Origin of the sequence: Microbacterium sp. HMH0099, assembly GCF_049384025.1 — a bacterium.
Lineage (GTDB): Bacteria > Actinomycetota > Actinomycetes > Actinomycetales > Microbacteriaceae > Microbacterium.
In genome coordinates this window covers 1-57,671 of the sequence record NZ_JBMRJR010000007.1, presented here as the reverse complement: position 1 = coordinate 57,671, position 57,671 = coordinate 1, and the positions used below count along the sequence as shown (strand labels likewise).

Annotated in this window: 48 protein-coding genes and 2 pseudogenes (1 of these 50 running past the window's edge); 22 read left to right on the top strand and 28 right to left on the bottom strand. The window is 64.6% G+C overall.

Annotated elements, in window-relative coordinates:
• The 4 genes and pseudogenes from ACO03V_RS15405 to ACO03V_RS15390 form a co-directional block, all read right to left on the bottom strand.
• A pseudogene (locus ACO03V_RS15405) lies at window positions 1–97 on the bottom strand (IS3 family transposase) (its annotated part extends 554 nt beyond the left edge of the window); the annotation flags it as partial.
• Between the two features lie 47 nt (window positions 98–144).
• Window positions 145–429, bottom strand: a complete 285-nt coding sequence (locus ACO03V_RS15400; RefSeq protein ID WP_423138214.1) for a transposase — start codon at window positions 427–429, stop codon at window positions 145–147.
• A gap of 31 nt (window positions 430–460) precedes the next feature.
• Window positions 461–1,648, bottom strand: a complete 1,188-nt coding sequence (locus ACO03V_RS15395; RefSeq protein WP_423138213.1) for an MFS transporter — start codon at window positions 1,646–1,648, stop codon at window positions 461–463.
• A 796-nt stretch (window positions 1,649–2,444) separates the two neighbouring features.
• On the bottom strand, window positions 2,445–3,080 hold the full coding sequence (locus ACO03V_RS15390; protein WP_423138212.1) for a TetR/AcrR family transcriptional regulator: 636 nt from the start codon (window positions 3,078–3,080) through the stop codon (window positions 2,445–2,447).
• Between the two features lie 100 nt (window positions 3,081–3,180).
• On the opposite strand from ACO03V_RS15390, the gene ACO03V_RS15385 reads away from it, so the two are divergent.
• Genes ACO03V_RS15385 through ACO03V_RS15370 form a run of 4 tightly spaced genes read left to right on the top strand, consistent with a single transcriptional unit; the run spans window position 3,181 to window position 8,884 of the window.
• Window positions 3,181–4,191, top strand: coding sequence for a sugar ABC transporter substrate-binding protein (locus ACO03V_RS15385; RefSeq protein ID WP_423138211.1), 1,011 nt, complete (start codon window positions 3,181–3,183; stop codon window positions 4,189–4,191).
• Window positions 4,188–5,705, top strand: a complete 1,518-nt coding sequence (locus tag ACO03V_RS15380; protein ID WP_423138210.1) for a sugar ABC transporter ATP-binding protein — start codon at window positions 4,188–4,190, stop codon at window positions 5,703–5,705. Before ACO03V_RS15385 ends, ACO03V_RS15380 begins: the two co-directional genes overlap by 4 nt.
• A gap of 2 nt (window positions 5,706–5,707) precedes the next feature.
• Complete coding sequence (locus ACO03V_RS15375; protein ID WP_423138209.1) at window positions 5,708–6,688, top strand: ABC transporter permease; 981 nt, start codon at window positions 5,708–5,710, stop codon at window positions 6,686–6,688.
• Between the two features lie 48 nt (window positions 6,689–6,736).
• The gene (locus ACO03V_RS15370) at window positions 6,737–8,884 is read left to right on the top strand and encodes a glycoside hydrolase family 3 C-terminal domain-containing protein (RefSeq protein ID WP_423138208.1); all 2,148 of its coding nucleotides are present in this window, start codon (window positions 6,737–6,739) and stop codon (window positions 8,882–8,884) included.
• An 860-nt stretch (window positions 8,885–9,744) separates the two neighbouring features.
• Here the strand turns inward: ACO03V_RS15370 and ACO03V_RS15365 are convergent.
• Complete coding sequence (locus ACO03V_RS15365; RefSeq protein WP_423138207.1) at window positions 9,745–9,978, bottom strand: hypothetical protein; 234 nt, start codon at window positions 9,976–9,978, stop codon at window positions 9,745–9,747.
• Between the two features lie 507 nt (window positions 9,979–10,485).
• On the opposite strand from ACO03V_RS15365, the gene ACO03V_RS15360 reads away from it, so the two are divergent.
• The 4 genes from ACO03V_RS15360 to ACO03V_RS15345 all read left to right on the top strand — a co-directional run bounded on the left by ACO03V_RS15360 (window position 10,486) and on the right by ACO03V_RS15345 (window position 13,483).
• Complete coding sequence (locus ACO03V_RS15360) at window positions 10,486–10,890, top strand: LysR substrate-binding domain-containing protein (protein WP_423138206.1); 405 nt, start codon at window positions 10,486–10,488, stop codon at window positions 10,888–10,890.
• 168 nt (window positions 10,891–11,058) lie between these two features.
• Window positions 11,059–11,766, top strand: coding sequence for a DUF3500 domain-containing protein (locus tag ACO03V_RS15355; protein ID WP_423138205.1), 708 nt, complete (start codon window positions 11,059–11,061; stop codon window positions 11,764–11,766).
• 353 nt (window positions 11,767–12,119) lie between these two features.
• Window positions 12,120–12,803 (top strand): ParA family protein, encoded by a 684-nt coding sequence (locus ACO03V_RS15350; protein ID WP_423138204.1) that lies wholly within the window; start codon window positions 12,120–12,122, stop codon window positions 12,801–12,803.
• Window positions 12,803–13,483 carry a hypothetical protein gene (locus ACO03V_RS15345; protein WP_423138203.1) on the top strand — a complete coding sequence of 227 codons (681 nt, stop codon included), beginning with the start codon at window positions 12,803–12,805 and terminating at the stop codon, window positions 13,481–13,483. Before ACO03V_RS15350 ends, ACO03V_RS15345 begins: the two co-directional genes overlap by 1 nt.
• A gap of 231 nt (window positions 13,484–13,714) precedes the next feature.
• On the opposite strand, the gene ACO03V_RS15340 is transcribed toward ACO03V_RS15345, so the two are convergent.
• The 8 genes from ACO03V_RS15340 to ACO03V_RS15305 all read right to left on the bottom strand — a co-directional run bounded on the left by ACO03V_RS15340 (window position 13,715) and on the right by ACO03V_RS15305 (window position 21,167).
• Window positions 13,715–15,670: a hypothetical protein gene (locus ACO03V_RS15340; RefSeq protein WP_423138202.1), complete on the bottom strand. Its 1,956-nt coding sequence runs from the start codon at window positions 15,668–15,670 to the stop codon at window positions 13,715–13,717.
• A 535-nt stretch (window positions 15,671–16,205) separates the two neighbouring features.
• Window positions 16,206–16,439, bottom strand: coding sequence for a hypothetical protein (locus ACO03V_RS15335; protein WP_423138201.1), 234 nt, complete (start codon window positions 16,437–16,439; stop codon window positions 16,206–16,208).
• Between the two features lie 341 nt (window positions 16,440–16,780).
• Window positions 16,781–17,323: a hypothetical protein gene (locus ACO03V_RS15330; protein WP_423138200.1), complete on the bottom strand. Its 543-nt coding sequence runs from the start codon at window positions 17,321–17,323 to the stop codon at window positions 16,781–16,783.
• Window positions 17,324–17,850: 527 nt separating this feature from the next.
• The gene (locus ACO03V_RS15325) at window positions 17,851–18,126 is read right to left on the bottom strand and encodes a kinase/pyrophosphorylase (RefSeq protein ID WP_423138199.1); all 276 of its coding nucleotides are present in this window, start codon (window positions 18,124–18,126) and stop codon (window positions 17,851–17,853) included.
• A gap of 8 nt (window positions 18,127–18,134) precedes the next feature.
• Entirely contained in the window at window positions 18,135–18,497 is a 363-nt protein-coding gene (locus ACO03V_RS15320; protein WP_423138305.1) for an ArsR/SmtB family transcription factor, read from the bottom strand.
• Window positions 18,498–18,519: 22 nt separating this feature from the next.
• Complete coding sequence (locus ACO03V_RS15315; RefSeq protein WP_423138198.1) at window positions 18,520–19,509, bottom strand: transketolase family protein; 990 nt, start codon at window positions 19,507–19,509, stop codon at window positions 18,520–18,522.
• Window positions 19,506–20,381: a transketolase gene (locus tag ACO03V_RS15310; RefSeq protein ID WP_423138197.1), complete on the bottom strand. Its 876-nt coding sequence runs from the start codon at window positions 20,379–20,381 to the stop codon at window positions 19,506–19,508. The genes ACO03V_RS15315 and ACO03V_RS15310 overlap by 4 nt, the downstream gene beginning before the upstream one ends.
• Before the next feature lie 15 nt (window positions 20,382–20,396).
• On the bottom strand, window positions 20,397–21,167 hold the full coding sequence (locus tag ACO03V_RS15305; protein ID WP_423138196.1) for an SDR family NAD(P)-dependent oxidoreductase: 771 nt from the start codon (window positions 21,165–21,167) through the stop codon (window positions 20,397–20,399).
• A 166-nt stretch (window positions 21,168–21,333) separates the two neighbouring features.
• Between ACO03V_RS15305 and ACO03V_RS15300 the strand changes: the two genes are divergently transcribed.
• From ACO03V_RS15300 to ACO03V_RS15285, 4 genes are all read left to right on the top strand, one after another.
• Window positions 21,334–22,659, top strand: a complete 1,326-nt coding sequence (locus tag ACO03V_RS15300) for an MFS transporter (protein ID WP_423138195.1) — start codon at window positions 21,334–21,336, stop codon at window positions 22,657–22,659.
• 76 nt (window positions 22,660–22,735) lie between these two features.
• Window positions 22,736–23,392, top strand: coding sequence for a GntR family transcriptional regulator (locus ACO03V_RS15295; protein WP_423138194.1), 657 nt, complete (start codon window positions 22,736–22,738; stop codon window positions 23,390–23,392).
• A gap of 1,172 nt (window positions 23,393–24,564) precedes the next feature.
• Complete coding sequence (locus ACO03V_RS15290; RefSeq protein WP_423138193.1) at window positions 24,565–25,956, top strand: ATP-binding protein; 1,392 nt, start codon at window positions 24,565–24,567, stop codon at window positions 25,954–25,956.
• Between the two features lie 318 nt (window positions 25,957–26,274).
• Window positions 26,275–30,450: a family 78 glycoside hydrolase catalytic domain gene (locus ACO03V_RS15285; RefSeq protein ID WP_423138192.1), complete on the top strand. Its 4,176-nt coding sequence runs from the start codon at window positions 26,275–26,277 to the stop codon at window positions 30,448–30,450.
• Between the two features lie 2,245 nt (window positions 30,451–32,695).
• Here the strand turns inward: ACO03V_RS15285 and ACO03V_RS15280 are convergent.
• The 4 genes from ACO03V_RS15280 to ACO03V_RS15265 all read right to left on the bottom strand — a co-directional run bounded on the left by ACO03V_RS15280 (window position 32,696) and on the right by ACO03V_RS15265 (window position 36,505).
• Window positions 32,696–33,472, bottom strand: a complete 777-nt coding sequence (locus tag ACO03V_RS15280; RefSeq protein WP_423138191.1) for an ATP-binding cassette domain-containing protein — start codon at window positions 33,470–33,472, stop codon at window positions 32,696–32,698.
• A complete protein-coding gene (locus tag ACO03V_RS15275) occupies window positions 33,469–34,527 on the bottom strand; it encodes an ABC transporter permease (RefSeq protein ID WP_423138190.1) in 1,059 nt (352 codons plus the stop codon). Before ACO03V_RS15275 ends, ACO03V_RS15280 begins: the two co-directional genes overlap by 4 nt.
• 119 nt (window positions 34,528–34,646) lie before the next feature.
• The gene (locus ACO03V_RS15270) at window positions 34,647–35,669 is read right to left on the bottom strand and encodes a substrate-binding domain-containing protein (RefSeq protein WP_423138189.1); all 1,023 of its coding nucleotides are present in this window, start codon (window positions 35,667–35,669) and stop codon (window positions 34,647–34,649) included.
• A gap of 119 nt (window positions 35,670–35,788) precedes the next feature.
• Entirely contained in the window at window positions 35,789–36,505 is a 717-nt protein-coding gene (locus ACO03V_RS15265; protein ID WP_423138304.1) for a GntR family transcriptional regulator, read from the bottom strand.
• A 174-nt stretch (window positions 36,506–36,679) separates the two neighbouring features.
• On the opposite strand from ACO03V_RS15265, the gene iolC reads away from it, so the two are divergent.
• From iolC to ACO03V_RS15225, 8 genes are read left to right on the top strand one after another with little or no spacing between them, the layout of a single operon-like run.
• The gene (iolC, locus tag ACO03V_RS15260) at window positions 36,680–37,633 is read left to right on the top strand and encodes a 5-dehydro-2-deoxygluconokinase (protein WP_423138188.1); all 954 of its coding nucleotides are present in this window, start codon (window positions 36,680–36,682) and stop codon (window positions 37,631–37,633) included.
• Entirely contained in the window at window positions 37,630–38,550 is a 921-nt protein-coding gene (locus ACO03V_RS15255) for a class I fructose-bisphosphate aldolase (protein WP_423138187.1), read from the top strand. The genes iolC and ACO03V_RS15255 overlap by 4 nt, the downstream gene beginning before the upstream one ends.
• A 15-nt stretch (window positions 38,551–38,565) precedes the next feature.
• Window positions 38,566–40,086, top strand: coding sequence for a CoA-acylating methylmalonate-semialdehyde dehydrogenase (locus ACO03V_RS15250; protein ID WP_423138186.1), 1,521 nt, complete (start codon window positions 38,566–38,568; stop codon window positions 40,084–40,086).
• Between the two features lies 1 nt (window position 40,087).
• Complete coding sequence (gene iolB, locus ACO03V_RS15245; protein WP_423138185.1) at window positions 40,088–40,993, top strand: 5-deoxy-glucuronate isomerase; 906 nt, start codon at window positions 40,088–40,090, stop codon at window positions 40,991–40,993.
• Complete coding sequence (gene iolD / locus ACO03V_RS15240) at window positions 40,993–42,906, top strand: 3D-(3,5/4)-trihydroxycyclohexane-1,2-dione acylhydrolase (decyclizing) (RefSeq protein WP_423138184.1); 1,914 nt, start codon at window positions 40,993–40,995, stop codon at window positions 42,904–42,906. The genes iolB and iolD overlap by 1 nt, the downstream gene beginning before the upstream one ends.
• Before the next feature lie 31 nt (window positions 42,907–42,937).
• Window positions 42,938–43,888, top strand: coding sequence for a sugar phosphate isomerase/epimerase family protein (locus ACO03V_RS15235; RefSeq protein ID WP_423138183.1), 951 nt, complete (start codon window positions 42,938–42,940; stop codon window positions 43,886–43,888).
• Window positions 43,889–43,906: 18 nt separating this feature from the next.
• Complete coding sequence (locus ACO03V_RS15230) at window positions 43,907–44,920, top strand: Gfo/Idh/MocA family protein (RefSeq protein WP_423138182.1); 1,014 nt, start codon at window positions 43,907–43,909, stop codon at window positions 44,918–44,920.
• Window positions 44,921–44,931: 11 nt separating this feature from the next.
• Window positions 44,932–45,801 (top strand): sugar phosphate isomerase/epimerase family protein, encoded by an 870-nt coding sequence (locus ACO03V_RS15225; RefSeq protein WP_423138181.1) that lies wholly within the window; start codon window positions 44,932–44,934, stop codon window positions 45,799–45,801.
• An 829-nt stretch (window positions 45,802–46,630) separates the two neighbouring features.
• Here the strand turns inward: ACO03V_RS15225 and ACO03V_RS15220 are convergent.
• Window positions 46,631–48,076, bottom strand: a complete 1,446-nt coding sequence (locus tag ACO03V_RS15220) for a sugar porter family MFS transporter (RefSeq protein ID WP_423138180.1) — start codon at window positions 48,074–48,076, stop codon at window positions 46,631–46,633.
• Between the two features lie 142 nt (window positions 48,077–48,218).
• Here ACO03V_RS15220 and ACO03V_RS15215 point away from each other — a divergent pair.
• Together ACO03V_RS15215 and ACO03V_RS15210 are read left to right on the top strand one after the other, a co-directional pair.
• Window positions 48,219–48,605 (top strand): annotated as a pseudogene (locus ACO03V_RS15215) (tautomerase family protein); the annotation flags it as partial.
• A gap of 122 nt (window positions 48,606–48,727) precedes the next feature.
• A complete protein-coding gene (locus ACO03V_RS15210) occupies window positions 48,728–49,147 on the top strand; it encodes an acyl-CoA thioesterase (protein WP_423138303.1) in 420 nt (139 codons plus the stop codon).
• A 388-nt stretch (window positions 49,148–49,535) separates the two neighbouring features.
• Here the strand turns inward: ACO03V_RS15210 and ACO03V_RS15205 are convergent, their stop codons facing one another.
• From ACO03V_RS15205 to ACO03V_RS15160, 10 genes are all read right to left on the bottom strand, one after another.
• Window positions 49,536–49,874 (bottom strand): DUF3892 domain-containing protein, encoded by a 339-nt coding sequence (locus tag ACO03V_RS15205; protein WP_423138179.1) that lies wholly within the window; start codon window positions 49,872–49,874, stop codon window positions 49,536–49,538.
• 253 nt (window positions 49,875–50,127) lie between these two features.
• Window positions 50,128–50,628: a Na+/H+ antiporter subunit E gene (locus ACO03V_RS15200; protein WP_423138178.1), complete on the bottom strand. Its 501-nt coding sequence runs from the start codon at window positions 50,626–50,628 to the stop codon at window positions 50,128–50,130.
• Window positions 50,625–52,394 (bottom strand): proton-conducting transporter membrane subunit, encoded by a 1,770-nt coding sequence (locus tag ACO03V_RS15195; RefSeq protein ID WP_423138177.1) that lies wholly within the window; start codon window positions 52,392–52,394, stop codon window positions 50,625–50,627. The genes ACO03V_RS15200 and ACO03V_RS15195 overlap by 4 nt, the downstream gene beginning before the upstream one ends.
• A complete protein-coding gene (locus ACO03V_RS15190; RefSeq protein WP_423138176.1) occupies window positions 52,391–53,968 on the bottom strand; it encodes a complex I subunit 5 family protein in 1,578 nt (525 codons plus the stop codon). Before ACO03V_RS15190 ends, ACO03V_RS15195 begins: the two co-directional genes overlap by 4 nt.
• Entirely contained in the window at window positions 53,965–55,416 is a 1,452-nt protein-coding gene (locus tag ACO03V_RS15185) for a proton-conducting transporter membrane subunit (protein ID WP_423138175.1), read from the bottom strand. The genes ACO03V_RS15190 and ACO03V_RS15185 overlap by 4 nt, the downstream gene beginning before the upstream one ends.
• A complete protein-coding gene (locus tag ACO03V_RS15180) occupies window positions 55,413–55,721 on the bottom strand; it encodes an NADH-quinone oxidoreductase subunit K (RefSeq protein ID WP_423138174.1) in 309 nt (102 codons plus the stop codon). The genes ACO03V_RS15185 and ACO03V_RS15180 overlap by 4 nt, the downstream gene beginning before the upstream one ends.
• Entirely contained in the window at window positions 55,718–56,656 is a 939-nt protein-coding gene (locus ACO03V_RS15175; RefSeq protein ID WP_423138173.1) for a hydrogenase subunit MbhD domain-containing protein, read from the bottom strand. Before ACO03V_RS15175 ends, ACO03V_RS15180 begins: the two co-directional genes overlap by 4 nt.
• Window positions 56,653–57,042 (bottom strand): cation:proton antiporter, encoded by a 390-nt coding sequence (locus tag ACO03V_RS15170; protein ID WP_423138172.1) that lies wholly within the window; start codon window positions 57,040–57,042, stop codon window positions 56,653–56,655. Before ACO03V_RS15170 ends, ACO03V_RS15175 begins: the two co-directional genes overlap by 4 nt.
• Complete coding sequence (locus tag ACO03V_RS15165; RefSeq protein WP_423138171.1) at window positions 57,039–57,299, bottom strand: hypothetical protein; 261 nt, start codon at window positions 57,297–57,299, stop codon at window positions 57,039–57,041. Before ACO03V_RS15165 ends, ACO03V_RS15170 begins: the two co-directional genes overlap by 4 nt.
• Window positions 57,300–57,416: 117 nt before the next feature.
• The coding region (locus ACO03V_RS15160) for a cation transporting ATPase C-terminal domain-containing protein (protein ID WP_423138170.1) at window positions 57,417–57,671 on the bottom strand (255 nt) is incomplete at its 5' end.

Sequence of the window (57,671 nt, the reverse complement as noted above, 5' to 3'; positions counted from 1 at the left end):
TCGTGAGCGCTGCATCCGCGACCGCGCGCAGCGACGGCGGGCGGGAAGCCCATTCGTAATAGCCGGACGTTGAGACGCTGAGCAACCGGCAGGCCACCGCGACGGGGATCCCATCCGCGGCGAGCTCCTGGACCAGCCGGAACCCTATTTTGGGAGCATGTTCTCCCTGGCGAAATAGGCCGAAGCGCGCTTGAGGATCTCGATCTCCATCTCCAGCACACGGTTCCGGCGCCTCAGCTCCACGAGCTCCTTGTGCTCGTCGCTCGTGACGCCGGCCTCGCGGCCCGAGTCGATCGCGTCGCGGTTCATCCAGTTCCGCAGGCACGATTCGCTGATCCCGAGATCACGCGCGGTCTGACCGACAGGGTTGCCCTGGGCGACGAGATCGAGGGCTCGACGCCGGAACTCCGGCGGGTGGGCAGCAGGCATCTCACGGACTCCTTCCGAGACGATCATCGCCTCAAAGTTCGTGTCCGGAAAACCGGGTCAGGCTCCTGTTGTTCTGGGTGAGCGTGAGCAGCGCACCGCTCGCGATGATCGTCGTGACGGCTCCCAGCCGGCCGAAGGCCAGCGCGAATCCCATGCCGGTCGATCGGCAGGAGGGATCGAAGGCGTTCGAGGTGACGGTGAAGAAGCTCGTGATAGAGATGCCGGCGGCGAGCCCGGCGAGGGCGATATTCACGATGAGAAGCACTGTCAGATCGGGCAGCGGGACCACGGCCGCGATGGTGACGGGCAGAAGGAGCGCGGTGAGTCCGGTCGTGGTCGCGCAGACGGCGATGCACGCCCGACTGCCCAGAGCGTTGATCACCGAGGATGAGACGAGCGCGCCCAGCATGTTGCTGAAGCTGAAGGTGAGCGTGCCGATCGTCGCCATCTGCAATGTCAGGCCGGCAGTGGTGAGGATCGACGGAAGCCAGCTCGTGATCGCGAAGATCAGGAAGTTGAGAGCGAAGAAGCCCAGTGCCGAACCGACGTTCACTCGCAGGTTGACGCGTCGGAAGGCTTCGCGCGAGGCTCCGGCGCGCGCAGGAGCCTCCGTGCTCTCGAGCTCGTCTGCGGCAAGCCTCTCTCCCGCTCGCACGCGGTTTAGCGATCGTACGGCGCGAGCGGGCTCCCCCCGCGCCAGCAAGAATCCGGGTGATTCCGGCAGCGCCACCCGCGCGACGACGGCGACGAGCCCGGCGAAGGCCGCACAGACGAAGAAGAGCCAAGACCACCCGAGGGCGGGCAGCACGACGAGAGCGAGTCCACCGCCCAGCACGCCGCCGAGCGGGGTGCCGATCGAAAGGATGCCGATGGTGCGGGGGTGTGCGCGGCGCGGAAAAATCTCCGCCACCAGAGCGTAGGCATTCGGAGTCATCGCCCCAAAGCCGATTCCGCCTACGAGTCGCAGCAACGCGAGCGGCCCAACGGCATCGGTGAAACCCATGGCCAGCGTGGCCGCTCCGAATAGCAGTGCGCTGAGGAAGATGATTCTTCGACACCCGAGGCGATCCCCGAGAATGCCGCCCAGAGACGCGCCGATCGCCATACCGGCCAGCGCCGCCGCGATGGCGATCGAGAACTCTGCGCTGGTCACACCCCATTCGCCGAGGATCACCGGGGCGGCGTACGAAATGCTCTGGAGGTCAAGGCCATCGACCATCAGTGATCAAGATGACCGCGACCATTACGATCTGAGATCGCCCGATGGGACGAGAGCTGAGGGTCTCTTTCAGCGTCCGGGCCATGAACTCGCCTTCGAGTCGTGACGGACACCTGTCCGTTTTGCGGCACAAGTGTCGTCGACAAATTCAATGGAGTCAAGATTCTCGGCTGAGAAGTGCTCCTTAACCCCCTGCGCCGCTGCCATATTGCCATAACGGACGCTTATCCACTGAGCGTCAAGAATCCGAAGCTCGTGGATGGTGTGTCTCGCGCGCAGTGGTCGGGGTCTCGGGGATGCTCTGCGGTCGGGCTCCATCACCGACGTGTCAACGGCGCGCAATCATTTGACTACCCAGGGCGGGCGCGTCAGCCGCGCGGCGGACTCTCGACCCGGCTGGACCTAATCACGAATTTATCGGGGGTCCCCGCCGCCCCCACACGGAGGATACTGCGACACCTTTAACGATCTCTACGGCTCCGACACATCCGTCACCATTCGCGCTGTACTCGAGCTCACCAGTGGCTCCGTCACCGCAGTGAACGCGCCGCACGGCAGGCGCGAATGTATTGGTTTCACTACCCCTGAAGCGCCCGTCGTTCTTATGACTCCGGAATGTGCAAAAGTCACTAGCAGGCTGAGCTGGACCGCCCGAGGTCGCGTTTCATCACAACAATCTTTGGTGCGACAGTCGGTGACGAGATTCACTGCTTAAGGTTCACCCGCCGCGCCCGAGCATTCCGCACATGCTCCTGGCGTTGGCTGGCGCGATCCGCGCGGGGGCAGTGGCGATCTGCTACTTACTCACCGCATGAACGTCGGCGCCCGCGAAAAGCGAATCGGCCATTTCTCTCCACAATGTCTCGAGGTCGACGGAGTCGGAGAAGCGCAACCACTGGAGTTGTGCACCGTCCATCGCAGCGATCGAATCGCGCGCAAGTCGCGCGGCGTCCTCGTACTCCTCCGCGAGCAGATCCTCGATGATCTGCAGCGAGAGAACGTAGCGACGTGTGAAGTAGTCGTGCGCCGGGTGATCCGAGTTCAGCGATTCTGCGTTCAGGATGCTGTAGAGACGGACAATCTCCTTCTGCCCGGCGTTGCGGCGAACGAGCCGATCGAGGTACTCCCGAGCCGTGTGGTCGCGCTTGGCGCGCGGCGCAATGCCCGTCTCGCGGAAGTCGATCTCGTCTCGGTGAGCGAGGACGGCAATGAGGAGCCCGTCCTTGCTCTTGACGTAGTGAAGCAGCCCGGGGACGGTCATCCCGCAGGCAACCGCTACCGCTTGTAGCGACACGCCGTTGAAGCCGCGCTCCGCGATGAGGGTCGTCGCCGCGCTGATGATCTGCGCTTCGCGCACCTCCGGCGAGAGGCGGCGGCGTTTGGAAGGAGGCGCGGCGGCAGCGCCGTTGTCGGTCGCGTCAGGGGCAGCCATGAAACTCCTATCTAGCAACCTGTAGATAAGGTGCTACTATCCATCTAGTAAACACTAGATAGCCCCGCAACGACGCGCGGCTACGGACGAAGGAGTCAACATGCGTAGGTTTTTCGCTGTCGAAGCCGTGGCGAGCTTCTCGGTCGCAGCACTTATCCTGACCGGCTGCTCGAGCTCGGCGGGAGGCGGCAACGCGGGTGCAACCGACGACACGATCACCGTCGGATTCGCGATCCCCGCGGCCAACCAGACTTATTGGACCGCCTATCAGAACGGCGTCAAGGACGAGGCGGAGAAGCAGGGCGTGAAGGTCCTGTTTGCCGATGCGAAAGACGACGCGAACGCGCAGGTCGACCAGGTTTCATCGTTCCTCGTCTCCGGCGTCGATGGTGTGGTCATTGCCCCCACCGACACCGTCGGCCCCCTCGCCGCAGTGGCTGCCGTCTCGGATGCCGGTCTCCCTCTCATCACGTCGAACCGGGTGCTCGACACCACCTACGGCGGTGCCGGCGGTGCGCTGCCCGAGGTGCACGTCGGATTCGATGACGTGAAGCTCGGCGAGTTGCAGGGCGAGTTGCTCGTCGACGCATGCGCGGAAATCGACCCGTGCGACGTCGCACTCCTGATGGCCACACTCGGTTCATCCCCTCAGATCCAGCGCACCGAGGGGCTCAAGAACGTCGTTTCGCAACACTCGAACATCACGCTCGTTGACCAGCAACCCGACAATTTCGACTCGCAGCTCGCGCAGAACCTCACTGCCACGTTCCTGCAGCAGTACCCCGATCTTGACTTCGTCCTCTCACAGTACGACGAGAATGCTGTCGCCGCGGCGCAGGTCGTCTCCGAGAACGGCAAGGCCGATCAGGTCAAAGTCATCGGGATTGGCGGCTCGAAAAACGGCGTCAGCGCGATCGAGGACGGCTCGATGCTCGGAACGGTCTGGGTCTCGCCCGTCCGCGACGGTGTCACCGCCCTTCAGACGATCCTCGCGCTAATCAACGACGACGACCTTTCCGACGTGTCCGACACCAATGGTGTCCCCACCATCCCAGTCGGTGCAGAGAAGGTGACGAAGGACAACGCCTCGCAGTTCCCGGGGGAATGGTGACCCAAGCCGCGCTCGAAGTCGAGGGCCTGCGTAAGGTCTTCGGCACTTTCACCGCCCTCGCAGGCGTGGACCTGAGCGTCGCCCGCGGAGAGGTCCTCGGTCTCCTCGGTGAGAACGGGGCCGGAAAATCAACCCTCATCAAGATCCTCGCCGGCGTCTATCAGCGCGACGGAGGCTCCATCCGCGTCGCCGGCGCGGAACAGACGTTCCGCTCCCCCACCGATGCGATCGACGCCGGCATCGTCACCGTCCACCAACACAGCATGCTCGCACCGAACCTCACCGTCGCCGAGAACCTCGTCCTAGGGAAGGAGCCCCGCTCGCGAATTCCCGGCCTCGCGCTCAAGCCCGCCACCCGGGCCAAGGCGACGGAGATGATCCGTGCGCTTGACGTAGACCTACCGCTCAACTCGGTGGTCGGCGATCTCAGCCTCGCCGACCGGCAACGTGTGGAGATCGTCCGGGCGGCGTACAACGCCTCATCCCTGCTGATCCTCGACGAGCCGACCGCGGCGCTCGAACCAGCCGAGGTCGACGAGTTGATGCGCCTCATCCGCAACGTGGTGGCCCAGGGCACCGGCGTCATCTATGTCTCGCACCGCCTCGACGAGATCCCCCGGATCTGCGACCGCGTCCTGGTGCTGCGAGACGGCCGTGCTGTGGGCGAGCTCGACCGTGAGCATGCCATCCCCGACGAGATCATTCCTCTCCTCGCCGGCCGTACCCTCGACGCCCTTTTTTCAAAGCGGGCGCAGTTCTCGGATGCGGTCGTGCTCGCGGTCGAAGGTCTCTGTCCGAAGGGCGGCGCTAGCGTCAGCCTGAGCGTTCGAGCGGGCGAGGTCCTCGGCCTCACCGGCGCCGCGGGCGGTGGCCAGCGCGAAGTGGCTCGGGCAATCTGTGGTGCGATGCCGGCGTCGGGACGACTGACGGTCGACGGAGAACCTGTGGGCCTCAGTCGTCCCGACCGGTCCGTCGCGGCGGGCATCGCCTACGTCTCCGGCGACAGGGCGACGGACGGGCTCTTCCCCGATCAGTCAGTGTGGCGGAACATTGCGGTCGGAAGTCTCACGGCGCTGAGTCGCGTCGGCGGTCTCATGAATCTCCGACGCGAGCGCACGCTCGGTCGGGAAGGATTCCAGCGCTTCGGCGTGCGCTCCTCTTCTGCGAACCAAGAGATCGGCACCCTTTCCGGTGGCAACCAGCAAAAGGCTCTCATCGCCCGGTGGGCCCTGACATCGCCCCGAGTCCTCGTGCTCGACGAACCCACGCTCGGGATTGACGTCGGCTCGCGTCGTGAAATATACGACCACCTCGCCGAGCTGGCCGCAACGGGAATGGCCGTCGTCATCGTCTCGGCCGACAACGCTGAGCTGCGAGGAATGGCCGACAGAGTGCTGGTCTTCGACCGCGGCGAGGTTATCGCCGAGATGCTCGGACCTGACGCAACCGAAGAAGCGGTACTGCGCGCCCGCGCCGCCGCGTTGAACACCCATAGTGAGAAAGCAGAGCAGTAAAGATGACAACCCTAACGACGCCCCCCGTCCTTAGCCCGGCGTCGCGCTTCTCGCGGGCCGCGCTCTTGGGAGTGCTCCGACGCAACGGGCTGCTGATCTTCTTCGCTGTGCTGATCCTCGTGTTCGCGGTGATGCGACCGGAGTTCCTCTCCGAGGCGAACATCCGCAACATCCTCCAGGCGTCCTCTATCATCGGCATCCTCGCCTGTGGCCAGACGATCGTGCTCCTCATGGCCGGATTCGACATCTCGATCGGCCGGACAGCAGTGATCGCGGGCCTGGTTGTCATGGCTACCGCGCCGCTCGGACCGGCTGCAGCAATCCTCATCACCCTCGCAATCACGGCGCTCATCGGCCTTGTCAACGGCTCACTGATTGCGAAAGCCAGCGTGAATCCGTTCGTGGTCACACTCGGAATGTTCACGATCCTCGGTTCGATGGCCTTGCTTATCAACAACGGGGCATCGATCAGTGGCGCACCAACCTGGCTGAGCGGCCTGACCCAGGGTGGCCTTTTCGGAATCTCGTCCTCGTTCTTCTGGTTCGCTGGAATCGCGATCCTGACCCACTGCCTCCTCGCGTATACGCGCTTCGGCCGCCACGTCTACGCCGTCGGCGGAAACAAAGAAGCGGCGAGACTGTCCGGCATCCGGGCCGACCGTGTGATGATCACCGGCTACGTGCTGTGCTCCCTCCTTGCCGCCATCGCGGGGATTCTCCTCACCGCGCGCCTGAATACGGCCTCTCCCGTCGCGCTCCCCGGAGCCGAACTCGACGCCATCGCCGCAGTCATCATCGGCGGCACCCGGATGACGGGCGGATTCGGGTCGATCCCGCGCACGATTGTCGGCGTCCTCGTGCTCTCAAGCCTGTCCTCCGGGCTAGTCATCCTCGGTGTCGAGTCCTACTGGCAGGGCGTAGTGAAGGGCGCGATCATCATCGCCGCCGTCGCCTTCGACGTGCTCTTCCGACCCCGTCGCTGACCAAGCACCCCTGTTTCTTCTTAGTCCTCGCAGAAAGCACCCCTCACCATGCCCGAAAACTCCTCTCACCTGTTCTCCGACGCAGTGGCGCGCATCCGAGCGGGTGCCAAGATTGAACTTGAGTCTGCTCGACTGGTCACCGCACTGTCAGCCGACGAGAGGCTTTGGCTGCTCGACGGCGACACTCCCTTTTGGCTAGGAATGGGAGAAATGCTGCTGACCGGCTACAACATGCGACCCCTCCCAATGGGAAGCGTCGAGCGCGTCGGACTCCCCGGCCTCCGGTTCGCCGACGGGCCCCGAGGCATCGTCGTCGGGCAGGCGACCGCTTTCCCGGTACCAATGGCCCGCGCGGCGACGTTTGACCTCGACCTAGAGGAGTCCATCGGCGCGGTCATCGGGGAGGAGGGACGCGCTCGAGGAGCGAACTACTTCGGTGGTGTTTGCATCAACCTGCCGCGCAACCCCGCCTGGGGCCGCAGCCAGGAGAGCTTTGGCGAGGAGCCTGCGCTGCTCGGCGAGTTCGGCGCCGCTCTGACCCGTGGCACATCGCGGCACCTGATGGTGTGCGTCAAGCACTTTGCGCTGAACAGCATGGAAAACGCTCGCTTCAGTGTCGATGTCCGCATTGCGGAGTCAGACCTGCACGAGTACTTCCTGCCCCACTTTCGCCGGGTAGTAGATGAGGGCGTTGACAGCGTGATGTCGGCGTACAACTCGGTGAACGGCGAATGGGCCGGCCAGAACGAGTACCTCCTGACCACCGTGCTTCGCGACCTATGGGGTTTCGAAGGAATCGTCCTGAGCGACTTCATTTGGGGCCACCGCGACACGGGACTATCGCTGCGCGCAGGCCTAGATGTGGAAGCGCCCTTTCTGCAGCAGCGCGCCCGGGGCCTCTTACAGGCCATTGATGACGGAACTACGGGCTGGGAGGACGTGGACCGCGCGGCACGACGCATCGTCGGTCGCCAGCTTGCACTCTACGCTCGGCGCCCCGAAACGGACCCCGACGTCGCCCCGCCCGCGGCCGACCTCGCCCGGGAGGCTGCAATCCGATCCATGGTGCTGGTGCGTAACGAGAACGTCGGCGGCGCCCCCGCACTCCCGCTCGCCCGGTCGACTCGGCTTGCGATCGTCGGCCGGTTGGCGGGCCTTCCCAATACCGGAGACCATGGCTCCTCGGACGTCCGCGCACCGTATGTCGTTACCGCAATCGAGGGGCTCGGCACCGCTTTCAATGAAGTCCGGGTCGACGACACCGGTGACGCGGCGAGCTCGGCATGCCTAGCGGCGACCACCGACGCAGCGATCGTCGTCGTCGGGTACACAGCCGCCGAAGAAGGCGAGTTCGTCGGCGGGGAGATTTTCTCCCGACCCGAGCTCGATGCGCTTTACCCCGAGGCGGTGACCTCGGACGACAGGGCGATCGAGGACGAGTTGAGAGCCTCCGCTTCATCGGGTCGGAGCGTGGTCGGCGCCGACACGGCCGGTGGTGACCGCGACAGTGTGAGCCTGCCACCCGCCGATATCGAACTGATCCGATCGGTCGCCGCGGTCAACGCCCGGACCATCGTCGTGATCGTGGCGGGGAGCACAGTCGTCGTGGAGGAGTGGATAGACGACGTGCCCGCTGCCCTCTTCGCCTGGTACTCCGGAATGGAAGGCGGAAACGCTCTGGCCGAACTCCTCCTGGGGAGGCGCGACTTCACGGGCCGCCTGCCCTTCGTCGTGCCGTCCGATGCGTCCGACCTCGCCCCGTTCGACAGCGACGCGACCCAGGTCACCTACGACGGGTCGTTCGGTCATCGCCGCCTCGACCGCAACGGCGTCACGCCACGCTTCCCCTTCGGTTTCGGTCTCTCCTACGGACACGTCGATGTCGATGTGCGGGGCGCGGAGCGCATCGGCGACGCGGCCCGAGTCTCGGTCTCGGTGAGGAACACCGGCGCACTCGCGACTCACCACGTCGTTCAGCTGTACGCACGCCGGAGCGACGGGCAGCAGTTCCTCATCGGATTCGACGCAGTGCATGCCCCTGCGGGCGCTGAGGTGGTCGCCGAGATCACCGGCGACCTGCGCTGGATCGCACGCTGGGACAGCGAGTCGCGACAGATGGTAGTGCCGAGTGAGGTAGTCGAGATCCGCGCGGCGCGCGACTGGAGCGACCCCGACGCCATCTCAATCTCGGTCTGACCGGGAGGCGCACGCACCGACAGGCCGCTCAGGGGATGTCGGCCCCGCCCGAACCGTTACATCCGCGGCTCGCACAAACCGCCTGGCAACAGATAGATAACCCGCGCATCGGGGGTTCTGCGCCCCCGGAAGCCATGACTCGGTCTGGCTCGCGTATCCGTAATCCCCCGACAAGTCCTAGTACCAGAATCAGCCACCGGATGCCGCATACGCGTCGGTAGCCGAGCCCAGCGGGAACAACGGCGCCGTACCGGCCGCAGCGATCTTCAACCCGCGTCGGCCACGGGCTGCTGCTGCTGTAGCCATGAGCGATTCTCACGCAGCAATCGGCGCACGCGATCGCTGTCCTCCGTCGCTGGAAAGGAAGCCACGCGCATCGACCAGTGAAGCTGCTGATCTGTCTGGTCACGGGGGCGCTGGTCCGCACATTCGCCTCGATAACGAGGATGGTCGGGTCGATGTGCTCGATGGTCCTGGTTCCGGTGGTGACGCTCACGGTGGTTTCCCCTTGATCGGTGTGCGACCATGAAGGCGACGGGTCCCGTGGTACTTGCTCTACTACGGGGCTTTTGTCGTCTTCCAGATCGTTTTTCTTTGCCTTTCCGGCGAGTGATAACCGACTGAGTGAGTGACGACTTTCTCGGGCGAGATAAGGAAGCTTGCGACCGCGTCCGAGAAAGACGGAGCGTAGCCGTTGGAGCGAAGTAGGTTGAAACCGCGGAGAGGTGAAGAGAACGGGGAAACCGGGCCGTAGCAGCGCTGCGAGGCATCATGAGCGCCCTAGTGGAAGCCATACGCAGCTGACGGCCACCGTGCTTGAGCTGCGCCGCGATGCGCTCGCTCCCGTACAGGCAGCGGCCCTAGATGACGACCGCTGAGAGGCCGAGCAGCAGCAGGATCTCTCTCGCCCGCTGCACGGTCCTCTTGCACATGCCGAGGCGGTCAGCGACGGTCTGATGCGCTGTCGTGACACCGCGCCCGGTGCCGACGTCGGCCGAGCGCATATCCTCCTGTGCAGCGCGCAGCAGCGTGTGAGGTGCGACCTTCACGGCCGCGCGCACGCGCTCCCCCTCGGGCGTTGCCAGGGCATCCATCACCGCGTCAAACCGTGCGCCGGCCGACGACCAACACGGCATCGGCGCGTAGGCGCCTGGTGCCGGTTCCGGGCTCCAAGAACCCGACCGGGATTTGTTCGGCCGCGACGCGGCCACCTGTGGCGTCTCGGGTGCAAGCTCGACAGACTTCTCCCCCGAAAAAAGGGAGCGTCGGGAGTACGCTTTGCCGCACAGGGCATCCGCGTCGTCGCCTTCGACCCGGGCAACGTACGCACCAACTTCGCCGCCGATACAACAAGTCTCATGCGGATCATCTACCAAACCCCGCTCGCCCGACTCATCCTCATCTCCCCCGAAAGAGGCGGAGCGAACTTGGCCTTCTTCGCTAACGGAACCCCTGGTGATACGTGGACCCCCGGCCGGTTCTACACCCAGACGAAGCCAGCCAAAGACCGAAACACCAACCCTCTCGTTCACGACGCCGCCCTTACCGCCACGCTCTGGGATCGAAGCGTCACGCTCACCACCTGAGCGGGCAGCGAGCAGGTGCGTGGAACTGTCCAGCTACGGGATGAGCGAGTTTGTCAACAAGAAGCTCGTGCGCACCTTCCCTGCCGACACCACTTCGTCGCAGGGCTCGAGAACAAGCCATGGGTGTTCGAACACGAAGGCGCCGACGTGCGTCGATGCACCGATGCGCTGTGTCGCGCTGCCGGGTTCGCGCCCAAGGTCACGTTCGAATCGGGCGACGTCTACCTCCACACGAAACTCGTCTCTCAGGGGCTTGCGGCCGCCGTGGTTCCGGGGCTCAGCGTTCGTCCACGCCCAGACGTCGCCTACTCGTCTCTCGGAGTCGTCCGCACGATCGAAGTGTCCACGAGAGCAGGAAGCGAGACGAGCCCTGTCATCCTTGCGGTCACCTCCGCACTGCACGCAGCGAGCCAGCAGTAGAGACCGACCCCGCGCGCACGAAACCGGCCGAATCGCTCGTGGTCGTAGACCGCCAGGCCGCTGTGTCGTAGGCCGGCCCACCAGCACCACGAACCCTCATTCACCCTCATAGGAAGCGCCAAGGTTCTGCGATGGCTGTGTTTGGGCGATGTGGTGACCATGGTTGGCATGCACCTCCTCAACCCTCTCTACCTGTTCCGTCGCAACACCGATTCCGCGGCCGGTCGCAAGCGCGCCAACCCGGTTGTCGCGCTGGGCGCCGGCATCGCCGTGATGTCGATGGCTCTCGCCGGATGTGCGACAACCGTCGACGCCACCAGCACCGCGACCCCGACGACCTCCGTCTCTTCCTCGGCATCCGCCACCTCGACGACGAACACGACCACCGACAGCGATGGTGCGTCGGCCACCACCACGGCGGAGACGATCTCCGACACCGCCGCCGCGGCGGAGGCGTTCCTCGCGACCCTCAGCGCTGAGCAGCGCGACGCCATTCTGTACGCCTACGACGACGAGACGAAGACCACCTCGTGGTCGAACTTCCCCATCACGTTCGTCCAGCGCGCGGGCCTGAACCTCGCCGACCTCACCGACGAGCAGAAGACCGCCGCCCTGAAGGTGCTCGAATCTCTGCTCAGCGACGAGGCATACGAGACCGACAGCAACATCGCCAGCGATGTCGCTAGCGCCGCCTTAGAGCTTCCCCGCGCTGATAGCTTGCTCACCGTCACTCCACCACCGGCGCGGCTACGCGTCCACAGTGGTGTATTAATGTCGCGCAACTGTTGCGTAACATACCGCCCACAGGTGCGTTGGCTTCGAGTTGCACCTACTCCACACATACGCTCATACGCCTGTGCTGCAACGCACACGTGACAAGACAGCCTTGTTTGGGTCGCGCGACAGTAGACTTGCCAAAACGTCGGGTATATTCCACTGTCTAGCTTTATCGATCTGACACACCCCTATCAGTGTCGTAGCCATGCAGTATGCGTTGGCTTACAGTCGGGTAGCCCATGAGTTCACGTTGTGATGGATGAGCTAGTCAGTTGCATCCGGCGAACAACGCTCTAACGGCGTGTCACAAACGCTTCACCCCACATGAACAGCTACGTTCACTTTGGGGTTAGCTGACATAGCCATGACAGGCCGCTACCAGTTCAGCCACCCGAAGTGCGTTGTTGGGCAACAGCCTCGTAACAGTTACTTAACGTCAGGGGAGTGGTTCGGTGAAAGTCATCGCAGTGTGCGGTCAGAAAGGCGGCATCGGCAAGACGTCGGTGTCGATGAATCTCGCCGCGGCTATGGCGAAGCACAGCAAGATCCTCGTCATGGACGTCGACCCGCAGGGCTCGACCATGTTCTGGGCGGAGACGGCGGAGGACGTAGAGAATGAGCTCCCGTTCGACACCTCGCCGTCCACGGACCCGGAGGCTCTGCGACAGCTGAAGAGCTTGAACGAGTACGACGCGATCATCGTCGATACCCCCGGATCGCTTCGAGACGAGGACGTCCTGGGCGCGGTGCTTGACCTGGCGGACTTCGCCATCCTGCCGATCACGACGTCAACGCTGGACTTCCCGGCAATAACCCGGACGTTGAACGAGTTCGTCATCCCGAGGGGAGTGCCGTACAAGCTCCTGCTGAATAAGGTCGATACCCGCCGTGGGCAGAAGCGTCTCGACGGGTGGAAGCAGGCCATCGACGAGGGGGAGTTCGTCGCCGACCGTGTCGGTGTTCCGCGGTTCAACCACCACATCCGCTTGTCGTCGACGGTGGAGGACATGCCGATGGAGGGCAAGGTCGTCACCCAGTACACGGACACCCGCGCAAACCAGAACGCCATCTTCGACTACACGGCGGTCGCGCTCGAGCTCACGGCTCAGTGGTACGAGGAAGCGAAGGCCAACTGATGCCGAAGATGGATCTCACGGCGCGGCTGAAGAACTCCGCGAAGCGTGCGCAAGATGTGACAGCACAGGCCCACCTCGTGCCGGTCGATGACCTGGCAGAACCACCTGCCGTGAACATCGAGGCGGATCGTCCCGCACCCGCTGATGAGCAGGTGCAGCCCGCCGAGGCGCCCGCCGATACGGCGGACGCGCTCGCTAGCGACGACGTGGCTACAACGCCGGCGCCGAAGCAGGAGCCTCGTCGGCGCGCCACATCGGTGGAGCCTCGTAAAGCGCCGACGAAGCCGTCACCGGCTTCGAACAGCGCAGCGGGGGAGTCTGTGAAGGGTCTTGCCCTCGAGCTGCCGAAGTCGCTGAACGACCGCCTCAACGCCCACCACGCGCAGACGAAGATGAGCTTCGTGCTGACCGTGATGACGGCCGTCGAGGTGGCGTACCCGCGGCTGCAAGAGCTGATCGACAACAAGCTCGGCCGTCACGATGAGCCGGCTCGGGTGTCGCTGTTTGCAAAGCCGACCCGGCAGAGGATTTCCCGCGACGAGGAAACCGAGCGCCGCACAATTCGGATGAGCGCCGGAGGCCTCCAGGTACTCGACGGGTTGGTTGAGGAATTCGCAGCGCCGTCGCGCACATTCCTGGTCATCGTCGCGCTCGACAACTACCTGCCCGCCGGGGAGTGACGGCGGCGGCACAAAGCCGGCCCTGCACTGCGCAGCCTCCTCGGCGGCTCGACCGCGTAACCGCGCACCTCACGGCGTCGCCGTGCCCAGCATGTTCGACGGTCCGCTGGCGAGACGTTTGCGGACGTAGGCCAGCAGTCGACCTAACAGCCACGACAACTCCGCGCCGACGAGGACCTCGGCAGCAGGCCAAACCGTCCGCAACGACCACATCCGTTGGCGTCCGTGGCGTCAAGCGGCAAGAGCGAGCCCCTGCTCGAGGTAGCCGGCACGGACGAGCTCGCGCGCCTTCTTGTGGTCTCGCCGTTTGGTGGGCCCTCGTGGGTATGCGGCGTAGTCAGGTCGGTCGGATTCGTTCCAGTAGGACTTCCTCCCTCGCCGGTGTTTCGCTCGTCGCTCCATCCATGTGACCTCAGCAAGCCACCACGCCCACACAAGCCGTTCTTCGTCGTATCGGGCGCGGCGTTGGTCGAGGTAGCCATCCACACCGCGTCCGCGCGCGACGAAGTCTCGGACAGTGGGGGAGAGACGTCGCCATCCGCCGCCAGTGCGCTCAACGAGGCCTGCTGCGGTCAACTCGTCGACCCGACGACGTAGGACGTCTGAGTCCAGCCCCGTTCGGTACGCAAGGTCGACGAGGGTGGCGCTGCCGTCCGCCGGGGTGTGCTTGTAGATCAACCCCGCGTTCCTGCCCATGCTGCGAGGCGCGGTGAAGACATCGTGTGCGAACAGTTCCAGCCGGGTGCTGATGTCTCTGATGAGGGCTTGGGAGAGCGGGAGGGCGTTGGCTAGGGCGCGCGTATGCGCTTGTGTCCGTTCTTGTACCAGTTCCTCTGTGGAGAAGCGTGTAGCCAGCCGGTAACGCTTGGCGTGCACTCCCTCGGCGTCCGAGACGACGTCGAGCCAGCCGCCCGCGCCGTCGTCCCCGGTGAGCGCGCGGAGAGCTCGGGACACCGTTGTGCGCCCGTAGCCGGTGTCGGCGCTGAGGCGGCGGACGTCGGCTTCGACGGTGTGCTGGGAGCTCTGCAGCATGTACAGGCAGATGGCGTCCAGGACAACTCGCTGAGCGTGGGAGCCTTCGACGCGGCTGTTGTGGGTCGCCCAGATGCCGGGGAGGGCGTCAGCGCGGGTGAGAGCGCGCTGGACGGTGGCGGTGACGGTCGCGGTGCGCTGCCGGTAGTCCTCGTCGTCTCCTGAGGCGCTGAGCGGGTGGGAGGCGACGTAGCGGACGGCGTACTCCCATGCGGCGGTCAACACCTTGTCTATCTGGTGTTCGCTGCGCCGCTGGCGTGTGGCCCCGACACGGCGGGTACGGGCGTGTTCGAGACCGAGTGCGCTGTGGACCTGCCCGCGGATGTCCTGGTAGCTCCAGCGGGCGTGGGCGGCGGCCGCGAGGATCCTCACCAGCGTGTGAGACGCGTCTGGGCCGGCGTCACTGTGCAGCACGGAGTCCATGGCCATCGACAGGGGCCGGCGGCGGCCGCGAATCCGGGGCTTGCCGGCGTCGTCACGGACGACGTTGTGCAGGTCCTCGGTCGATGGTGCGGGCAGCTCTGCGCCGAGGTCGACGAGCAGGGCGTGCAGCTGGCCGGGGGCGTCCTCGTCGGCGGCGTGGTCGGTGATCGCGGCCAGGTCGGCGACCGGCGCCGAGTGTCCACCGGCGCGGTGAGGAGCGTAAGGAGGGCGGACGCAGCCAGCTTTGGGGTTGGTCAGCGGGGCCAGGTCCAGGGAAGGGAACAGGCTTCGAGTGAGGTAGGCGATGGCGCGGACGGCGTCGGCGTCGGCGGGTACGTCGAGGTGAACCCAGACGTGGCGTCCGCCGGTGGGGCCAGACAGGCACAGCAGGTGGGGGATGTTGAGCTGCTCGAGCCAGTACGTGAAGCGGTTTGCGTCGCTCGCGGCGTCGCCGGCGGATGCATCGAAGTCGAAGCAGAGGTAGCGGAAGCGGAGGTCGTCGTCGGCCAGGAAGATTGCCCATGTAGTCGACGGAGGGGCCTCGTTCAGGGGCCAGAGCTTGTCGTAGGCGTTGAGCACCTCGCCACTGGCGGCGCGGGCGGCCGCACGAACGTCATCCCGGGGGGAGAGGCGGCGGGTGATTGCCCAGACCTCGTCGAGGGAGTACGGCGACACGCCGGTGGGGTCGGCGAGCGTCAATGCTCGACCGCGCCCCCGGATGGGGGTTACCATGGCGATATCACCTCCTCGGAGGTAAGACAAACGCCCCTTGCCAAGGGGATGAACTGAACACCAGCTCGAACTGACCTTCGGTCGCCAAACTCCCGGTCGGATGAGCGAACAGATTGACCTCAGGGCCCTTGCACTTGCCGGTGCAAAGGGCCCGATGTCGTCTATAGACGCGTCACATGACGAGCTCCCGTCGTTACGGTGAGGGTCGGCAGGCAGCTTGCCTGGCCGAGAACGAAGGTCTCTGCGGTAAGACCGGTCTGGGTGCGCGCCGTGGCGCGACGGGGGAGAGGCGTGTGGCCTCGATCCTCCGGGGTCGACTCGGAGGGGCCGGGAACGACGCTCAACCGGGCCATGCTGAGGGGAACTTCGCGCGACACGCCGACGTGGGCACGCGAATCCGCCCCGCCGTGCGGGGTTTTGGTTAGCATGAGAGCACCTCCTGAGGCTGCTCGGGTGGTATCCAGACTTTGGTTTGGTCGCTACGGTCTGGCGAATTTCATCGAGGGGCCCCGTCTTCGGACGGGGCCCCTTTTCCTTAGCTGGCGATCTGCGTCGGCAGCTCCTTGCTGGTCGGTCGGGGGAGCGCCGTCAGCGGAGCTGCCGGCACAGGCTGTGACAAGTCGGGGAACTCCACGCGCAGCTCTTCGAGCATGTCGCCGGTCACGCCGGGCTGGGGCGCGTGTTCCGGCATGCGAAGCTGCATAGCCGCGAGGTAGACGATGTAGTCCCCGTAGCTCATGTGCAACAGCGTCGCGTTTCGCTGGATCACTTCAGCGAGCGGACGCTCCGGTTTCGCAGCAATCGCGACCCGGTCACCCTTACGTGGTCTTCCCATGACGCTAAGCATGCTGGTCGATCTGTTTTGGAAACGGCAATCACGTCGGCGTGTTGCGATTACGAAAACGGAAAACCGCGGCAGTGGTTGTCAGGTCGTCGAGCGGAACCCGTGCAACACCCCCCCGGGGGGGGAGGGGGGGACAACGGGAAACCTCACCATCCTGGCCCACGCCACTGGCAGTGCGTTAACTCAGCGATGCCGCCAGACCACGAGTCGCGGCCGCAGGCGTTCGCTATCGCCTCGAGTCGCGTACTTGGCGGGGAGGGACGATTTCAACTTGCCCACGCCTCGGCAGCAAAGCGGGCCGCGGCCACTACACCGGCAAGGTCTCCGTCAGCGAGGCGGTCAATGGGGCGCGCCGACATACGCCCTGTCGCCCCGGCCAGGGGAGTGTTGAGCCAGTGCGCCCACGCCCACGGGTCGTCCGTGCCGCTCTCGAGTGTTGTGAGCACCTCAGCGAGCCCGGAAACGAGAGCGCGGCCGCGGACTTGAAATGCGGGGTAGAGCGTTCGTCGGTCGGAGGTGTCGAGGCGGAGAGCTCGACGCTCGCGCACGGCCTTGGAGAGGGCGGCGCGTCCCACCCCGAGCTCCTTCTGCAGTCCACCGCTCGCGTAGCACGGCCCGACGATGTCTGCCCATGGATTCTTGACAAGACCGAGGCGGGCGACGATGTCTGCGGCGACGGCGTCAGCGTGGCCCAGCGCGCTCACCTTCGCCCCGTCGCGGATGAGCGGATCGAGCCGGGCGCGCACGGCGGCGAGAAGCTCGTCAGTGGCCGCGTGCTCTCGCTGACCGTCATCCTGAGCGCCGACCATTCCGACCTTCCGTGTCAACCATGTCAACCCAAAATAAATCGATGCAGATGTCAACCACGTCAACAGGTTAGGCGGCGATGGGGGAGCAGGGACAAACATTCACCTTCGAGTCGAATCTGAAAGGGGGCCCCGCGAGGTCAACATGAGCGGGGGCGTAGCTCAACGCTGGGTGGATGCCGCGTCACTCGCTCCACGCTTTGGTGCTGCGTGCCTCCGCGATGATGCGGGCTACCAGGTCGAAGGAGCGGCTCGACGATCTTGCTAGCGCCGCGCTGGCAGGTGTCGTCCTCGCGTGAGACGTACGACGGCATGGTGCCGTGGAGGGCGGGGCCCGGGCTAATTCGCCACCTCCTCGACCGCTCGCATACGACGGAAGTACTGCTCGAGGTCGCCTAGTCCGTGATATCGATCTGCGCGTGTTTCGGCTGTCGCGCCCCAGCTCAATCTCCAATTGTGTGAGATGCCCAGCGAGGAGGTCGATGACGACCGTGGACGCCTCCGCGAGACGCTACGAATGTCCGGGTCCTTCACCGTGGCAAAACGATTGGGGCGTACCCGGCTGCTGCGGCGCGGCGCAGGCGGGCAACGACCGCGTCGGCGGTGGCATTACTGCTAAAGAAGGGCACCGTATGTCGTTCGAGTCGTGCGCTCGGGAAGTCGGCCAGGAGCGCATTGCCCAGAGTCTCGGCGGTGATCCCGGTGCTATCGGAAACGAAGAACACGGTTCGCGGGACGGAGGGCGCCGCGCCTTGCGAGCCGCGTTCTGCCCACCAGACGACATTGAAGGTGAGACCATGCGACACAAACTCCCTCAGTAGTCAGCGCGCCCCGTCGCAAGTGGATGCAAGACCGCGCCTCGGCTCACGAAGGGAAGCAACCAGTCATCGACTCCGTCGAAGCCGTCGGGCCGAAGGGCGTGCCACGACCGTGTCCCGGCTCGTCGGATGGTGAGAAGCCCGGCATGTCGGAGGACTCGGAGATGGCGCGAGGTGCAGGTCCGGGGGAGCTGGGCTTGCAGGGCGACCTGATTCACCGTCAACTCCTCCGTCTCGGAAATTTCGAGGAAAACGTTCAAGATTGCGCGGCGGTCCGCATCGGCGAGGCAGCGAAAGACCCTGTCCACCAGTTCCCATCCTTCTGTCGGCGCATCGCCTCCCGGGGGGTCTGTGTGCATCGTCATCTGGCGCACTCACACGTCAGAGCAGACCTTGAATGCGGGCGCAGATGGCGTCGGTCGCCAAACCGTACCTCTGGTGAAGGGTGGGCAGCGCGCCGGCGGCGAGGAACTTGTCAGGAAGTGCCACAGCGTGAACCTGTCGCGTGCTGCCATGACGAACGAGCGCGGATGCCACCGTTTCGAAGAGCCCGCCCACCGTGGTGTGGTTTTCCAGGGTGAGAGCGAGGCGGGGCGTGTCCAGTTCGCGGAGTACCGTGTCCTCGTCGAACGGCTTGATGGTCGGCGCGTGCAGAACGGCGACGTCGATGTTGTCTGCGGCCAGGCGCTCGGCTGTCTGGAGTGCCCGCATGGTCATGAGACCACTGGAGATGAGGAGGACGTCGTTCCCGGGGCGGACGACCTTCGCTTTGCCGAGCTCGAAGGTGTAGTCGTACTCGTCCAAGACCGTCGGCACATTCCCTCGAAGGAGCCGGAGGTAGGTGGGTCCGGGGGTGGCGGCCATCTGAGGGACGGCGGCGGCGATATCGACGGAGTCGCAGGGGTCGATGATGGTCAGGTTGGGCGTGCCGCGGAAGATGGCAATGTCCTCTGTCGCCTGGTGGCTGGGTCCGTACCCGGTGGTGAGGCCGGGCAGGCCTCCGATGATGTTCACGTTGAGGTTGGGCTCGGCGATGTCGAGGCAGATGAAGTCATAGGCCCGGCGTGCGGCGAAGACCGAGTAGGTCGACGCGAATGGGACAAGGCCGACCTCAGCCATCCCCGCCGCCGCGCCGAATAGCAGCTGTTCCGCCATCCCCATCTGGAAAAATCGCTCCGGGTGTGCGTTGCGGAAGATGTGCATGTCGGTGTACTTGGCCAGGTCGGCGCTCAACCCGACCACACGCTCGTTGGTGCGGGCGAGGTCCGCCAATGCGTGCCCGAAGGGGGCCGGCGCGGTTCGCTGGCCGGGGTCGGCGAAGGATGCAATCATCGCCGAGGTCTTCAGCTTGGTGGGCGTGGAGGTGGTCATCGCTGCTTCTCCTCGTAGGTGCGGATGAGCTGTTCGCGGCATACTGCCCATTCGTGCTCGTCGATCCGCATGAAGTGGTTTTTTTGTCGCTGCTCCAGCAGCGGCACGCCCTTCCCGACGGTTACGTCGCAAAGGATCACAGAGGGGCGTCCCACAGGCTGGCGATAGGGGAGGGAGTCGAAGGCGCGCAGGATTTCTTCGGGGTCGTTTCCGTTCACCCGCCGCACGTTCCAGCCGAACGCCTCCCACTTCTCGTGTGCGGGTTCGATGGATAGCACCGAGGCGGTCGCCCCGTCAGCCTGCAGGGCGTTCATGTCCACTAGAGCGGTCAGGTTTCCCAGTTGGTGCGAGGCGGCGCCCATCGCTGCTTCCCACGTTGAGCCTTCGTTCAACTCTCCGTCTGAGAGGAAGTTGATTACTCGCGCGTCGTTCTGGGTGTGCCGGAGCCCCAGCGCCATTCCGACGGCGACGGTCAGACCATGGCCGAGCGACCCGCCGGAAATTTCCATTCCCGGGGTGTAACTCGCCATCCCGGACATGGGCAGGCGCGACTCGTCCGAGCCGTAGGTGTCCAGCTCGGCGAGGGGGATGATGCCGGCTTCGGCTAGCGCGGCGTAAAGGGCGATGGCGTAGTGCCCGGTCGAGAGAAGGAACCGGTCGCGGTGCGGCCAGTGCGGGTCATCAGCCTTGTACCGCAGCTGGTCGCCGTAGACGGCCGCGAGCACGTCGGCTGCGCCGAGGGCCTGGCCGATGTAACCCTGCCCCTGGACTTCGCCCATGTGCAGAGCGTTCAAGCGGATGCGTTGTGCGCTCTCGCGCACCTCGCGCACGCGCTCGGTCAGCGACGCTTCGGTGCCCGTGGTGGTTGTCATGGTCTTCTCTCCCCGTCAGTGAAGGTGGCTGCCGCCGTTGATGTCGATGGTTGTGCCCTGGAGATAGGAGGCTGCATCGCTCGAAAGGAAGACGATGACATCGGCAACCTCCTCTGGCGTAGCCGTGCGGCCCAGCGGGATGGCATCGACGATGGCCTGCTCCTGGGCGTCGGTGGAACCGACGCGGATGTTGGTGTCCACTGCTCCGGGCGCGACGGCGTTGACGGTGACGCCGGAGTCCGCGAGTTCGCGGGCCAGAGCCTTCGTGAAGCCGAGCACTGCGGCCTTCGCGGAGGAGTACGGGACCTTTCCGAAGACCCCGCCTCCGCGCTGTGCCGACACCGACGACATGTTCACGATTCGTCCGTAGCCCAGCTCCAGCATCGCGGGAAGGAGGGCGCGCGTCATGAGGTAGGTGCCGGTGGCGTTGACCGCCATGACGCGGTTCCACTGCTCGAGGGTTGTGTCCAGGAAAGGCACCGGCGAGGTGATGCCCGCGATGTTCGCGAGGGCACCAACCGGGGGAATGCGTCCGTCCTCCACCGCCGCCTCGATGACGGCCGACGCCTCGGCCACACTTGCCTCGTCGGAAACATCCACCTGGGCGCCGAGTGCAGAGATGCTGAATTCGCGGCCGAGACCGTCCGCGACGTTTGCCGCTGCGTCGCCATCCAGGTCCAGGATCACTACCGACCAGCCGGCCTTTGCGTAGGCCTGAGCGGTCGCTTGTCCGATACCACGCTCGGCGGCGGCACCGGTGATCACTGCTGTGTGATTGGTCGTCATTACGAACCTTCCTTCGGCCGCGTCATCGCGGCGAGGCGACTGTAACCCACGTCTAGCGGCGGTGGCAACAGTCGAACTGTTTTACTGTTGACAGCCACGTGAGCGGTGGTGATACTTGCCACGTCGCCATCTCGGCGGCGCACAATGATGTGAGAAAGGCGCAAGGATGAGCCAAGACACCGTCGCCATGCGCGGCCCGGTTCAAGGAACAAAACAAGCCCGACGGGTAGCCGTGGGCTCCGGCGTCGGGGCCGTGATCGAGACCTACGACTTCATCGGCTTCGGCACGGCCGCAGCCCTCTACTTCGGTACGGTTTTCTTCCCAGGCGGTGACCCGGTCACAGGAGTGCTCCTGTCATTTGCAACGTTGGGTGTCGGATTCGCTGCCCGGCCCATCGGAGGCATCATCGGCGGGCATCTCGGCGACCGCGTCGGACGAAAGCCCGTCCTGGTCGCCTCCCTGATCATCATGGGACTGGCCACTTTCGCCATCGGGTTCCTCCCGACCTACGAAGTCGCCGGCATCCTGGCACCGATACTTCTTGTGACAGTGCGCATCATTCAGGGCCTCGCGTTCGGCGCCGAATGGGGTGGCGCGATCCTGATGACCTACGAGCACGCCCCCTGGCGCGCTAAGGGCGGTTTTACCGGCATCGTGCAGGCCGGCTTCCCGGTGGGCCTACTCCTGGCCAACCTCGTGTTCCTCTTCAGTGTTCACCTGCCCGGTGACTGGGCATGGCGTGTGCCGTTCCTCGCCAGCATCATTCTCGTCTTCGTCGGACTCATCATCCGGTCCAAGGTGCCCGAGTCGCCGGTCTTCGAGGATGTGAAGGCGTCGGGTGCGATCCTGAAGGCACCTCTGATTGAGGTGCTCAAGACCGACTGGTCGAACATCCTGCGCGGCATCGGTCTCCGCGTTGCCGAGACAGCTGGATACGCCGTGTCCATCACGTATCTGATTTCCTACCTCAACACGAACCAGATCACCGAGAGCTGGCAGACGCTTACGGCTCTGTCCATCGCCGCCGGCGTTGGCGTCTTCGCCACCTGGGGCTGGGCGCGTCTAACGGACAAGATCGGACGCCGACCGCTCTACATCGTGGTGTGCGCCCTCGCGGTGTTCTGGGGGTTCCTCATGTTCGCGGGAGTCAACACAGCTGTCTATCCGCTCGTGGTGGTGGTGATCGTTCTGTCGTACGCGGTGTTCCAGAACGCCCTCGCCGGAGTGCAGGGCCCGTGGTTCCCGGAGCTGTTCAATGCCAACACACGAACCTCCGGCGCGTCGCTTGCGTACCAAATTTCCGCCATGGTGTCCGGGTTCACCCCGTTCGTCACGACACTTCTTTTCGGGTGGTTCGGGTGGGTTGGGCCTGCGGCGCTGTTTTCGTTCTACGCCCTGGTCGGGCTGGTGTCCGCCTTGGTGACACGGGAGACCTGGTCGCGTGAGCAGCGGGACTACGTGCGACAGGCAGCACTTACAGAGGCCCGGTAGCAAAGAGTGCGCGAATGGGCTGCCCGGTGACGGGCAGCCCATTCTCATCCGTAGAATGGGTGAGACGGGAGGCTATATGAGCGCGTCCTCCATCCTGGGGCTCGAGCGAACGACACTGCGTGACCGAGCGGTCGTAGCACTGCGCTCGGCCATCATTTCCGGCGAGCTCGAACAAGGGGCGCATGTCTCCGAGGTCGACATGGCGGCGCGCCTTGGGATCAGCCGGGGCACCCTTCGCGAGGCGATGCGCACCCTTGAACTAGAGGGGCTCCTGACCCCCGGGCCCCGCGGCAGGCTTCTCGTTAGACGCATGTCTGAACCGGAGCTCGTCGGACTCTTTCAGGTCCGCTCCGCGCTGGAGGCCCTTGCGGTGAGCCTTTTGGCGGCGCGAGAGGACAGGACCGCCCTCGTTGAAACGCTCGCCTCTGCGGCGCAAGCTATGGCCCCCGACAAGAGCAAGTCGCTCAACGACAGAATGCTGGCCGACTTGGATTTTCACCGGGAACTCTGCCGTCTCACCGGCAACGACTCGTTGGTGCGAGCGTGGGAAGGTCTAGTTGCCTCGATTCAGATGTCAATCACTCACGCCGGCGTTGATAGAGCTCTCGAGAACATCAACGTCGAGCGACACCTCGATATCGTTCGCGCCATCGAGACCGGAGACGTGGGGGAGGCGACTGACGCGGTTGAGTCGCACATGCGCGCCGCCGTCGGCGTGCTCACCACGTCCTGATTCGTGCGGTTCGCCCACCGAACTGGGAGTGATCCTTCATCGGCGGGACTCAATCACCGGCGGGATGGACGGCCCACGAAGCCCGGACTGGTAGCGGCAACTCAGGTGGAGAAGACCTGCCCGCGTTTCGACGCGTGGGGCGGTGTGAAGCCCCCACTTGGGTGCGTCCGTCGGATTCGTAGACGGGGTTAGGTTCGCCGCCTTCCTCCAATCTGCTTGTTTCGGTCGCGGCCGCTCACATGAAGCGAATCTGGGCGCTCCTCGGGGCCGACCTTTACGCCATAAGTCTGCCCAGCCTCGTTAATTTCCAGGTGGGTAGGGGTGTAGTTCGCGAACTGAACGGTCATAGTCCCCTTCAAACGACCTGACGGCGATATGCCGAGAGTTTCGTTGTGTCGTAAAGGGGAAAGTCGTAGCTCGTCGAAGCCGAGCCGTTGAGGAAATCGTTGTTAGACCAGGACGCCGAGGGGTTATCGCCACCCAGATCCGTCCCCCACGAAAGTTGACCGGGCGTGTCAGCTGTGATTGAAGTTCGGATATTCGTTGCCCCCGCAGGTGCGCTCGTGAGGTCGATATTTCTCGCGCTGATGAGGTCAACAACTTGCGGTGAGCCAAGGATGGATACACCGGGCACACCAGGAATAACCCCGGTCGGCGCAGTGACGGCTGGCCATCAGGGGCGGTCGGCTGACCACTTGGGGTTCGGGGCGTACTAATGCCAGGGGTGGCTGCAGAAGTACCGATCCGTTCGAGTTGCGGTGGGCTGGACCTACTTCTGGGGGAGGGCTCTGGTGTCATCTCACCGCTGGCGTGTGACCGAGGTTCCGTCTAGGCCAGCAGCGGCCGCGCGTGCGGGGCCCCACCATAGGGGGCGACTCCTATATAGTTCTCCAACTGCGTGTGCGCGCGCAGGCCGTACACGCTAGAGGGGACACATTGGGGTGCCGCACACGCTAGCCATTTCATCCGACCGATGGCCGCGTCTCGGTCTTCTGGTCAGGACTCAGTTACCGGTCACCGTCTGTTCTGCGCTTATCGTCGCTGTCGCCTTGAGTTGCGGTTTAGTGATCGACCGACTGCCGCTTTGTGCGGGGGCTGGCCTCATTCTCTTGGCGACCGTCGCTAGTGTTTCGATGCCATGGGAACGAATCCATGTTCGTTGGCAGTCAGTCATGGCAACGTTGAATCTAATTGGGGTTGGCTATCTATCGGCGGCGCTTTACCCGGAGCTGCAGGCGTCTGCCGCGCTGGCAAGCGTGCCGGCCGTTTGGCTGGCAATGGTCGGCGGGCGACTGGGTCTCGTGGTAGCGATCTTGGGTTCATACGCAATTGCGTTCGCCCCTCTCGTTCTCGTCGGAGGGAATGAAGGAGAATTGGCCTCAGCGATGGTCTTTGCGGTCGTCATACCGCTCTCCGCCGTCCTTGGCTATGTAATCGCTCGTCGCTATCTTAGCGCTAGCGCTGAACGTGACAGCGCTATTGCTAAACGGAGCGCTGCTTTGGATGATGTCGAACGGCTTTCGCTCATCCTTCGTTCATTTGCTGACACAGTCAATGCAGGGATACTCATCCTCGACGTCGACGGAAAGCCACTCCTTAAGAATCAGCGCCTCAGCGTTCTGGGTGGCTACTCGGGAGGCGCATCAGAGCTTACGGACAGTCAGATATATGGCAAGGACCAATCCACGTTATTGCCCGAGGACGCGCAACCTCTGAATCGCTTCCTCGATGGACGCGAGATCGACTCGGAACTCATCTGGGTAGGTCCGCCGGGGGATCAGTCTGCGATTCTCGTATCTGGCCATCAGTTGCGTCGCGAAGACGCTTCCGACATGGGTTCAGCACTCATCGCTCAGGATGTGACGGAGATTGTGAGAGCGGCGCGCGAACGAGAAGATGCGATGGCGACGCTGTCTCATCAGCTGCGCACGCCGTTGACCTCGATCGTCGGCTATGTCGACATCATTATCGACCGTGAGGCTGCCCCGGAAGTGCGCGGTCCCCTCCGAGTTATCGCGCGCAATGCCGAACACTTGATAGCGCTCAGCTCATCGATGCTGAACGGCATGCGGGACCTCACGGAGGCGCGGATAGAGCGGTTGGATTTGAGTGACTTGATCGAGTCTGGCGTCGATGTCGCCCGAGGAACGCAAGACGGTGTCGCACGGAAGTGGATCGTCGACGTGCCCGCAAGCCTTACAGGTCTCATGGATAGAGACGGGTTTGTCGAGGTGCTAGGGAACGTGCTAGGTAATGCCGTGAAGTATTCACCTGGGGGCAGTACCATCAGAGTTTCCGCCGTGGCTGCGCACTCTTTCGTCGAGGTCTCGGTGGGAAATGATGGGCCGTCCATCGAGCCACTCGACATGGAACGGATCTTCGACCGCTTCTACCGCGGAACGAATGTCAAGAACAGTACTCCGGGTACGGGGATTGGACTCGCGGTCAGTCGGTCGATAATGAAGGCGAGCGGCGGTGCCATCACCGTCGCAAACACGCCGTCGGGCGTCGCCTTCACGTTGCGCATTCGCGCCAGCGACGGAGTGGCTGAGCAGCTGGGGTGACACGAGCGGTGCGGTCAAGTGTAAAACCCGGGTCGAAGTCGCAGGAATCGGTCGGGGAAGATGCTGCCGCATGGCCGCGGTCTGGTGCTGGGCGAAGGTGAGGAGCCGCGCCTCGAGGTGCTACCGGTGCGGTGACGCGCCACAACCGTAGACCGTCCTCATGCTCATCGAATGCCGCCGGTCGTCGGCGTCGTGAAGTGCGTCGGTGGTGGCTGCCACGTGTCTCTCAAGCTTCCGTCTTGATCATCGGTGATCCCGGCAGCGGACGCCCGCACCAGTAGTCGGCTTGCTTCAGTTCGACGCGAAAATTCCTAGACGATGGCGAAGTGCTTCAGGTTCGTTGCCCTCATGCGCAGTCTGGTGTACATTCGACGCAACCTGAAACGTTTCACCGGACGAAGGAGCCCGTTGATGAAACTAAGCCTGCGCCGAATCGGTGTGCTGACTATGGCCGTCCTACTCGCGTCAGTGACCGTTCCTGGCGTGTCCCCGCTGTCGGGTGGCGATGTGGCTGTGGCGATGGAGTCCTCGGAGGCGCCAGAATCGCTGACTGTCAATCAATTGCCCTCACCCCGCGATGTCGCCGATCTGTCGGCACCCCTACTCGGATGGCGCGTGGGCTCTGCACGTCAGAGCGCCTACCAGGTACAGCTCGCGTTGAACGAGTCTGATCTGTCTCGCGCCCCAGTTTGGGATTCCGCGCGAGTCGAATCTTCAGCCAGTACCAACGTTGCCTACGCCGGTCCCGCTCTCACGCCTGCGGAAGGATACGTATGGCGGGTCCGCACCTGGGATGGCGATGTTGTGTCCCCGTGGTCCGCTCCGTCTCGCTTCGGGACGGCAACGGATGAATGGACGGGAACGACACCTATTTGGGCCCCGAACGCAGCCACATGGTCGGATTACACCGTGGAGGGCGATTTCCGGGTGGAAGCGCAGAACGCAACGATCGTTCTGCGAGCTCGGGATTCAAGCAACTATCTAATGTGGCAGTTTCGTGGGAACGGAGCCAATACTCTTGCGCCACACACCCGCGCGGGAAACTCGTTCACGCAGCTGAAGTCTGTCCCGTTGGGCGAGTCTTTGATCAATGGCACCACTTACAGGTTCAAGATCATTGCGTCCGGAAACCGCATCAGCACGTTCCTCAACGACCGAAAGATCGACGAAACGGCCGTGCCTGACTCTTACGCGACAGGTTACTTCGGATTCCGCACCGGAGGCTCAGAAAGAAATTCCTGGGATAATCTTCGGGTCACTTCAGCGGATGGTGGCTCTCTGTACTCAGACAACTTCGACGCTGCGTCCGCGGATTTTCCGTGTGCGTTGACGGTGGACGGCCGCCTTGCCGTAGGGTCCGGTCAGAACTGCATTTACTCGGCGGGGTCCACCGACTGGGCTTTCTTCCGCGGTGATGTAGACATCGCCGATAAAGATATTGCTTGGGCTACTGTTTACGCCACCGCAGCTTCTACTGCACCCACCCGTCAGTTCGTGTACAAGATGTGGTTGAACGGGGAGTTCGTCGGCCTGGGGCCGACGCAGCCGATTGCGCGTGAGACGAGGTACGACGGCTTCGACGTGACCGGCCTCCTGCGACGCGGGACAACCAACAGCCTCGGTGCTCTCGCCTACACGACGACTGACAAGCGCTTTCAGTCTCACCTTGTGGTCGAGTACTCCGATGGTTCCCGCGAAACGTTCGGTACGACGACGGATTGGAAAACGCTCAATGGCAGTCGGGTATTCCCCGCGGCCGGCAGTATCGGCACCCAATACTTCACAGCTCCGAAAGAAAACATCAATGCCGCGTCATACCCCACTGGGTTCTCGGAGCCTGGCTTCGACGACTCGCGGTGGACGCGGGCTGAAGCCAAGAACGTTTTCTCCGATCTCGAAGCAACTCCGACCGCCAAAGTGACGCAACAGTTGCAGCTGCCCGAGCGGATCGTCGAGAAATCGCCGGGCAACTACTTCCTCGATTACGGACGTACCTGGATCGGCGGGCTGAGCCTCGACCTCGAAGGAGTCAATGGTCAGATCCTTGACCTGCGTTTCGGTGAAGTGCTGTCCGCTCCGGAAACCGTGCGATTCGCGATGAACACCGGCAACACCTACCAGGACAAGTGGACTCTTCGCGACGGACGTCAGCAGCTCGAGACGTGGGGAATGCGAGTATTTCGCTACGCGGAGGTCCAAGGGGCCCCGACAGGTCTGACCGCAAACGACTTCCCTGCGCTGGCACAAGTTTATCCGTTTGACCCCGAGGGTGCAGCGTTCTCCTCGTCCGATGACAACTTGGTCAAGGTGTGGGAGCTGTCACGTCACACGGTAGACGCGACGAACCACAACCTATATGTCGACTCCTGGACGCGAGAACGCGACGCCTACGAAGCCGACTCGTATCTGCAAATGATGGCGAACTTCTACGTTTCAGACGATCCCACACTCGGCAACTACTCGTTGGAGTACCTTCTGACCGGTCGAACGTGGCCCACGGAATGGCCCATGTATACCATCCTCGCGTTCCACGACAGTTACACGCAAACAGGTGATACCACTGCGTTGGCCCGGAATTACAACAGTCTCAAGGCAAAGCTTCCTACTCGCTGGGTTGAACCAAGTACAGGTCTGATTCGCAAGAACTCCGGATCGAACGGAGCCAACAGCTGCACGGATTGTGACATCGTCGACTGGCCCGGCAGCGAGCGGGACGGCTACGTCTTCCGGCCGTACAACACGGTCATCAACGCCATAGGCCATCAGAGCTACGTCGACATGGCTGCTATCGCGACCGCGCTGGGTAAAAATGACGATGCCGCAGAGTTCACCGCGATTGCCCAACGTCTGCGTTCGGCGGCCAATGAGCGTCTTTTCGACACAACGAAGGGGGCATGGCGCGACGGGCTCAATGCCGACGGCTCATCGATCGATCATTTCGCGATCCAGGCAACGGTATTCGCAACGGCCTTTGGTCTTGCCGACGAACAGCGCGCGGCGCAGGCTGCGTCATACATCGAGTCGCGGGGAATGGCATGCAGCGTGTACTGCGCGGCCTTCGTCCTTGAGGCGCTCTACGACGGGGACCGAGCCGATGTTGCGCACGCGATGCTTACGAGTACCGGACTGCGAAGCTGGATGAACATGATAAACAAAGGCGCGGGGGCGACCGCTGAAGCCTGGGACTCTACTCTCAAAGGTAATCTGACGTACTCTCACCCTTGGGCTGCATCGCCGGCGTACAACATTCCGCAAGGCATGTTTGGAATCCGCCCCACAGTTCCGGGCTATGCGACCTTCGACGTCCGTCCCCAACCAGCCGCTGTCGAATGGGCATCAGTTCGACTACCCACCCTGAAGGGTTCGATTGGCGTCGCCCACCACACTCACGACGGGCGAACCGACATCGCTGTCCACGTCCCTGGAAACACCGTTGCGCGCGCCTTTGTTCCTGGAGCAGCCGAAGATCGCGAACCGATTGTCTACCTGGACGGTCGTGCGACCCCGGCGACATGGGAACGCGGGTATCTGCGGGTGGACGATGTGCCCGCCGGTTGCCACGTGCTGAGCCTTGAGCCCGGCACCGGCCCGCGGACCGACGAGCGTCTGCTTGATGCGTGCCCGGACGGAGGCCCGACCTCACCAATGGACGAGACTGCTCCGATCATCACCGGCCTGCCCGACACCGGATCTCTGATCCCGGACAACCAGCCGCTGAAGATACTCGCCACGGATGACGGGTATGGTGTGCGCTCGTTCACCGCGACTGTCGACGACCAAGTGGTCGACGCCACCCAATCGATCGATCTCAAGGGTCGTCGAGGGGATGTTGTCATCACCGCGCGCGCCGTCGACAATGCTGGGCTCAGCACCGAGGTCACCACCACTGTGACCGTCTTCCCTGAAGAAGGCAGCAAATCCGCACCCGGAGTCGGCGTGCTTTCGACCGACCAAGGCCACACAACAGGTCTGCGTGGCGGTACCTATAGCGTCGTGATGGATATGTGGTGGGGCTCAAATGGCGGCATGTTCCGGCTGTATGAGAACGGCAAACTTATCGCGACCGATTACCCCAGCCCAGAGACGCCGAAGGCGCAGAAGGTGAGTGTATTGGTCGAAGGTAAAGCAAACGGTACCTACACGTACACTGGTGAGCTGATTAATGCCAGAGGCTCAACGGCAACGAAGTCTTTGGTCGTCCAGGTGACTAATGCCGCCCCAGGCAAAGCCGTCCTGAGTAACGACAACTGGGATGGAGACGGTGCCTACACTGTCACGGGTAATATGTGGTGGGGGACGAACGCTACCTCGTATCGTCTTCTTGAGAATGATGTCCTCATCGACGAGAAGTCACTCACATCCGCTACGCCGGCCGCCCAGAAGACGACCACATTCGTCACCGGTCGGGCAGCAGGAAGTTATCGCTATACGCTGATCTTGGTGAATGCTGTGGGGGAGACTTCATCCGAGACTATGGTGGTGAAGGTGAGGTAACAGCTCACGGCCAGCTCACCTCGGCGACTCGTTTCACGCGAACCGACTCGCCGAGGTGAGCGGACGCCGAATTTCCGGTCCCCCATCCTGGTAAGCCCCCCGGCGTAAGACGCCTACAATCGCTGGAAGCCGCTTCGGGTTGGTGCGACTGGATGCAGACCAAACGAACTCCTGCCGTCGACGTCGGACATCCGGGTCGCGCTGATCAATTTCGTCTCATGAGCGGCTTAGTGTAGATCGGCGCCTGCGGCTCGTCCTCGCAATAACAAGCCAATTCAAAGCCGTGGAAGGTCTCGGCATACATGGTTGGCACAACAAACCCCCTTATCCGAGCTCGGTCACCGGTAGTCACCCCCTCGAGGGCGACGTTTCACACCTGCACGAATGAGAGCTTGCCGCACACCGTTGTAGCTGACATCGAAGTGCACCGCGATGGCCGAGAACGACCTGGGCTGGAGGGTCGCTCGGCGCCTACGGGCATAACTATGAGAAAGCTGGGCTAGAAATCCAGGGGTTACCCGCCTGCTGGAGTTACACGAGTGTAATTTGAAGGGGACGATCCATCCACACGGGTTGCGCACCGCCCCGCCGGAGTATGTGCAGCGCTTCCTTAGAACGGGCGAGCTTCCCGACATCCCGAGCGATCAGCTCGCGGGCATGGCAGTGTTCACGATCCCCGCGCCGTCGGAACTCGAGACCTGACATTGCGCGCGGTTGCCCCGCTGACGCGAGCGGCAGACGGCGGAACCGTCGCTCGAAGGATCTCAACATCCAGTGCGTGCGCTCGTACATCCCACTATCGATTACGAGAAACTCGCGTCGGCACTACTAGAGCACGCAGACAACGAGCTGCGGCGACAAGCCGGCGACAACTCGAAGGCCGCCTAGGCTCGCTTCCCACCGCGAGGTCGACGCTCTACACCTGCCCGAACGAAGGCTTGTCGGACGCCGTTGTAGCTGACGTCGAAGTGTATGGCGATAGCTGCGAGGGAGATGCCGCCGTCGTAGAGAACAGCGCTTCGTTGACCTGCTCGTCACTGAGGGGCTGGCATCGAAGTCGAACTCCCTCATCGCGCAGTAGCTTCAGCAGGCCGCCCTTCGAGAGGGTGTACTCCACACAGAGGGATGGAGTCGTCGCGCCGGATTGGTACTTCGCGACTATCTCAGCGACAAGAGTCGGATCGAGCCGGCAGCGCAAGAGTCGAGCCGACGGCTCTGAGGGCGAGTCTGAGACAGACGGATTCGGCGCTAGACCAGCCTATTTCTGCAACTGCACCAGGGGTGGTGGCAGTAGCGCCGATTTATTCGAGTGGTGGGGTACTGGCTCTTGTTTTCCAGGTCGGGCTCCGCGACGTGAGCGCCTGGGTTGGATGTACGGGGACCGAATGTGGCCGTAGTGCGTCGCAAGCCGCCGCGGGAGAGCACGCTGACCCGTCTAAGCCCTCGAGTAGTAGTTCGAGGGGGTGTGGCGGTGCCCTCCGTGTGGACGGGACCATTACGATCTGGTCTACATCTGCGGTCAACCAGCGGTTGGGGCGGAAAAAGCGTTCCGTGATCGCGCGCAGTGCAAACCGTGCCTGCTGCTCGTCGACGGAAGACGGCTCATGCGCGGCTGCGAGGTCTGGCTTGTATCCGGTGACCTATTCGCGCAGCTCTGTGTCGCGATGGTACAGCGACACTGCGACCACAGCCGTAGGGGGGTGCGCCAATACTCGCGCATGGTCGTGGCAGTTCTCACACCATGTCGCCGAATCAAGAACCGGTGCTAGGCAGAAACCGTCGATGTCTCTGTCGGTAGGTGGAGGGGGCAGAACGAGCCTGCTCGCGAACTCGTCTGCGTCATGCCGGCCGGTGGACTCGGACGAGTGCGCGACGGGCACATCACGAGAGTAAGCGAGACCGAAGCAAGGGCGCCACACGCGACTCTGCTCCTATCAGCTCATCCGCCCGATGCGGCCCCACTTCCCGCGGCGATCTGCTGACATGCCGCGGCTGCTCCCACGCTGTCTACGACTCCGTTCCTGAGGGCGGCGGTGTTACTCGAGGCGTTCGAGCGAGCCGTTTACCTGGGTGGGGTCGATACATGCGAATTTGAGCAGGAGTGGGCAACGGGGACTATCCAGTTCCGTGCTGACCGCTTCGGGAAGCACGCTCGGGGCCGGTGCCGTCAAGTCCACCGGCCCCGACCATGAATCTGGAGGCTTCGTGAGCGTCTCTATCGCCTACGCGATTTAGCGCGCTGTATTCAGGCGGAGCTGTCGGCGCGGAGGCGCTGGAGTCCGACCTCACCGCCAACAACGGCTGCAGTCAGTTCCTCAACCGTGGTGTCCTCTCGTCGAACGTCGAGAATCTTGCGTCCGTGATTCATCACGATGTGCCGGTCGCATACCTGGTACGCGTGATGCAGGTTGTGCGTGACGAGGATGGAGCTGACTCCTTCGGTCTTGAGGTGGCGAAGGTAGTCGAGCAGTGCTTCGGTTGCGCGTACAGCGAGAGCGGAGGTTGGTTCGTCGAGGATGAGCAGGCTGCGTTTGAAGTGGACAGCTCGTGCGATGGCGACCGCTTGCGCCTGGCCGCCAGAAAGAGAGGACACGAGCTGCTTCGAGCTTTTGATGCCTTCGATGGTGACCACGGTGTCGAGGATTTCGGTCGCGATCTCGTCCATCTGCTTCAGCTTCATGAGTCCGAGACGGTTTGTGATTTCTCGCCCCATGAAGATGTTGCGGGTGATGGACATCTGCGGGACCAGTGCCGAGTCCTGGAAGATGGTCTCCACTCCGAGGGCTTCCGTGACCGGACGGGTGACGTGCGGAACCACGTCTCCCGCCCAGGAATAGGCCCCTGAGGTCATGGGAACAACGCCCGACATGATCTTCACGAGGGTGGATTTGCCGGCGCCGTTGTCGCCAAGTAGGCCGACAACCTCGCCGCGGCCGATGTCGAATGAGACGTCTTTCAGAACGGTGTTGGCGCCGTAGCGTTTGGTGACGCCGTCCAGGCGGAGCAGGTAGTCGTCGGTCATGACGCCTTTCCTTCCATGAGCTTGTTGAAGATGGCCGCGATGACGATGATCAATCCGACGAACAGCTGGATGTAGAAGCCGGGGGCCTTGGCGAGGATGAGGCCGTTCTCGATGAGGCGGATGAGGGCCGCGCCGATGACCATTCCGATGACCGAGCCCCTTCCGCCGTTGAGGGAGCATCCTCCGACGACGGCGGCGGCGATGGCCATGAGGGTGTAGTCGTCTGTGCTGCCGGGTTGCATTGACCCGGTGCGGACGGAGATGAGGATGGTGGCGAAGCCGACGAGGAGGCCGAACACCGCGAAGGCGAGTAGCCGGACGCTGGTGGGCTTGATCGAGATGGCCTTGGCTGCGGAGGGGTTGCCTCCGACGGCGTAGATGTGGTTGCCGAGCTTGTGTCGGTGCAGGAACAGCCAGGCGAGGGCGCCGAGGCCGATGAGCCAGAGGAGCTGTGAGCGGAAGAGGCCGAAGTCTCCGGCGAACAGAGTCGTGAGAGTGTCATCTTTGGCGTCGACCAGGATGGCGGGTGAGGTGCCGTTGACGAATATGCTCGCCCCCACCCAGAAGAAACCCATCCCCAGTGTGGCGATGAATGAGGGGATTTTGGTGAGGACCACGATGAGTCCGTTCACCAGGGCGATGGAAGTCGATGCGGCAAGCCCCGCCACGATGCCGATGGGCCACCCGGCGGCTTCGGAGACATTGATGAAGATGATGGCGGTGAAGCCGATGTTCGCACCCAAGGACAGGTCGAATTCGCCGGCCACCATCAGGATCCCCGCTGCGACACCGAGCAGCGCCAGGACGGGGATGGACTGGGAGATGACGCCGGAGAGGTTGCTGGGGGAGAGGAAGGGGAATGCGGCGGGCGCGACCGTGCCAGCGATGATGAAGCCCAGGAGGACCAGCACGAAGATGACGCCGATCTCCAGGGCGCCTCGTCCGCGGCTGTAACGGAGGTTGTCACGGAACCGGCCAGCGAGGCCGTGGGGCTGATTGTCGCGGAGGCGGCGCCCGCTCAGGACGGCCTCGGTGGGGGCGGGGGCGGTGAGCACATGCTCAGACGTTGAGTTTGTGGGAGGTCGCTCGTCCACGGGGTGGGACATGACGGTGCCTTTCGAAGAGTGAGGGTATGAACGGGGGTCCCGCAGCCCGGTGCAGGACCCCCGCGGTTTCAGAAGCGGACGCCCTCGAGGGCGTCGTCTTCGAGGAAGTTGACGTTCGTGCTGTCAATCAGTCCCTGACCACCGGAGTTGATGACGGAAGGGGACAGCCCGAAGTCCAGGTAGAGCACACCCTCGGTGACCGACTGGAAACCCTGCACGTAACCCTGCTGGTCGGCGGTGGCGATGATGTCGCCGCTCTTGATGCCCGCCACCACCTGTGGGGAGGTGTCAAAGCCCACGACGGGGACCTTGACCCCCGCGGCTTCCATCGCAGCGACGATGTTGCGATGCGGAGTTCCGCCGAGAGGGGCAATGGCCTTCACGTCCGGGTTCGCCGTCAGCCACGCCGTCAGGGCGTTCAGCGCCTCTTCGTCATTTCCGGAGGTGCGCAGGAACTCACCGGTGGCACCGACCTGGTCGAGGGATTCCTGGACGCCGCCGCCGCGTCGGATCGCGTAGTTCTGCTCCGGCTCCTCTGCCGGGAGCAGCACCTTGTCCCCGGAAGACAAGCTGGCCTCGTCGACGAGTCGCTCCCCTACGATTTCGCCGACTTCGAAGAAGTCCTGGCCCACGAATCCGGAGACGCACTCTGCCGCGGACTCGGGTGCGGGAACGTTGTAGGCGACCACGGTGATACCCGCGTCGTGGGCGTCGCAGGCGACACCTACCCATTTCTCACCCTCGTTGAACGGCATGAAGATGAGGGAGGGCGCCGTGGCGATGGCTGTCTGCACAAGATCGACCATCTTGTCGGGGTCGCCTTCGGCGGTCTGATGCGTGAGGCTCAGCCCACCCAGCTGCGCGGCGTCCTCCCCGCCTTGCAGGATCTGTGCCCAGAAGGAGTCGCTCGCGGGGTTGTAGTAGGTGAAGAAGTAAGCGGAGCGGTTTTCGGCGCGGGCGCCGTATCCGCTTTCGAGGCCGCTTTCGGTACTGGTTGCGCCGCCGTCCGCGGCGCATGCCGAGAGGGTGAGAGCTGCAGCTGCGGCCATCGTCAGGGCGATGACCGACCGGGTGCTGTGTATGCGTGTCACGACGTCGTGATCCTTTCGTGCTCGGAGCACGGGCTCCGGCTTACCTTCGTTGGTGAGCCAGAGCGTAGGATGCAGCTGTCAGACTGTCAATAGAATGTCATGACAAAGTTCTCGACGCGTCACTTCGCCACGAGCGTGGTTTCAAAGCTGTACCGGTCGGGCCGGTAGATGTGCACTCCGAACTCGATTGCCTGACCGGCGCCGTCGAAGGCAGTGCGCTCCATCATGAGGACGGGTCCATCGCGGTCGATTTCCAAAAGCCCGCCCTCGTCATCGTGCGCGCGGCGCGCCCCGATCCTCTGATTGGCAACACGGATGGCGATCCCGCGTGCGCGGAGCACTTGGTAGAGCCCGCGCTGTTCCAGTTCTTCGCGCGTGAGCTCGGTCACCTCGGCGGGGAAGAAGTTCTCCAGGATGGCGACTGGTGATCCGTCTGCGGTGCGCAGTCGGCGGACGTGCAGCACGTCGGAGCCTTCGGGTACGCCCAGGTGGGAGGCCACATTCGTCGGCGCCGGCACGACTTCGTGCGTGAGGACCGTGGTCCCAGGCGTGTGCTGGGTGTTCTGCAGGTCGTCGAACAAGCTCGTGAGCTCGACCTGCCGGGTCACCTGGCCTTGGACAACCTGCGTGCCAATGCCCCGTCGTCGCACGAGCAAGCCGCGGTCCACGAGCTCTTGAATGGCGCGCCGGACCGTCGGTCGCGATAGGCCGAGCCGCTGACCGATAGCGATCTCGTTCTCGAGGCGTCCGCCCGGAGGAATCTCGCCCGAACGGATCGCGGCCTCCAGTCGGGATGAGACCTGGAAGTACAGCGGTACCGGTCCGGTGCGGTCCATGTCTTCGAAGAGATGGTCTGGCCAATGGATGTCGTTGCCCACGGCACCTCCTATGTCTCGACAATGTTACATCGAAGATGTGTTTGTCACATGGGACGATCCTCGACGACCCGCGGGTTCAATGTGTTATTGTTAGGACATAGTCGGATTCACGAGGAAGTTGTACATCGGAGTATGACAAAGCGCACGCACAACGTCATCGTCATGGGACGCCTCGGCGTCGACATCTACCCCCTGCAGGACGGCGTCGGCCTGGAAGAAGTCACCACCTTCGGCAAGTATCTCGGAGGAAGTGCTGCGAATGTCGCGGTCGCCGCTGCTCGGTACGGGCAAGACGTGGCGCTGGTTTCCCGAACGGGACAGGATCCTTTCGGTCGTTATCTGCACCGCGAGCTCGACCGCCTCGGCGTGGATAACCGCGCGGTGACGGCCGATGAGGCATTCCCGACGCCGGTGACGTTCTGCGAGATCTTCCCGCCGGATGACTTCCCGCTCTACTTCTACCGAGAGCCCAAGGCCCCCGATCTGAACATCTCGCCTGATCAGCTGAACGGGCTCGACATCGAGGGTGCCCGCATCCTGTGGGCGACCGTCACGGGACTATCGCAGGAACCGAGCTACGGCACGCACCTGCAGGCCTGGGCACGTCGGAATCGGTCCGAGCACACGATCCTGGACCTGGACTACCGGCCCATGTTCTGGGAAACCCCCACGCAGGCGTCCGAGCGCGTGAGCGAGGCGTTGCAGCACGTCACGGTGGCGGTCGGCAATCGCGAGGAATGCGAGGTAGCCGTGGGGGAGACAGACCCGCAGCGAGCTGCCGATGCGCTTCTTGAGCGTGGCGTATCGCTCGCCATCGTCAAACAGGGTCCTCGTGGTGTTCTCGCCAAGACAGCCGACGAGTCTGTCGAAGTCCCGCCATACTTCGTCGACGTCGTCAATGGCCTCGGGGCCGGAGACGCATTCGGGGGAGCGCTCTGCCACGGGCTGCTGTCCGGCTGGGACCTGGAGCGCATTCTGCGATTCGCCAACGTCGCAGGTGCCCTCGTCGCCTCCCGACGCGAATGCTCGACCGCCATGCCAACTGAGGCCGAGGTACTCGACCACCTGCAGGAGGCTCGCCGATGACTGGCATCACCTTGACCACCGAAGACTTCGAACGACTGCGCTCCATCCGAGCCGGTCAGCCCGAGCTCATCGCACAATCCCTGATCAACCGAACACGCCGAGATCTGCTAGGCGGTGATGGCCGGCTCTTCATCGTAGCGGCCGACCACCCCGCACGCGGGGCGCTGGGAGTCGGAGCCAACCCCACGGCCATGGCAGACCGCTACGACCTGCTGGACCGACTCGCGACCGCTCTGGCGCGGCCGGGCGTCGACGGTGTCCTCGGTACCCCGGACATCATCGACGACCTCGCCGCTCTCGGGCTCCTGGACGGCAAGATCGTCGTCGGGTCCATGAACCGAGGTGGGCTCCGCGGAGCATCGTTCGAGATGGACGACCGCTACGGTGCGTACACCGTGGACGAGATGGTCCACGCGGGGATCGATTTCGCGAAGACCCTCGTGCGAGTCAATCTCGGGGATGCGGGAACCGCCGCAACCCTTCAAGCCACGGCCGAAGCCGTCACGCAAGCGGCGGCGTCCGGCCTGCCGATCATGCTCGAGCCCTTTATGAGCACCTGGTCGGACGGGCGCATCGTGAACGACCTGTCCACGGACGCGGTCATTCTCTCGGTCGCCATCGCCGCCGGCCTCGGGGCCTCGTCGGCCTACACCTGGATGAAACTCCCCGTCGTTCCGGACATGGAGCGAGTGATGGCCTCCACGACCTTGCCCACCCTTCTCCTGGGTGGAGATGCCGGCGTCGACCCCGACGAAACTTTCGCCTCCTGGGAGGACGCATTGACCCTCCCCGGCGTCCGCGGTCTCACTGTGGGACGCACCCTGTTGTACCCACCCGACGGTGACGTCGCGCGGGCGGTCGATACCGCCGCCAACCTCGTCCACCCCGCATCCGCATCCGCCCCCGTCGCTTCCTAACTCAGAAAGACCCTCATGAGCATCATCGACACCCGCACCGTCTCTCACTGGATCGACGGAGAGGTGCGCCCCTCCTTCAGTGGCCGCACCGCTCCCATCTACAACCCCGCTACCGGTGCCGTGCAGGCTCATGTCGCCCTGGCCGACCAAGACGACATCGACGCCGCGATCTCCTCCGCCCGCCGCGGCTTCGAGGTATGGAGCCGGTACTCCATCGCCAAGCGACAGACCGTGCTCTTCGCGTTCCGCGAGCTGCTCAACGCGCGCAAGGGCGAACTGGCAGACATCATCACGGCCGAGCACGGCAAGGTCCGCTCGGATGCAATGGGGGAAATTCTTCGCGGACAGGAGGTGGTGGAGCTCGCCACAGGCTTCCCGCACCTCATCAAGGGCGCCTTCAGTGAGAACGCCTCCACCGGCATTGACGTGTACTCGCTGAAGCAGCCGCTCGGTGTTGTGGGCATCATCAGCCCCTTCAACTTCCCCGCGATGGTGCCCATGTGGTTCTTCCCCATTGCCATCGCTGCCGGCAACTCCGTCGTGCTCAAGCCCAGCGAGAAGGACCCCTCCGCCGCTTTGTGGCTTGCCCAGCTGTGGAAAGAGGCGGGACTTCCTGACGGCGTCTTCACGGTGCTGCAGGGTGACAAGCTCGCCGTCGACGAGCTCCTGAACAGTCCCGTCGTCCAGTCGATCTCCTTCGTGGGTTCCACCCCCATCGCCCAGTACATCTACGAAACTGCCTCTAGAAACGGCAAGCGCGTGCAGGCGCTGGGCGGGGCGAAGAACCACATGCTCGTGCTCCCGGACGCGGACCTCGACCTCGTGGCCGATCAAGCGATTAACGCCGGCTACGGGGCAGCCGGAGAGCGCTGCATGGCCATCTCCGTCGTCCTCGCGGTCGAGCCTGTCGCTGACGCGCTGATCGAGAAGATCGTCGCCCGCATCAAGACTCTCAAGATCGGAAACGGGGCCGGCGTCGAAGGCGTCGAGCCCGACATGGGCCCGCTCATCACAGACGTTCACCGGGACAAGGTGTCCAGCTATGTCGACATTGCTGAGGCCGACGGTGCCACCGTCGTCGTCGACGGTCGCGGTCTTTCCGTGGACGGACACGAGGACGGCTTCTTCTTCGGACCGACGCTGCTGGATCACGTGCCGACCACTTCCCGCGCCTATACCGAGGAAATCTTCGGCCCGGTTCTGTCCGTGATCCGGGTCGGTAGTTTCCAGGAGGGCCTCGAGCTCATCAACAGCGGGGAATTCGGTAACGGCACCGCTATCTTCACCAACGACGGCGGCGCTGCCAGGCGGTTCCAGAACGAAGTGGAGGTAGGAATGATCGGCATCAACGTGCCGATCCCAGTCCCCGTCGCCTACCACTCCTTCGGCGGATGGAAGGCCTCTCTGTTCGGAGACTCCAAGGCCTACGGTGTCCACGGTTTTGACTTCTTCACCCGCGAGAAGGCCATCACCAGCCGTTGGCTTGACCCCGCCACCCACGGCGGCATCAACCTTGGGTTCCCCCAGAACGACTGACATGACGCAGCACCACCACCGCTGGCTTCACCGGCGGGGAGATCTTGCACGCCCGGGGTGGGAGAGCGTCGTTGATGCCTCCCTCCCCGGGTGGGCGCACACGGGCATCCGCCTCGCCGACATCCGGGAAGGCGAGACGGCCGAGCTGTCGTCAACCACCGTCGAGCGCATCATCATCCCGCTAGCCGGATCGTTCCTTGTCACCCACCACCACCACCCGGGCGAGTGGCACACCCGGCTAGCCGGACGACCGTCCGTTTTCCATGGACCGACGGACGTGCTCTACCTCCCGACGGGGTCAACCGCCACAGTGGAAGGTGAAGGCCGGTTCGCAGTAGCGGAAGCGCCGACAGATGAGGTCCGTCCGTGGCAGTACATCAGCGCAGCTACCACACCGGTCGAACTGCGAGGTGCTGGCCGATCCAGCCGACAAGTCCACAACTTCGGCACACCGGCCAGCCTGGATGCCGCCCGACTCATCGTCTGCGAGGTCATCACACCCTCCGAAAACTGGTCGTCCTACCCTCCCCACAAGCACGACGAATACGTGCCCGGACACGAATCGCGGTTGGAAGAGATTTACTATTTCGAGACCGCAGCCGTGGGCGGCGGAAACGGCGACGCGGCGTTCGGGATGTTCAGCACCTATAGCTCCCCGGCCGGAGATATCGACATCAACGCCCGGGTATATACGGGTGACATCGCCCTCGTGCCCTACGGCTACCACGGTCCGGCCGTAGCTGCCCCGGGCTACGACCTCTACTACTTGAACGTCATGGCCGGACCCGACCCCGAGCGACAGTGGCTCATCAGCGACGACCCCGCCCACGCGTGGGTGCGGGACACCTGGAACGGCCAGGCTTTTGATGACCGGCTGCCCTACACGAACGAACAAGGACGACACTGATGTCTTCAACCAAGCGCATGACGGTCAGCCAGGCCCTCATCGAGTTCCTGGCCAACCAGTGGACCGTCGACGGCGAGATCCGCGAACGCACCATCCCAGGCGTCTTCGGGATCTTCGGGCACGGCAACGTCGCGGGCATCGGCCAGGCGCTAAAGCAGGCGAACACCGAGAACCCCAACCTCATGCCCTACTATCAGGCGCGCAACGAGCAGGCCATGGTCCATCAGTCCGTCGGATACGCGCGGATGCATCGCCGCCGCGCCACCTTCGCGTCCGCAGCATCCGTCGGTCCCGGCGCAGCGAACATGCTCACCGGCGCCGCACTGGCCACTACCAACCGTCTGCCCGCCCTCCTCCTGCCGAGCGACACCTTCGCCACACGGGTCGCCGACCCGGTCCTGCAGCAACTCGAGCAGCCGTGGGACATCGGGCTCACCGTCAATGACGCGTTCCGCCCGCTATCGAAGTTCTTCGACCGCGTGCAGCGTCCTGAGCAGCTTTACTCCATCGCCCTGGCGGCGATGCGCGTGCTCACCGATCCCGCCGAGACCGGCGCCGTCACCATTTCCCTCCCCGAAGACGTGCAGGCAGAGGCACTGGATGTCCCCCTGGAATTCCTCCAGGAACGCGAATGGCACATCCGTCGCCCCCTGCCCGAGCGCGGCCCCCTCGCGCGAGCCGTCACCGCAATCCGTGCAGCAAACGCGCCCGTCATCGTCGCCGGAGGTGGAGTGCTGTACTCCGGCGCCGAAGACCTTCTCCGCGAGCTCGTCGAAGCCACCGGCATCCCCGTCGGCACGTCACAGGCCGGCGGGGGCGTCCTCGCCTGGGATCACCCGCAGAACCTGGGGGGTATCGGCGCAACGGGCACGCTCGCGGCTAACCGTGCAGCGGCGGAGGCAGATGTCATCATCGGCATCGGCACGCGCTACAGCGACTTCACCACGGCTTCCCGCACCGCTTTCCAGAACCCTCACGTCACCTTCATCAACGTGAACGTCGCGCCTTTCGATGCCTACAAGCACGGCAGCCAGGTGGGTGTTATCGCAGACGCGAGAGAAACCCTCCGAGAACTCCTCATCGAGCTGGAAGGGTACGAGGTCCCTCAGGCGTTCGCCGCACGAGTCGCGCGTGAGAAGAGCTTGTGGGATGCGGCGGTAGACCACGCGTTCGAGCCCAGCGGGCTCGACCTCCCCGGCCAACCAGAAATCATCGGCGCAGTCCAGCGCGCCAGCGCCCCGGAAGACGTCGTCGTCCAGGCGGCCGGATCCCTCCCCGGTGACCTCCACAAGCTCTGGCGGGTGCGTGACCCGCTCGGGTACCACGTGGAATACGCCTTCAGCTGCATGGGATACGAGATCGCGGGCGGGCTCGGGGCGAAGCGAGGACTCCTCGCCGCCGGCGACGAGCGGGATGTCATCGTCATGGTCGGTGACGGGTCCTACCTGATGCTCAACACGGAGCTGGTCACGGCCGTTGCCGAAGGCATCAAGCTCATCGTGGTCCTCATCCAAAACCACGGATACGCCTCCATCGGGCATCTGTCCGAGACCGTTGGGTCCGAGCGATTCGGCACCTGGTACCGCACCTACGACAGCGCAGCACGCAACTTCCAGGGGGACGAGATCCTGCCCGTCGACCTGGCGGCGAACGCCCGCAGCTACGGACTGGACGTCGTCGAAATCGAACCCGGAAGTAACGCAATCCGGGACTTGTCGGACGCTCTGGCGGCTGCGAAGGCATCAACCGCCTCCACACTCATCCACATCAACAGCGACCCGCTCATCTACGCCCCCGAGGGCGAAGGCTGGTGGGACGTGCCGGTGCCGCAGGTGTCGACTTTGAACAGCACTCAACAAGCGCGCGCAGAGTACGAACAGCAACAGGCCCGCCAGCGTCCGCTGCTGGGCTGACCCCCTTCCCATTCACTCACTGGAGAGAGACATGACCGACACCCCCACCACTCCCGAATCCGCTTCGGCAAGCGACAACGCTGGTCTGCGCATCGGAACAGCCCCGGATTCCTGGGGCGTGTGGTTTCCTGACGACCCCAAGCAGGTCCCATGGCAGCGGTTCCTGGACGAAGTCGTCGCCGCCGGATACTCCTGGATCGAGCTCGGACCGTACGGGTACTTGCCCACCGATCCCCACCAGCTTGAAGACGAGCTCGGCTCCCGCGGTCTCAAGTTGTCAGCAGGCACGGTGTTCACCGGCTTCCACAAGGGAGAGGACCAATGGCAGCGGGCATGGGACCAGGCCCTTGCGGTCGCCGGTCTAGCCTCGAAGCTGGGAGCAGAGCACCTGGTCGTCATCCCCGACCTGTGGCGCAGTGACGCCACCAGCGAGGTCCTGGAAAGCCGCACCCTCGACGACGACCAGTGGCGCAAGCTCGCCGCAGGGCACGACCGTCTGGGGAAGGCGCTGCTTGAGGAATTCGGAATGAAGCAGCAGTTCCACTCCCACGCCGATAGCCACGTGGGAACCACCCGAGAAGTTCTGCGATTCCTCGACGAGACGGACGCGCGCTACACCAACCTCTGCCTGGACACCGGTCACTTCGCCTACTACGGGGGAGACAACGTCAAGCTCATCCAGGACCGCCCGGACCGCATCGGGTACCTCCACCTGAAGCAGGTCGACACGTCCTTGCTGTTCGACGTCCTTAAGAACGACGTTCCGTTCGCCGAGGCCGTCACCCAGGGCATCATGGTCGAGCCGCCTTACGGCGTCCCAGACCTCGCGCCGATCATTGAAGCAGTCGCCGCTATCGACCCTGACATCTTCGCCATCGTCGAGCAGGACATGTACGGGTGCGATGTCGACTACCCCTTCCCCATCGCGCAGCGCACGCGCGAGCACATCTTCGGTTGCACGCACCTCGCGCGCATCCACTGACATCAGGAGCATCAACGCATGAGCCAGGACCTCCGTGTCGGCGTCGTCGGCGCCGGCCTCATGGGAGCCGACCACATTTCCCGCATCACCAACCGCATCAGCGGCGCAGTGGTCTCCGCCGTTGTGGAGCCCGATGCGCAGCGTGCCGCGTCAGCTGCCGAGAAGGCTCCCGGTGCGGCCACGTTCGCCCGCATCGAGGATGCTATTGAGGCCGGTGCGGTCGACGCCGTCCTTATCGCCGTTCCGGGGCCGTTCCACGCGCCGGTGCTCGAGCCGGCCCTCGCGGCGGGCCTGCCCATCCTGTGCGAGAAGCCGCTGACCCCCGACTCAGAATCGTCGGCGCGAATTCTCGGGCTTGAGCAGAAGCTTGACCGCCCCCATATCCAGGTGGGATACATGCGTCGCTTCGACCCCGAATACGCGGCGTTGCGTGAGCTCGTCGTGTCCGGCGACGCCGGCGAACTGGTCATGGTGCGAGGCGTCCACCGCAATGCCACCGTGCCGGACTCGTACACCCAGACCATGCTCATCACCGACTCCGTGGTGCACGAGTTTGATGTGGTGCCATGGCTGGCTGGCTCCCCGATCAAAAGCGTGGAGGTGAAATACCCTCGCCGCAACACCCTCACCCCGGCCCACCTGCGCGAGCCCATCCTCGTTCTCATGGAGCTGCAGAACGGCGTACTCGTCGACGTCGAGATGAACGTGAGCGTGCAGTTCGGCTACCAGGTCGCCACCGAGGCCGTATTCGAGAAGGGCATTGCCCGCATCGGACAACCCTCCGGGTTGCAGCAGTGGCGCGACGGCCAGTTCTCGACGCAGGACCACACCAGCTTCACCACGCGCTTTGCCACCGCATACGATCAGCAGATCCAGCGCTGGGTGAACGCCGTACACGACGGCCGCCTCGTCGACGGACCCAACGCCTGGGACGGCTACCTCGTCGCACTCGCGTGCGAGGCCGGGGTGAAAGCCCTCGACGGCGGCGTCGTTGAGGTCGAGTCCGCCGAACGCCCCGCGTTCTACGCCTGAGGGAGGCGCCCATGGTTCGCATCGCCCTCGACCCCACCCCGTACCACCACTCACACACGCTGCTGGAGTTCCCAGACGTCGCCGCACGACTGGGATACGACCACCTGCAGCTGACCCCGCATGCCGACTTCGCCCCGTTCTTCCGGTATCCGAAGGCAGATGACGACCTCGTCGCCGCCCTGAAGAAGAGAGCGGCAGACGCAGGTGTGACGATCCCGGCGCTGTTGCCGGTACAGCGAATCTCCTCACCCGACGAGCGCCTACGTGTCGCGGCCGTCCGCAACCTCGTGCGGGTCATCCAGCTCGCGGTGGAATTGGGCGTGCCCGTCATCAACACCGAGTTCTCCGGACGCCCCGAGCTGCCAGAGGAGTCCGAAGACGCGTTCTACAGGTCGTTCGAACAGCTGCTCCCAATCATCGAAAGAGAAGGGGTGCGGGTGAATATTGATCCCCACCCGGACGATTTCGTCGAAGACGGTCTCGACGCGTGGCGCATCATCCGGGGCTTGAACTCCCGCTCCATCGGGTTCGTCTATGTGGCGTCCCACACCTTCCACATGGGGGATCGCGCGAGCACTCTCATACCGGCGCTTGGTGACCGCCTTGGTGCCGTATACGCGGCCGACACCTTCGACCACCGTCGCTCGCATGGACTGCGGTATATCTCCAATCCACCCGGTAATGCTGTGCGCATCCACCAGCATCTGAATATTGGGGACGGCGACGTCGACTGGAGCGATCTTTTCGCCGCGCTTCGGAGCAGCGGGTATCTGGAGCGCGACGATGCACTGATCGTCTCGAATGTCTTCGCGGAGGACGAGGACGCGGACACGTCCGCGGGTCACCAGTTGCAGATGCTTCGCCAACTCTCCGCGCGCTGAGACCTGATGTCGCGGTCGTCGACGAATGCGACGACCGCGAACAGGCCCTGGAGGTTCTCGCCCCCACCGTCCGTGATGCAGCCGAGGTTGCGTCTGAGCAGGGCGTCCGCGTGTCTCGAACCGCTCGCCTGATCGAACATCAAGCGGCACGCGCATTTAATCCGAACCATCGACGCGGTCAGGCGAAACGACGTTGCCCTCGTTGTAGACACGTGACTCTACTGATGACGGGGGATGAGCCGGACGACGTGGCTCGTATGCCCAAGGTGCTCATCGATGCCGTCCCCATCTCGGCTGGTCTCGACCTCAACCGCGCAGCCGACGTCCCTCAGCAGGACATGTGACGTGACGCCGTCATCGGTGGCGGGTCGATCCCCTTGCAGGAATGGGTGGATGCCGCGAGATCGACGGTGTATGACGGCTGGTACCGACAGAGACGTTCTTTACCGAAGCCGCCGAGAACGACATGCTCATGGTTGCTTCGACGATGCGAAACCGGCTGGCAATACTGGGCTCGTAGTTGCCAGATGGTCGCCCGAACCTCGGGCAATTGCTGTTCCCTTCGAGGGGGCACCAACTGATTTCTCAGTCGCTGTAGCTGTTGAGACGTCGTTGTCGAGGGTCAGTAGTTGCGGCGCTTCCCCGTCGTGACCGGTTGCAGCAGCGCAATCAGACTGAAGTTTTTCCCGCCAGAGGGTTACGCCTGCTCTGCTGTCTCAGCCTTCGATGCGCGGCGAGTCATCTGCGGATGCGACCATTGTCACCGGGGTTGCCGTCGGCGTACAGGAAGTGGCCCGCCCCGGATGGGACGGGCCACACGCGGCATGGGTCAGCGAGCGCCGGTAAGGCGTTCGCGTCGAGTGAGCGTGCGGATCGACTGAGTGCGGAAATCATTCTCCAACATCTCAAGGCTGCGCCCCTTTGTCTCCGGCACAACACGGAGGACAAAGAGCAGGGACACTGCGTTGACCGCAGCGAACAGGGCGAAGGTCAGGGTCGATCCAATTCCCTCCACGATGATCGGGAAGACGTAAGAGATTCCGGCATTGACGGTCCAGAGAACGAAGACAGCCAACCCCATCGCCAGGCCGCGGATGGCAAGGGGGAAGATCTCGCTCAGCAGCAGCCAGATGACCGTCCCGATGAAGCCCTGCACGAATGCCACAAATAGCATCATCGCCCCCAAGATGATGTAGCTAACGGCATCAGACGGCGGGAGGAGAAACACCAGCGACAGAATCACTTGCGCCCCGACAACGCCGCTGAAACCGATGATGAGCATCGTGCGCCGGCCGACGAAGCCCAACAGCCAGATACCGACGATGGTCATAGTGACGCTGGTGACGCCGACGCCGATCGTGGCAATGAGGGCCGCTTCGTCGCCCAATCCCGTCTGAGTAAGGATGCTGGGCGCGTAGTAGTTGACGGTGTTGATACCGGTGGCCTGCTGCACCGCGGCAAGACCGAAGCCGATGTACAGCAGGCGGCGCATCCAGCGATTGTCGCGGAGCGCCTTCCACGCGTGTCGGCGGGCGTTGCCTTCAGCGGACGCAGTCCCGACGATCTCGGACATCTCTGCCTCAAGTTCGTCAGCGCTGCGGCTGCGAGAGAGGACATTCCGAGCGGCGTCCAGGCGGCCGCGCGCTGCATACCATCGAGGCGACTCGGGCAGTACAAGCATCCCCATGAGAAGGACGATGGCTGGGATGCTCGCAACGCCGAGCATGACGCGCCAGACGTGGCTATCGGAGATCACGACGGCCAAAAGGGCGTTGATAGCGAAGGCGAGCAGCTGTCCGGTCACGATCATCAGTTCGTTGATGGTTACCATCCGACCGCGGCGATCGGCCGGGGCCATCTCGGCCAGATACAGAGGACACGACACCGCTGCGGCCCCGACACCGAAGCCCAAGAAGATGCGAGCCACAACCATGAGTGCGACATCCGGCGCCACCGCGCACCCCAGCGCACCGACCAAGAAAATCCCAGCGCACATCAACAGACTGCGTTTGCGTCCCAGGGCGTCCGCGATGCGTCCACCGAGAAGCGCGCCGAAAGCTGCTCCGGGAAAGAGCAGGGAGCTCACCACCCACGCCTCTTCCGAGGTCGACATCGCGAGGTCATCCCGCATGTACAGAAGCGCCCCCGAAATAACCCCGGTGTCGTAGCCGAAGAGCAGGCCCCCCAGAGTCGAGATCACCGTGAGGCGAGTGAGGAACCCCCTGGCGGCTGCGGGCCGTTCAACCGCGGGAGGGGTCGGGCTGGAGTGCGACATCAAGACGCTCCTTTGCGTGAGTGGCAGCGCTACTGCCATACGACGAAGCCCCGGGCGGAGCGTCACATGTAAAGACATTCTGCCATGAATCAGCGTAGGATGCACCATACGACAAGAGATGCACACATAGAGGAGGGCAGCAGTGCCACTCATACGAATCGACCACAGCAGCCGACGCACCAACTCAGCCCAGATCGGCGACGCAATCCATCAAGCGGTCGTGCAGGTGTTCGGCATCCCCGAACGGGACCGCTTCCAAGTCTTGACTTCGCGCCCCGCGGAAACGATCGTCGCCGAAGATGCCGGCCTAGGGTTCACCCGGTTCGATCCGGTCATCATCCAGATCTTCACGCAGCGTGGTCGAAGTGATGAGGCGAAGCAGAGCCTCTACGCCGAGATCGCGATGCGCTTGGAGGGTGCGGGCGTTGACGGCGCCGACATCTTCATCGGATACGTGGAGAACGGCCCGCAGGACTGGTCCTTCGGCTTCGGGCGAACTCAGTACCTCACGGGGGAGCTGCCCGTCCCCACGGCTGTCCCGCAAGAGGCCCGCACAGGTCGCGGCTCGGAACCGGCGCAATACGCGCAATCGCAGCCAGCTAACCCGAACGGCACGACCGACTACGACCTAGGGAATTTGATTTGAGCGATGTGGACGATGAAGTGACCTTCCGCTCGCGGAGGTGGGTGCGGCCGGAGGATCTGAACGCGCACGGTACGCTCTTCGGCGGAAGCCTGCTGAAGTGGATCGACGAGGAGGCGGCCATCTATGCGATCTTGCAGATCGGCAATCCCCGAGCAGTCACGAAATACATGTCCGAAATAGACTTTATGAGCTCAGCCATTCAGGGGGATCTCATCGAACTTGGAATTCGTGCCACAACGTTCGGACGTTCATCGATCACTATGCGAGCCGAAGTGCGCAACATGGTCACGAGGGAACGCATCCTGCGTATACAAAGAATAGTGTTTGTCGGTCTTGGAGACGATGGGAAGCCAAGGCCGCACGGTTACCGTAATATCACGTATGAACGCGACCGCCTACCGGCACCATTTCCGCGCGGCTCATAACCTCTGGCCCCCACCTATGGGGGTGCCGAACTACTCCCTAGCAGCGTCCGCCTCGCAACAACTCTGGTTAGGACCTGTCGAGAGCACCCACACGAATAAGCGCCCCGTTCGGGGCGTGGGGATGCTGAAGGTGGTGCAGCTCGTCTCACCGCACTAGTTCACCGCAGGCGGAGCAACACGTCACCGTGGATTCCACTGAGCTGAGGAAATCAGGCCCGCGACCGCGCACCCAAACCGCCTATGCGTCACCACTCCGACAAAAGGAGTCGAAAGCATTCTGGTTCAAGCGTCAGGCGTCAGGCTGAGCCGGCGATTGGTGAGCCGCGCTGCACACTCCTTCTGCGCACACTGTCGACCTCGGACATCTTCACGTAGCTCCATTGAATGGTCAATAAGTGTCAAGATCAACGAGGTCGTTGGTCCAGAGGCCGTCCGCGTAGGTGCGAAGGTGAGGCCTTCCCGCGCGCGACTTGACCACACGGACTCTCACCCGCGCGATGCCATTATCGACGTAGGCTTCACCGCCGCGAAAATCAATCCATTCAACAAGCGCCGACATGTCACTTTCGCCTGCCTTGCCGGTCTGGTCACTAACCCACCGGTACCGGATTATCTCACCCTCCGTCCTGTTGGTTCCGCCGAAGCGAACATGAGTGATGCGAATCCCCATCGAGCCCTCTCTAAAACCTGCTTTTGATGGTTCGACATGCAGTTTGCCATAGATCATAAAGTTCCAGCGGAGTTGGGCGCTGGCCAAGGGGACGACGGCCGCTCCGAGCCGTGCACCCGTCGGCATTCTACAGTTCAGTGGCCCATTGCTTGTCCTCGCAATTTTGCAAGTCTGGGTTGCGGCGCGCATGGTTCACCGAGCTCGCGCGCACCAGACGTCTACATGTGGACAGGGAACGATTTGCACGCCGCCGACGGTTAAAGCCGTTCGACTCACTCCGTGAGCTGGCTCTCCGGTAGCTGGTATCCCTTTAACAGAAAGCCTGCTCCACGAGGGCCACTCGCTGTTCGAGCGCTGTGATGGACGCTTCCATCCCGATATCGGGATGGATCATGTGCACGTCCAGCCGAGCACCCTCTAGACGTGCCGACAGGCTGCCGGGTGCGAAGTTCATCACAAGCGCCAGCGCGACTCGTCCCGGCTCGGTGCGGAGGGAGGTCTCGTACGTCGTCCACGTCGGGTCGATGTCGGCGTGCGGCATCCGAAGCGCCCGTCGCGCGACGTCGAATCCACCGACAACGGAACGCCAGAGCACCCATCCGGCCAGGACGAGCATGTGGAGTACGCCTCGCACCCGGCGTCCCAGATCGCTCTTTTGCCGCAGGTGCCGGCGCGGGGCCACTGCGTACGTCGCCGCTGTGACCAGCGGCACCGCGACCAGCCCGTATCCCAGTGCGGATGACGCGGCCTCCGTGGCCGCTGCCCAGAGCACTGTCACGCCGGCAAGACGGAGGAGGATGGAGGCGATCACGGCTCGCCTCCGATCAGCACGGCGGCGGCGAGTCCGGCGCCGAGCAGCACGGCGAGGACGACGCCCGAGCCGACCCACGTTCCGACACCGCGCTGCACCCGTTCGAGCACGGGCATCGGCGAGGGCGAGCGACGCGTTGCCTCCCTCGCCTGCTCCCGGCCGCGTCGCAGCGACCCGGACAGCCGGGTGAGCTGTTTGCCCAGCACCCGCGCGACCTGCTCCTCGGCGACGACGATGTCACCGGCCGGCACGACATCGCCGCGCGGGTGGAGCAGCCGCGAGGTGTCGATCCGACGCGCAAGCGCTCCCGCGCCGACGGCAAGCAGGAGACCTAGCAGCAGGGGCCAGGTCTGCGACCATATGGTCCCGGGGGAGAGCCATCCGGGCACCGACACAGACGGTTCGATGCTCAGCGCGAGCAACGCGACCGGGACGACTGCGCCGACACCCATCACCGCCCACGCGACATCACGGGTGGCGGCCGTGCGATGGGAGTGCCGGGGACGCCGGACGAGCACCACGAGGAAGCGCACGAGCAGCACGGTCGATCCGACGCCGAACCACGGCAGCACGTCGGCCACCGCAATCGGGACGAGCGGCGTCAGCACGTCGCCCACCGCCTCTTTGCCGGCGTACTTGGCGACGTATCCGCTCGTGAATGGTGCCCCGACCAGGGCCAGGGATGCCACGACGAGCGGCCCCAGTACTGCCCAACGAGGCATCCTCTCCACATCCCAGGCCTGAACGCCGAGGAAGAGCGGTCCTTTCACGAGCCCGTGCGCCACGCTGTAGACGACGACCGCGGAGACGCACACCGGCGCGAGGGCGGGGGCGGCGAGGGCGGCGCCCACGAGCGCGGCGAGGAAGCCCATCTGGCTGATGCTGCTGTAGGCGAGGATGACCTTGGGGTTGTCGTGCAGCACCCCGACGACCGCCGCGACAAGACCGCCGACCAGACCCAGCACGAGGAAAGTCCCGCCCCAGACGGGCAGTCCTATGCCCTCGCCGAGCGGCAGGAAGCGAACCCAGCCGACGATGCCGGCCTTTAGCATCGACCCCGAGAGAACGGCGCTGGCCGGGCTCGGCGCCGCGGGATGAGCGAGCGGAAGCCACACGTGCAACGGCACGGTACCCGCCTTCACCCCGAAGCCGACGAGCAGCAGTGCGACGATGGCGTCGCGCCACGGCGACGCGGCGACGGCCGCGGGTGCCTCGGCCACTGACATCGTCCCTTCGGCGGCCAGGATCATGAGCGCAGCCAGCACCGCACACTCGCCGACGACCGTCAGGACGAGGTAGATCGCGCCCGCGCGACGCGCACCGTCCGTCTTGTCGTGCACGACGATCGCGTAACCGAGGAAGCTCATCGCGGCGAAGGCCAGGTAGAACGTCACGAGATCGGCCGCGACGAAGACGGCGACGTTGCCGGTGAAGCACAGCAGCAGGAACGCGGTCAGGACGTGCGTGCGGTCGGTCTTCCCTCGCACGACGAACGACAATGCGAGCCCGTACAGCGCCACCGCCATGAGCACGAGCGGACGCCCGACTCCGTCCACCGCGATCGTGGTCCCGAGCAGCATCCAGTCGACGCGGTGCACCGTGCCGTCGTCGATGAGCGCCGCGATCCCCGCGGGCACGACCGTCACCCACGACAGCCGCACGATCCACGCGCGCACCGCGTGGGAACGGTAGCTGCCCAGGCGTCCGAGCGCGGCGATCACGGCCGCGACGACGAGCGGCAGCATGAAGGCGACGATCCAGATCACGGCCACGCTCCGTCCGCGACGAACCTCGCGATCGACCACGGCGAGAACTCCCACCCCGCCACGACGCCGAGCCCGACGACCACGACCGTCGTCGCCAGAGCAGGCATCAGCAGGGCCGCGGGGGCCTCGAGACGGCGGGCTCGCGCACCACCGGCACCGGGGCCGCTGAGCTCACCTGCCGCGACCGGCTGGCTGAGCACCGGGGCGTTGCTGTCGGAAGCCTTCTGCGCGGGCGGTCTCGTCCACATCGCAACGATGATCGGCAGGAAATACGCCGCGTTGAGGATCGTGCTCGTCAGCAGGACGGCGACGACCCAGGGCTGTCCGGCCTGGAGGGCGCCGACCCCGAGCGCCCACTTCGAGACGAAGCCCGCCAACGGCGGCAGACCGATCATGCCGAGGGCGCCGATCGTGAATGCGGCCGACGTCAGCGGCATCCGGCGCCCGACGCCCGCGAGCTGGCTGATCTTGGACAATCCCAGCTCCTCTGCGTACAGGCCCGCGCAGAAGAAGAGTGTGATCTTCATGAAACCCTGATTGACCATGTGGACGATGGCGCCGGCCGTTGCCAGTGGGGAGAGGAGGGCGGCTCCGAGGGCGATGTAGGCCACCTGCGACACGGTCGAGTAGGCGAGCCGCTTCTTCAGGTCGTCCTGTGCCAGCGCGCGCACCGACCCGTAGACGATGGTGACAGATGCCACGACGCCCAGGGCAGCGAGAAGTCCGAGGTCTGAGGCGGTCGACAACCCGAAGACGTCGTCGATGACGCGGATGATTCCGAAGGCGCCGGCTTTGACCACCGCGACCGCATGCAGCAGGGCGCTCACCGGCGCCGGCGCGACCATCGCGACGGGGAGCCAGCCGTGGAAGGGGAACAGCGCGGCCTTCACGCCGACGCCGACGAGGAGGAGCGCCCCTATGCACGTGGCAGAGACGGGATTGGTCTGCGCGAACGCGACGACCTCCGGGATGCCGCCGGCGCGGAACTCCACCGGACCGACTTCGGCCGTGAGCCAGGCGACGCCGAGGAGCAGCATCACCCCGCCGACGAGCGTGTACCCGAGGTACACTCGCGCACCTCGAAGGGCGGCCGCGGAGCCCCGGTGGGCGACGAGCGGATACGTGACGAGGGTCAGCAGCTCGAAGAACACGAGGAACGTGACGAGGTTCTCCGCCAATGCGATACCTGTGGTCGCGGTGACGCACAGGCTGAAGAAGGCGAAGAACCGGCTGCGGTTGGGCGCGCCCTCCAGATAGCCGATGGCGTAGATCGTCGTCACGAGCCACAGGCCCGCGGACAGTGCGACGAAGAAGAGCGAGAACGCGTCGGTGACGAACACCAGCGACAGGCCCGGGATCCACGTCAGCTCCGCGCGCAGCTGCTCGCCCTGCAGCACGAAGGGGATGAGCGCCGCCACGAGCACGACCTTCGCAAGCGCCCCGCCGAGGTTGAGTGCCGTGCGGAGCGTCCGCTGGTTTTCGCGGAGGCTGAAGATGATGATCGCGGGGACGAGCGAGGTGAGGATCAGCACGATCGGCACGGCACTGGGGATGACGTCGACGTCGGTGGTCACGAGCCACCTCCCCCCGGGAGGGTGCCCGACAGGAGGTCGGCAAGCGGTGCAGGGAACAGCCCGAGCACGATGGACGTGGCGGCGAGGGCGAAGGGCACGACGGACAGTCCGCGGTGCGGGGTGCCGCGCGGGGGCGGAGGGTCCTCGCCGGGGACACTGAACATCGCCGCGAGGATGCGCCCCGTGTAGGCGAATGTGAGGAGGCCGCCGACGAGCAGAACGGCGACGATCCACCAGGCTCCACCGATGAGCGCGCCCTGCAGCAGCTGCCACTTGCCGACGAAGCCGAGCGCCGGAGGCAGGCCCGCCAGGCTCACGCCCGCGACGCCGATGGTGGCGACGGCCAACGGCATCCGGGAGAGGGCGCCGTGAAAACCCGCGAGCCGGTCGCCGTCGTAGGCGATGGCCAGGGTGCCTGCCGCGAGGAACATGGCGGCCTTCGCGAGACCGTGCGCGATCGCGAGGACGATCCCCCCGCTCCATGCCTCTTCTGCCCCTTCGGTGGCGGACAGCAACGGCAGAAGGAGCACCAGATAGCCGATCTGCGCCACGGTCGAGTAGGCGATGACGGTCTTGAGACGGTCGCGACGGAGAGCGAGGACGCCTCCCCACACGACCCCGACGGCGCCGGCGACGGCAAGCGCCGTCGCGATCGTCGGACCGAAGGCGGTGGTGGGGCCGAGGACGGAGAACACCCGCCACACGATGAAGAGTGACGCCTTGACGACGAGCGCCGACAGCAGCGCGCTGACGGCGGCGGGGGCGGCGGGATGAGCCACCGGCAGCCAGGAGTGGAGCGGGAACAGCGCCATCTTCGCCGCCATCCCGATCGCGACCAGGGCGACCACCGCGGCTGCGACGGTGTCGTCGGGCATCCGAGCGGCCGCGGTGGCCAGGTCGAGCGCGCCGGTCTGTGCGTAGACCAGGGCGACAGCCAGCAGGTAGAACAGCGAGCCGACGACGGCGACGAGCAGATAGCGCAGCGCGGGGGCGGTCGCCTTGGTCCCGCCGAGCGCGACCAAGGCGACCGCCGCCAGGGTCAGGAGTTCCAGGAGTACGTAGACGCTGAACAGGTCGGCCGCGACGAACACCCCGTTGACGGCCGCGAGGGCCACACCGCTCAGCGGCCAGAACGACGTCCCCCCGATCATGCGGTCGTCCAGGATTCCGACCACGGCCGCCGCCAGCACGACCACCGTCGACAGGCCCAGCATGGCGACGGACGGCCCGTCGGCCACGAGTGCGATCCCCAGCGGCGGAGCCCACCCGCCGAGCTCGATACGGAGTGGACCCGTGGATGCCACGCCTCCCGCGACCGCTCCGATGACGGCGCCCGTTGCCACGACAGCGGCGACGGTCCCCAGCGGGCGCGCCCGACGCGGGAGCACGGCGACGAGCATGGCTCCGAGCAGAGGCAGGAGCACGACGAGCGGGAGCACGGCGCTCACGCGGGATTCTCCGACTTCTCGTTCTCGGCATCCGGCTTCTCGATTCGGCGCGCGAGCGCGAGGGCGAGTCCGGTGATCGCCGCCATCACGACGATGCCGGTCAACACGAGTGCCTGCGGCACCGGATCGGGGGGAGTGTCCTCGCCTCCGCGGTCGGCCAGGGCGAGGAGCACGAGCATCACCCCGCCCGAGGCGACATTCAGCGCGACGATCCGGCGGATGAGATCGCGGACGGTTAGGTGCACGACGATGCCGATCACGAACACGGATACGCCCGCGGCCAGGAGCAGCGCGACGGTGTTCATGCGGGCACCTCCTCGGTCTGCGGCGCGCCGTCGACCGCGCCGGCGGAGAGGAACACCATCGACAGGGCCACGCCGATGGACACGGCGAGCACTGCTTCGATCGCGAGGATCGCCGCCCCCGCCCACGCGGGATCGAGTCCCAGCCAGTCGCCGGTCGTGGCGAGTCCGATGACCCCGAGCAGGATGAACGCCGCGACGCCGCCCCCCGCGACCGCGAACGCGGCACGCCCGCGCGGGGTGGTGAACGGGAGACCGCACAGATGGCCCACGACCAGGGCGGCGCCGAACAGCGCCCCCGCCTGGAACGCACCGCCAGGCTGGGCGGAGCCGGCGACGAGGATCCAGATGGCGAGGACCAGCACCGCGGGAACGAGGATCAGCGCGAGCGCCCGCCGGATCGGGTCCATCCGGCCGACCGGGGTCGACCGGCGCCCGGCGACCGCGCCGGCGGCGTAGGCGGCGGTGACGAGCACGGCGATCTCGAGCAGGGTGTCGAGGCTGCGATAGGCCAGCAGCACGGCGGTCACCGGGTTGCTGACCCCCGTGGCCTCGATGCGCGCATACGCTTCGACCGCTACCGGGGCCGGCTGCGGCGAGATGTCGAGGACGACCGCGAACAGTGCCGCCGTCGCGGCACCGCTGCCGATGATCGCCGCGGCGAGGAGCGCGATGCGCGGGCGTGCGGGACGGGGCGCCGGCGGGGTGCGGCGCTCGAGGGCATCGACGAGCAGCGCTCCGGCGATCCCGCCCCCGAGGGCTGCCTCCGCGATGGCGACGTCGGGGGCGTCTACCCGACCCCACAGCACCGCCAGCAATATCCCGAACACGAGGAAAGCCGTCGTGGCGGCCGCGCGGCCGGGAACCAGCACGGCGACGAGGGCGGCGACAACGACGGCGCCGACCGCGACGACGTCGAGGATCTCGAGGGCGCTCATCCGTTGCTCCGCCGGGGCGGATCGGGGTACCCGTCCGTGCAACGTCGGTCCGGGGAGGAGGCATCCGGGATCGCGCTCTCGCGTCCGAGGGGTGAACGCCGGTGGTGACCAGCCAGCAGGTGTGAGTTCGCCGCGCTCGCCAGCAGCGCGAGCAGCCAGATGAGGAGGAGCTTCAGGCTCACGCCGGTCGGCGACGAACCGTCGTCGGGGTGGGCCACCACGTCGAGGATCAGCGCGACGAGGAGGAATCCGAGACCGAGGTTGTCTGCTTTCGCCACCGCGTGCAGCCGGGTCGGGAGGTCGGGGAAGCGAAGGACGCCGATCGTGCCGACGACGACGAACCCGGCCCCGATCGCGAGGAGGGCGATGATGAGGACGTCGATCATCTCGGCGCCCTTCGAGTGAACACGACGACGACAACGGTGGCCAGGGCGACGAGGATGATCGCAACGTCGCGCAGCGAGGGCACGTCCAGGGCCGAGGCGAGCACCATGAACAGAGCGGCTCCGGTGGTTCCGAGCAGGACGAACGCCGTGAGGCGGTCCTCGGGTGTGGGACCGCGGACACCGCGCCAGAGGCCGATGACGATGCAGAGCAGCAGGATGCCGGCGACCGCCACGAGGGCGAGGTCGATCGCGCTCATGCATGTGTCCTTTCCGGCCCGCAATGCGTTTTTCGAATGTTATTGGACCGTCTCGTCGATCGCTTTCGCTGGCGCGCGCCCACCTCCGTGGGGTATGCGACGATGCGGACGGAACGCTCAGCCCTCGTCAGGATCGAGCCGGTTGCGTACCGTCTTCAGGCCCTCGACGGCGAAGAAGATCGCGACGGCGAGACCGAACGTCACCAGCCACGTGAGGGGCGCCAGGGGTCGGGCGTCGAACAGGCCGCCGATGAAGGGCACGTACGTGTACGCCAGCTGCAGCACGAGCAGGGCACCGACGGTGATCCACACGGCCGTGTTGCCGCGGAAGACGTCCGGCGTGAGGCTCGACCGATGCAGGAAGCGGCAGTT

Coding starts and splice junctions, on each gene's coding strand:
- ACO03V_RS15400 (WP_423138214.1), bottom strand. CDS start 429: ATGCCTGCTGCCCACCCGCCGGAGTTCCGGCGTCGAGCCCTCGATCTC.
- ACO03V_RS15395 (WP_423138213.1), bottom strand. CDS start 1,648: ATGGTCGATGGCCTTGACCTCCAGAGCATTTCGTACGCCGCCCCGGTG.
- ACO03V_RS15390 (WP_423138212.1), bottom strand. CDS start 3,080: ATGGCTGCCCCTGACGCGACCGACAACGGCGCTGCCGCCGCGCCTCCT.
- ACO03V_RS15385 (WP_423138211.1), top strand. CDS start 3,181: ATGCGTAGGTTTTTCGCTGTCGAAGCCGTGGCGAGCTTCTCGGTCGCA.
- ACO03V_RS15375 (WP_423138209.1), top strand. CDS start 5,708: ATGACAACCCTAACGACGCCCCCCGTCCTTAGCCCGGCGTCGCGCTTC.
- ACO03V_RS15370 (WP_423138208.1), top strand. CDS start 6,737: ATGCCCGAAAACTCCTCTCACCTGTTCTCCGACGCAGTGGCGCGCATC.
- ACO03V_RS15365 (WP_423138207.1), bottom strand. CDS start 9,978: ATGGATGCCCTGGCAACGCCCGAGGGGGAGCGCGTGCGCGCGGCCGTG.
- ACO03V_RS15355 (WP_423138205.1), top strand. CDS start 11,059: ATGCACCTCCTCAACCCTCTCTACCTGTTCCGTCGCAACACCGATTCC.
- ACO03V_RS15345 (WP_423138203.1), top strand. CDS start 12,803: ATGCCGAAGATGGATCTCACGGCGCGGCTGAAGAACTCCGCGAAGCGT.
- ACO03V_RS15340 (WP_423138202.1), bottom strand. CDS start 15,670: ATGGTAACCCCCATCCGGGGGCGCGGTCGAGCATTGACGCTCGCCGAC.
- ACO03V_RS15330 (WP_423138200.1), bottom strand. CDS start 17,323: ATGGTCGGCGCTCAGGATGACGGTCAGCGAGAGCACGCGGCCACTGAC.
- ACO03V_RS15320 (WP_423138305.1), bottom strand. CDS start 18,497: ATGCACACAGACCCCCCGGGAGGCGATGCGCCGACAGAAGGATGGGAA.
- ACO03V_RS15315 (WP_423138198.1), bottom strand. CDS start 19,509: ATGACCACCTCCACGCCCACCAAGCTGAAGACCTCGGCGATGATTGCA.
- ACO03V_RS15310 (WP_423138197.1), bottom strand. CDS start 20,381: ATGACAACCACCACGGGCACCGAAGCGTCGCTGACCGAGCGCGTGCGC.
- ACO03V_RS15305 (WP_423138196.1), bottom strand. CDS start 21,167: ATGACGACCAATCACACAGCAGTGATCACCGGTGCCGCCGCCGAGCGT.
- ACO03V_RS15300 (WP_423138195.1), top strand. CDS start 21,334: ATGAGCCAAGACACCGTCGCCATGCGCGGCCCGGTTCAAGGAACAAAA.
- ACO03V_RS15295 (WP_423138194.1), top strand. CDS start 22,736: ATGAGCGCGTCCTCCATCCTGGGGCTCGAGCGAACGACACTGCGTGAC.
- ACO03V_RS15290 (WP_423138193.1), top strand. CDS start 24,565: ATGGCAACGTTGAATCTAATTGGGGTTGGCTATCTATCGGCGGCGCTT.
- ACO03V_RS15285 (WP_423138192.1), top strand. CDS start 26,275: ATGGCGAAGTGCTTCAGGTTCGTTGCCCTCATGCGCAGTCTGGTGTAC.
- ACO03V_RS15280 (WP_423138191.1), bottom strand. CDS start 33,472: ATGACCGACGACTACCTGCTCCGCCTGGACGGCGTCACCAAACGCTAC.
- ACO03V_RS15265 (WP_423138304.1), bottom strand. CDS start 36,505: ATGGACCGCACCGGACCGGTACCGCTGTACTTCCAGGTCTCATCCCGA.
- iolC (WP_423138188.1), top strand. CDS start 36,680: ATGACAAAGCGCACGCACAACGTCATCGTCATGGGACGCCTCGGCGTC.
- ACO03V_RS15255 (WP_423138187.1), top strand. CDS start 37,630: ATGACTGGCATCACCTTGACCACCGAAGACTTCGAACGACTGCGCTCC.
- ACO03V_RS15250 (WP_423138186.1), top strand. CDS start 38,566: ATGAGCATCATCGACACCCGCACCGTCTCTCACTGGATCGACGGAGAG.
- iolB (WP_423138185.1), top strand. CDS start 40,088: ATGACGCAGCACCACCACCGCTGGCTTCACCGGCGGGGAGATCTTGCA.
- iolD (WP_423138184.1), top strand. CDS start 40,993: ATGTCTTCAACCAAGCGCATGACGGTCAGCCAGGCCCTCATCGAGTTC.
- ACO03V_RS15235 (WP_423138183.1), top strand. CDS start 42,938: ATGACCGACACCCCCACCACTCCCGAATCCGCTTCGGCAAGCGACAAC.
- ACO03V_RS15230 (WP_423138182.1), top strand. CDS start 43,907: ATGAGCCAGGACCTCCGTGTCGGCGTCGTCGGCGCCGGCCTCATGGGA.
- ACO03V_RS15225 (WP_423138181.1), top strand. CDS start 44,932: ATGGTTCGCATCGCCCTCGACCCCACCCCGTACCACCACTCACACACG.
- ACO03V_RS15220 (WP_423138180.1), bottom strand. CDS start 48,076: ATGTCGCACTCCAGCCCGACCCCTCCCGCGGTTGAACGGCCCGCAGCC.
- ACO03V_RS15205 (WP_423138179.1), bottom strand. CDS start 49,874: ATGATCTATGGCAAACTGCATGTCGAACCATCAAAAGCAGGTTTTAGA.
- ACO03V_RS15180 (WP_423138174.1), bottom strand. CDS start 55,721: ATGAACACCGTCGCGCTGCTCCTGGCCGCGGGCGTATCCGTGTTCGTG.
- ACO03V_RS15175 (WP_423138173.1), bottom strand. CDS start 56,656: ATGAGCGCCCTCGAGATCCTCGACGTCGTCGCGGTCGGCGCCGTCGTT.
- ACO03V_RS15170 (WP_423138172.1), bottom strand. CDS start 57,042: ATGATCGACGTCCTCATCATCGCCCTCCTCGCGATCGGGGCCGGGTTC.
- ACO03V_RS15165 (WP_423138171.1), bottom strand. CDS start 57,299: ATGAGCGCGATCGACCTCGCCCTCGTGGCGGTCGCCGGCATCCTGCTG.